At 67.4% G+C, this 57,528-nt stretch carries 50 protein-coding genes and 2 pseudogenes (2 of these 52 cut by a window edge); 21 read left to right on the forward strand and 31 right to left on the reverse strand.

The features are described from left to right. The 8 genes from FHR32_RS01240 to FHR32_RS01275 all read right to left on the reverse strand — a co-directional run. Positions 1–160: the 5' end (the start) of a sugar ABC transporter permease gene (locus tag FHR32_RS01240; protein ID WP_184752191.1), read on the reverse strand. Its footprint begins 1,088 nt before the window's first position; 160 of the gene's 1,248 nt are visible here — the first part of the coding sequence; its start codon is at positions 158–160; the stop codon falls past the left edge of the window. Further along, on the reverse strand, positions 157–921 hold the full coding sequence (locus tag FHR32_RS01245) for an ATP-binding cassette domain-containing protein (RefSeq protein WP_184752193.1): 765 nt from the start codon (positions 919–921) through the stop codon (positions 157–159). The genes FHR32_RS01240 and FHR32_RS01245 overlap by 4 nt, the downstream gene beginning before the upstream one ends. A 61-nt stretch (positions 922–982) precedes the next feature. Beyond that, positions 983–2,101 carry a sugar ABC transporter substrate-binding protein gene (locus FHR32_RS01250; protein WP_184752195.1) on the reverse strand — a complete coding sequence of 373 codons (1,119 nt, stop codon included), beginning with the start codon at positions 2,099–2,101 and terminating at the stop codon, positions 983–985. 266 nt (positions 2,102–2,367) lie between these two features. Beyond that, positions 2,368–3,639: a TniQ family protein gene (locus tag FHR32_RS01255; RefSeq protein ID WP_312881832.1), complete on the reverse strand. Its 1,272-nt coding sequence runs from the start codon at positions 3,637–3,639 to the stop codon at positions 2,368–2,370. Between the two features lie 199 nt (positions 3,640–3,838). After that, positions 3,839–5,095 carry an IS256 family transposase gene (locus FHR32_RS01260; protein ID WP_184752199.1) on the reverse strand — a complete coding sequence of 419 codons (1,257 nt, stop codon included), beginning with the start codon at positions 5,093–5,095 and terminating at the stop codon, positions 3,839–3,841. 90 nt (positions 5,096–5,185) lie between these two features. Then, positions 5,186–6,328: an ATP-binding protein gene (locus tag FHR32_RS01265; RefSeq protein WP_184752201.1), complete on the reverse strand. Its 1,143-nt coding sequence runs from the start codon at positions 6,326–6,328 to the stop codon at positions 5,186–5,188. Positions 6,329–6,339: 11 nt separating this feature from the next. Next, on the reverse strand, positions 6,340–8,565 hold the full coding sequence (locus FHR32_RS01270; RefSeq protein WP_184752204.1) for a transposase: 2,226 nt from the start codon (positions 8,563–8,565) through the stop codon (positions 6,340–6,342). After that, entirely contained in the window at positions 8,562–9,257 is a 696-nt protein-coding gene (locus FHR32_RS01275; RefSeq protein WP_312882632.1) for a TnsA-like heteromeric transposase endonuclease subunit, read from the reverse strand. The genes FHR32_RS01270 and FHR32_RS01275 overlap by 4 nt, the downstream gene beginning before the upstream one ends. On the opposite strand from FHR32_RS01275, the gene FHR32_RS46525 reads away from it, so the two are divergent. Continuing rightward, on the forward strand, positions 9,163–9,411 hold the full coding sequence (locus FHR32_RS46525; RefSeq protein WP_312882670.1) for a hypothetical protein: 249 nt from the start codon (positions 9,163–9,165) through the stop codon (positions 9,409–9,411). The two genes, FHR32_RS01275 and FHR32_RS46525, sit on opposite strands and share 95 nt — an antisense overlap. A gap of 534 nt (positions 9,412–9,945) precedes the next feature. On the opposite strand, the gene FHR32_RS01280 is transcribed toward FHR32_RS46525, so the two are convergent. From FHR32_RS01280 to FHR32_RS47100, 7 genes and pseudogenes are all read right to left on the reverse strand, one after another. Further along, positions 9,946–10,809 carry a hypothetical protein gene (locus tag FHR32_RS01280; RefSeq protein WP_184752208.1) on the reverse strand — a complete coding sequence of 288 codons (864 nt, stop codon included), beginning with the start codon at positions 10,807–10,809 and terminating at the stop codon, positions 9,946–9,948. After that, positions 10,806–11,354: an RNA polymerase sigma factor gene (locus FHR32_RS01285; protein WP_184752210.1), complete on the reverse strand. Its 549-nt coding sequence runs from the start codon at positions 11,352–11,354 to the stop codon at positions 10,806–10,808. Before FHR32_RS01285 ends, FHR32_RS01280 begins: the two co-directional genes overlap by 4 nt. A gap of 675 nt (positions 11,355–12,029) precedes the next feature. Continuing rightward, positions 12,030–12,632, reverse strand: coding sequence for a TetR/AcrR family transcriptional regulator (locus FHR32_RS01290; protein ID WP_184752212.1), 603 nt, complete (start codon positions 12,630–12,632; stop codon positions 12,030–12,032). 238 nt (positions 12,633–12,870) lie between these two features. Further along, positions 12,871–15,645, reverse strand: coding sequence for an aconitate hydratase AcnA (gene acnA, locus FHR32_RS01295; RefSeq protein ID WP_184752215.1), 2,775 nt, complete (start codon positions 15,643–15,645; stop codon positions 12,871–12,873). A gap of 187 nt (positions 15,646–15,832) precedes the next feature. Beyond that, on the reverse strand, positions 15,833–16,561 hold the full coding sequence (locus FHR32_RS01300; RefSeq protein WP_184752217.1) for a metal-dependent hydrolase: 729 nt from the start codon (positions 16,559–16,561) through the stop codon (positions 15,833–15,835). 271 nt (positions 16,562–16,832) lie between these two features. Continuing rightward, positions 16,833–17,234, reverse strand: coding sequence for a hypothetical protein (locus FHR32_RS01305; RefSeq protein WP_184752219.1), 402 nt, complete (start codon positions 17,232–17,234; stop codon positions 16,833–16,835). 100 nt (positions 17,235–17,334) lie between these two features. Beyond that, a pseudogene (locus FHR32_RS47100) lies at positions 17,335–17,565 on the reverse strand (MFS transporter); the annotation flags it as partial. Between the two features lie 125 nt (positions 17,566–17,690). Here FHR32_RS47100 and FHR32_RS01315 point away from each other — a divergent pair. Next, the gene (locus FHR32_RS01315) at positions 17,691–18,443 is read left to right on the forward strand and encodes a PadR family transcriptional regulator (RefSeq protein WP_184752223.1); all 753 of its coding nucleotides are present in this window, start codon (positions 17,691–17,693) and stop codon (positions 18,441–18,443) included. A 7-nt stretch (positions 18,444–18,450) separates the two neighbouring features. Next, entirely contained in the window at positions 18,451–18,957 is a 507-nt protein-coding gene (locus FHR32_RS01320; RefSeq protein ID WP_184752225.1) for a DUF1707 SHOCT-like domain-containing protein, read from the forward strand. Between the two features lie 189 nt (positions 18,958–19,146). Here the strand turns inward: FHR32_RS01320 and FHR32_RS01325 are convergent, their stop codons facing one another. From FHR32_RS01325 to FHR32_RS01345, 5 genes are all read right to left on the reverse strand, one after another. Continuing rightward, the gene (locus tag FHR32_RS01325; RefSeq protein ID WP_184752227.1) at positions 19,147–20,556 is read right to left on the reverse strand and encodes a sugar porter family MFS transporter; all 1,410 of its coding nucleotides are present in this window, start codon (positions 20,554–20,556) and stop codon (positions 19,147–19,149) included. Between the two features lie 216 nt (positions 20,557–20,772). Beyond that, positions 20,773–21,936, reverse strand: a complete 1,164-nt coding sequence (locus tag FHR32_RS01330; protein WP_184752229.1) for a VLRF1 family aeRF1-type release factor — start codon at positions 21,934–21,936, stop codon at positions 20,773–20,775. 119 nt (positions 21,937–22,055) lie between these two features. Further along, on the reverse strand, positions 22,056–24,581 hold the full coding sequence (locus FHR32_RS01335; protein WP_184752231.1) for a polynucleotide kinase-phosphatase: 2,526 nt from the start codon (positions 24,579–24,581) through the stop codon (positions 22,056–22,058). Beyond that, a complete protein-coding gene (locus FHR32_RS01340; protein ID WP_184752233.1) occupies positions 24,574–26,121 on the reverse strand; it encodes a 3' terminal RNA ribose 2'-O-methyltransferase Hen1 in 1,548 nt (515 codons plus the stop codon). The genes FHR32_RS01335 and FHR32_RS01340 overlap by 8 nt, the downstream gene beginning before the upstream one ends. A gap of 109 nt (positions 26,122–26,230) precedes the next feature. After that, positions 26,231–27,157 (reverse strand): LLM class F420-dependent oxidoreductase, encoded by a 927-nt coding sequence (locus FHR32_RS01345; protein WP_184752235.1) that lies wholly within the window; start codon positions 27,155–27,157, stop codon positions 26,231–26,233. Positions 27,158–27,305: 148 nt separating this feature from the next. Between FHR32_RS01345 and FHR32_RS01350 the strand changes: the two genes are divergently transcribed. Beyond that, positions 27,306–28,379, forward strand: coding sequence for a glycoside hydrolase family 18 protein (locus tag FHR32_RS01350; RefSeq protein WP_184752237.1), 1,074 nt, complete (start codon positions 27,306–27,308; stop codon positions 28,377–28,379). Between the two features lie 64 nt (positions 28,380–28,443). Next, on the forward strand, positions 28,444–29,196 hold the full coding sequence (locus tag FHR32_RS01355; RefSeq protein WP_184752239.1) for a Clp protease N-terminal domain-containing protein: 753 nt from the start codon (positions 28,444–28,446) through the stop codon (positions 29,194–29,196). Positions 29,197–29,257: 61 nt separating this feature from the next. Here the strand turns inward: FHR32_RS01355 and FHR32_RS01360 are convergent, their stop codons facing one another. From FHR32_RS01360 to FHR32_RS01370, 3 genes are all read right to left on the reverse strand, one after another. After that, positions 29,258–29,683, reverse strand: a complete 426-nt coding sequence (locus FHR32_RS01360) for a hypothetical protein (protein WP_184752241.1) — start codon at positions 29,681–29,683, stop codon at positions 29,258–29,260. Between the two features lie 191 nt (positions 29,684–29,874). Continuing rightward, a complete protein-coding gene (locus tag FHR32_RS01365; RefSeq protein WP_184752243.1) occupies positions 29,875–31,485 on the reverse strand; it encodes an albusnodin/ikarugamycin family macrolactam cyclase in 1,611 nt (536 codons plus the stop codon). A 68-nt stretch (positions 31,486–31,553) separates the two neighbouring features. Then, entirely contained in the window at positions 31,554–31,694 is a 141-nt protein-coding gene (locus tag FHR32_RS01370) for an albusnodin family lasso peptide (protein WP_184752245.1), read from the reverse strand. Between the two features lie 208 nt (positions 31,695–31,902). On the opposite strand from FHR32_RS01370, the gene FHR32_RS01375 reads away from it, so the two are divergent. From FHR32_RS01375 to FHR32_RS01390, 4 genes are all read left to right on the forward strand, one after another. Then, on the forward strand, positions 31,903–33,327 hold the full coding sequence (locus tag FHR32_RS01375; protein WP_184752248.1) for a helix-turn-helix domain-containing protein: 1,425 nt from the start codon (positions 31,903–31,905) through the stop codon (positions 33,325–33,327). Further along, complete coding sequence (locus FHR32_RS01380; protein WP_184752250.1) at positions 33,324–33,683, forward strand: ASCH domain-containing protein; 360 nt, start codon at positions 33,324–33,326, stop codon at positions 33,681–33,683. Before FHR32_RS01375 ends, FHR32_RS01380 begins: the two co-directional genes overlap by 4 nt. A gap of 144 nt (positions 33,684–33,827) precedes the next feature. Then, positions 33,828–34,253 carry a helix-turn-helix domain-containing protein gene (locus FHR32_RS01385; protein WP_184752252.1) on the forward strand — a complete coding sequence of 142 codons (426 nt, stop codon included), beginning with the start codon at positions 33,828–33,830 and terminating at the stop codon, positions 34,251–34,253. Further along, positions 34,231–34,404 carry a hypothetical protein gene (locus FHR32_RS01390; RefSeq protein WP_184752254.1) on the forward strand — a complete coding sequence of 58 codons (174 nt, stop codon included), beginning with the start codon at positions 34,231–34,233 and terminating at the stop codon, positions 34,402–34,404. The genes FHR32_RS01385 and FHR32_RS01390 overlap by 23 nt, the downstream gene beginning before the upstream one ends. Positions 34,405–34,781: 377 nt before the next feature. Here FHR32_RS01390 and FHR32_RS01395 read toward each other — a convergent pair whose 3' ends face one another. From FHR32_RS01395 to FHR32_RS01405, 3 genes are all read right to left on the reverse strand, one after another. Next, on the reverse strand, positions 34,782–34,943 hold the full coding sequence (locus tag FHR32_RS01395; RefSeq protein WP_184752256.1) for a reverse transcriptase N-terminal domain-containing protein: 162 nt from the start codon (positions 34,941–34,943) through the stop codon (positions 34,782–34,784). Between the two features lie 768 nt (positions 34,944–35,711). Continuing rightward, positions 35,712–36,731 (reverse strand): COG1361 family protein, encoded by a 1,020-nt coding sequence (locus tag FHR32_RS01400; RefSeq protein WP_184752258.1) that lies wholly within the window; start codon positions 36,729–36,731, stop codon positions 35,712–35,714. 18 nt (positions 36,732–36,749) lie between these two features. Next, positions 36,750–37,283: a hypothetical protein gene (locus FHR32_RS01405; protein ID WP_184752260.1), complete on the reverse strand. Its 534-nt coding sequence runs from the start codon at positions 37,281–37,283 to the stop codon at positions 36,750–36,752. A 949-nt stretch (positions 37,284–38,232) separates the two neighbouring features. Between FHR32_RS01405 and FHR32_RS01410 the strand changes: the two are divergent. The 6 genes and pseudogenes from FHR32_RS01410 (at position 38,233) to FHR32_RS01435 (ending at position 41,366) form a co-directional block, all read left to right on the forward strand. Continuing rightward, a pseudogene (locus FHR32_RS01410) lies at positions 38,233–38,947 on the forward strand (transposase family protein). A 267-nt stretch (positions 38,948–39,214) separates the two neighbouring features. Then, the gene (locus FHR32_RS01415; RefSeq protein ID WP_184752263.1) at positions 39,215–39,352 is read left to right on the forward strand and encodes a hypothetical protein; all 138 of its coding nucleotides are present in this window, start codon (positions 39,215–39,217) and stop codon (positions 39,350–39,352) included. Then, positions 39,352–39,663, forward strand: coding sequence for a hypothetical protein (locus FHR32_RS01420; protein ID WP_184752265.1), 312 nt, complete (start codon positions 39,352–39,354; stop codon positions 39,661–39,663). Before FHR32_RS01415 ends, FHR32_RS01420 begins: the two co-directional genes overlap by 1 nt. A gap of 24 nt (positions 39,664–39,687) precedes the next feature. Beyond that, the gene (locus tag FHR32_RS01425; RefSeq protein WP_184752267.1) at positions 39,688–40,521 is read left to right on the forward strand and encodes a peptidoglycan recognition protein family protein; all 834 of its coding nucleotides are present in this window, start codon (positions 39,688–39,690) and stop codon (positions 40,519–40,521) included. A 112-nt stretch (positions 40,522–40,633) separates the two neighbouring features. After that, on the forward strand, positions 40,634–41,107 hold the full coding sequence (locus tag FHR32_RS01430; RefSeq protein ID WP_184752269.1) for a hypothetical protein: 474 nt from the start codon (positions 40,634–40,636) through the stop codon (positions 41,105–41,107). Between the two features lie 4 nt (positions 41,108–41,111). Beyond that, entirely contained in the window at positions 41,112–41,366 is a 255-nt protein-coding gene (locus FHR32_RS01435; protein ID WP_184752271.1) for a hypothetical protein, read from the forward strand. Between the two features lie 260 nt (positions 41,367–41,626). On the opposite strand, the gene FHR32_RS42760 is transcribed toward FHR32_RS01435, so the two are convergent. The 3 genes from FHR32_RS42760 to FHR32_RS01455 all read right to left on the reverse strand — a co-directional run bounded on the left by FHR32_RS42760 (position 41,627) and on the right by FHR32_RS01455 (position 45,463). Further along, entirely contained in the window at positions 41,627–43,027 is a 1,401-nt protein-coding gene (locus FHR32_RS42760) for an IS701 family transposase (RefSeq protein WP_221465207.1), read from the reverse strand. A gap of 102 nt (positions 43,028–43,129) precedes the next feature. After that, a protein-coding gene (locus FHR32_RS47630; protein ID WP_425584274.1) for an IS630 family transposase occupies positions 43,130–44,205 on the reverse strand; the annotation gives its coding sequence in 2 pieces (ribosomal slippage) (positions 43,130–43,662 and positions 43,662–44,205; 1,077 coding nt in all). 343 nt (positions 44,206–44,548) lie between these two features. After that, entirely contained in the window at positions 44,549–45,463 is a 915-nt protein-coding gene (locus FHR32_RS01455) for an IS982 family transposase (protein ID WP_184752277.1), read from the reverse strand. 562 nt (positions 45,464–46,025) lie between these two features. On the opposite strand from FHR32_RS01455, the gene FHR32_RS01460 reads away from it, so the two are divergent. The 5 genes from FHR32_RS01460 to FHR32_RS01480 all read left to right on the forward strand — a co-directional run bounded on the left by FHR32_RS01460 (position 46,026) and on the right by FHR32_RS01480 (position 55,064). Then, complete coding sequence (locus FHR32_RS01460) at positions 46,026–50,582, forward strand: Ig-like domain-containing protein (RefSeq protein ID WP_184752279.1); 4,557 nt, start codon at positions 46,026–46,028, stop codon at positions 50,580–50,582. Between the two features lie 80 nt (positions 50,583–50,662). Next, positions 50,663–51,106: a hypothetical protein gene (locus FHR32_RS01465; protein ID WP_184752281.1), complete on the forward strand. Its 444-nt coding sequence runs from the start codon at positions 50,663–50,665 to the stop codon at positions 51,104–51,106. A gap of 628 nt (positions 51,107–51,734) precedes the next feature. Beyond that, entirely contained in the window at positions 51,735–52,970 is a 1,236-nt protein-coding gene (locus FHR32_RS01470; protein WP_184752283.1) for a helix-turn-helix domain-containing protein, read from the forward strand. Between the two features lie 125 nt (positions 52,971–53,095). After that, on the forward strand, positions 53,096–53,452 hold the full coding sequence (locus FHR32_RS01475) for a hypothetical protein (protein ID WP_184752285.1): 357 nt from the start codon (positions 53,096–53,098) through the stop codon (positions 53,450–53,452). Positions 53,453–54,269: 817 nt separating this feature from the next. Beyond that, complete coding sequence (locus tag FHR32_RS01480) at positions 54,270–55,064, forward strand: hypothetical protein (protein ID WP_184752287.1); 795 nt, start codon at positions 54,270–54,272, stop codon at positions 55,062–55,064. 151 nt (positions 55,065–55,215) lie between these two features. Here FHR32_RS01480 and FHR32_RS01485 read toward each other — a convergent pair whose 3' ends face one another. Further along, positions 55,216–55,752: a hypothetical protein gene (locus tag FHR32_RS01485; protein ID WP_184752289.1), complete on the reverse strand. Its 537-nt coding sequence runs from the start codon at positions 55,750–55,752 to the stop codon at positions 55,216–55,218. A 64-nt stretch (positions 55,753–55,816) separates the two neighbouring features. Then, positions 55,817–56,734, reverse strand: a complete 918-nt coding sequence (locus tag FHR32_RS01490; protein ID WP_184752291.1) for a DUF4747 family protein — start codon at positions 56,732–56,734, stop codon at positions 55,817–55,819. A 242-nt stretch (positions 56,735–56,976) separates the two neighbouring features. On the opposite strand from FHR32_RS01490, the gene FHR32_RS01495 reads away from it, so the two are divergent. Then, on the forward strand, positions 56,977–57,528 hold the 5' portion of the coding sequence (locus FHR32_RS01495) for an IS982 family transposase (protein WP_184752293.1). Its footprint extends 363 nt past the window's final position; the window shows 552 of its 915 coding nt (coding positions 1–552); it begins with the start codon at positions 56,977–56,979; its stop codon lies beyond the right edge, outside the window.

Raw genomic sequence — 57,528 nt, forward strand, 5'->3', positions numbered from 1 at the left:
AGGGACGCAGGATGGCGAAGACCGTGCAGAGCACGACGAGACCGAACACGGCGGGCAGCGCGCCCATCTCGCCACCGCGGACCCGCTCGGCGTAGCCGCGGACGTTGGAGCTGATGGAGGGTGCCTCGGACGCGCGCTCCGGGGAAATCGTGGCGGTCATACCGTGACTCCGTTGGTGAGGCCGAGGTCGCCGCTCCGGCCAGAGGTGATCAGTTCGACGACCTGCGCGTGGGTGACGTCGGCGGTCTTCACCTGGGCCGCCATCCGGCCGAGGTAGAGCGCTGCGATCCGGTCGGACACGGCGAACACGTCGTTCATGTTGTGTGAGATGAGCACGACGGCCAGGCCCTGGTCGGCCAGGCGGCGGACCAGCTCCAGCACCTGCGCCGTCTGGGCCACGCCGAGCGCGGCGGTGGGCTCGTCGAGGATGACGACCTTGCTGTTCCAGAGCACGGCCTTGGCGATGGCCACGGTCTGCCGCTGGCCGCCGGAGAGGCTGGCGACGTGCTGGCGGATGGACTTGACGGTCCTGACCGACAGGCTCTCCAGGGTCTTGGCCGCCATCTCCTCCATCGTGTCCTCGTCGAGCACGACGCCGCGCTTCTTCTCGCGGCCGAGGAACATGTTCTGGACGATGTCGAGGTTGTCGCAGAGCGCGAGGTCCTGGTAGACGATCTCGATGCCCAGCTCGCCCGCGTCGCGCGGGCTGTGGATCTGGACGGGTCTGCCATCGAAGAGATACTCGCCCGCGTCGATCGGGTGGATACCGCCGACGCACTTGACGAGGGTGGACTTGCCCGCGCCGTTGTCGCCGACCAGCGCGGTGACCTCTCCGGGGTAGACGGAGAAGTCGACGTCGTGCAGAACCTGCACGGGACCGAAGCTCTTGTCGATCCCACGGAGTTCCAGTACGGGGTTCATGTGGGGCTCCTCGATGCGGGGGTACGGCCGGCGGAGGTCCGCCGGCCGTGCCCCCGGCGCGTTACTGGATTCCGGCCTCGGTGCACTTGGCGGCGAAGTCACCGGTGCACAGCTCGTCCTTGCTCACGTAACCGTCGGCCACGACGTCCTTGACGTTGTCGACGTAGATGGCCTGCGGGTCGAGCAGGACGGCGGGGACGTCCGCGTTGCTCTCGGTGTCCTTGACCGAACCGGTCGCCGCGGGCTTCTCGCCCTTGGCGAGGGCGATGGCGAGCTGGGAGGCCGCGTCGGCCTCCTTCTTGATCGCCTTGTAGACCGTCATGCACTGGTCACCGGCGAGGATGTTCTGCAGACCCTGCACGGTGGCGTCCTGGCCGGTGACCGGGACCTTGCCGTTGAGGTTGTTCTTCTTCAGCACGGTGATGGCGGCGTTGCCGAGGCCGTCGTTGGCGGCCAGCACACCGGCGATCTTCGGCTGCTCGGTGAGCATCTGCTCGAAGATCGTGCCCGCCTGCGCGTTGTCCCAGTCCGGCACCGACTGGTCCGGACCCTTGACGTAGTCCTTGGAGTCGTACTTGGCCTTGAGCACGCCGTCGTAGCCGTTCTTGAACAGCGTGGCGTTGTTGTCGGTGGGCGAGCCGTTGAGCTCGGCGATGATCGGCTTGTCGGCCTTCTTGTCGGTCAGGCACTTGACCAGGCCCTCGCCCTGCAGGGTGCCGACCTTGGTGTTGTCGAAGCTGACGTAGTAGGAGGCGCCGCCGTTCAGGGTCAGCCGATCGTAGTCGATCGTGGCCACGCCCTGGGACTTGGCCTTGTCGAGTACGGCCTTGCCGGTCCCGCTGTCCAGGTTGACGATCATCAGCACGGTCGCGCCATTGGTGATCATCTGGTCGGCGATGGTCTGGAACTGGGTCTTGTCGCCCTGGGCGTTCTGGATGTCGTAGGCGACGCCCGCGGCCTTGAACGCCTCCTCCAGATACTTGCGGTCCGCGGTCTCCCAGCGGGCCGAGGACTTGCTGTCCGGCAGGATGACGCCGACCTTGCCGGCCACGGCCTGGCTCGCCGCGGGAGCGGTGCTGTTCTGGGCGGCGGTGGTGGTGTCGCTTTCACCACCGCAGGCGGTGAGACCGAGGGTCATGGCCGCGGCGGCGGCGGTCAAGCTGAGGATCCCCTTGCGCATGGTGCACGGGTCCTTTCTGGGGGAGATGGGGGTATAGATCCGAGATGGGGGCATGCCGAGCTCGCGGGTACGGCCGTCCGGGTTCCGGCTCACCGTTCCGTTGAATGTTGTTTGCCGCAACGTATTCCGCCGTTGGCCAGGAACACCAGACCTTGGATAGGTAAAGTTTGTTGTGGCCGGTAACAATCCAGAAACGCAGACTTAACCGACCGCGCTCCGCGCGATTGTGACTCGCCGAGATAGTTGTCACTTCGCCACGGTTGCTGTCACCAACCTGGGGCCGAGTTGAGCCGTGGCCCATGACGGAGGCCGCTCCAGGGTTTGCGCATAGCGACTGCGAGGGCCCTTGATCGTCTGGGGTTGCTGCGGATCGCGTTTGTGGCTCGCCCGTTGGTTCGGTCAGCTTGAATCAGCAGGGGGGCCAGGGCCCTTTGAAGGCCGCCCGAGGTCGGTTTCTTGAGGACCTTCCAGGCGATGCTCAAGATCGCGGCGCAGGTGCGGGCGTCTGCTGGGGCGGCGGCCCAGGGCTGTGAGACTCGGAACTGGTTTTGATGATGGTGGGTTTGACGAGTCCGGCTCATGTGCAGTCGCAGGCGTGCTTCTTCATCGATGGCTGCGGCCAGGGTAGGTGAGGCGCAGAGCCCTTCGGAAGCAGGCCATGAGAGCAGGACCAGGGCCGCGATGATGCCGAGATCCGTGAAGTACTGGTGGTTCATGATGGGAGTTCCTGCAACCCGGAGCGGATCTCCCGGGGGCCGGTTCATGTTGGTGATCAGGCTGTTTTGAAGTCGGAGAAGCTCCGGGACTTCATCGGCTGGCTGATGGTCGGGTGAGGGGTCGGCGAGCTGAACTCCGCAGAACGCTCTACGGCCTCCTGAGGGTTTTTGCCCGGTGAGGTGCCGACACTGGGTGGGATGGGGACGCGGATCGCTGAGGCTGCCGACCGCTGAACGATCCATCGGGGCCGCGTGGATTTCATGGTTGCTGCCCGCGGGGCAGGCGTGGCGGAGCAGACGCTGGTGGATGGGACAGGCGAAGACCATCGGGAGATACCAATGTCTTCGCCAGGGTCCGCCATGTTCGTTCTGCAAGGGGCTGCCGTCACCGGCCAGGCATTGCGGGCAGTATCGGGGTTCGCTGTGGAACAACCATCGGTGGTGGAAGGACAACTGGGCGAGAGGGGTCGGCTCTGGCCGTATCTCCGGAGGGCCGTGCTGCAGGGTGTTGAAGATGCCGAGTTGGCCAACGCAGAGGTTCGCGGCTTCCTGTGGAGTGAGGCGGGTTGCCGTGGCGAAGGGCTGGAGATGGTCCTTCAGGTCGATCACCAGCTGGGTCGAGAGAACTCTGGGAGGACGGCGATGGGAGGCGTCGACTAGCCCGGTGAGGAAAGCGAGATAGCCGGGACTGATGTTCAGCCGGTGAGCCAACCTGAGCATGAATCCGGTGAGAGATTCGTCTGGCAGCGGATCCAGGCTTCTGGGCAGAGGCTCTGGCATCGGTTCAGCTCGCGGTCTCATTCGCGGCGGGTCCGCGATCATCGAAGACACGGTTGCGGCCGGGTGGGCGTTGTGTCGTCCTGCTCGGCTTGTCGGCTGGGATGTTGGGGGTCTCTCCGGCGGCGGGATCGCGGCTGAGGTCGTTGCCTAAATCGATGTCAATGGTATCGAGCAAGTCGATGTCGAGGAGGCCGCGTCCAGGGAGGTGGTGTTTGAGAAGGCCACCCGTAATCGGTGACTATTAGGAAGCAATCGCCTCAATAGTCACTTTAGCATCGTTTGTCTTATTTTTAGAATCGGGTGAATCGGTGTTCTTGCGACACTCGGCGAGGACCTCCAGCCCCATATAGCGGCGCTGTTCGGTCCACTCGTCGTTCTGCTCGGCCAGTACCGCGCCGACGAGCCGGACGATCGAGTCGCGGTTGGGGAAGATACCGACGACGTCGGTCCGCCTCCTGATCTCCTTGTTCAGGCGCTCCTGAGGGTTGTTGCTCCACGTCTGACGCCAGACGGCTTTGGGGAAGGCGGCGAAGGCCAAGATGTCCTCGCGGGCCTCGTCCAGATGCTCGGCCGCCTTCGGGTACTTGGCCTCCAGTACCTGCACGACATGACGATGCTGGGCATAGACCGACTCGGCGTCAGGCTGCTCGAAGATGGTGCGCAGCATGGTGGCCACCCATGGCTGGGCCGACTTCGGAACGCGCGTGATCAAGTTTCGCGCGTAGTGGGTTCGACACCTCTGCCAGGATGCGCCCGGCAAAGTGGAGGCGATCGCGTCGCGCAGCCCGGCGTGGCAGTCGGAGGTCACCATCAGCACGCCGGACAGGCCGCGGGCGACCAGGCCGCGCAGGAACGCCGGCCAACCCGCGCCGTCCTCGCTGGAGACGACGTCCAGGCCGAGGATCTCGCGCAGGCCGTCGGCGTTGACACCGGTGGCGACCAGGGCGTGCACGGTCACCGTCCGGCCGCCTTCGCGGACCTTCTGCGTGAGGGCATCGATCCAGACGAAGGTGTACGGGCCGGCGTCCAGCGGCCGGGACCGGAACTGCTCCACCATGCCGTCGAGTTCGGCGGCCATCGCCGAGACCTGCGACTTCGACAACGAGGTGATGCCCATCGCCTCGGCCAGCTTCTCCACCCGCCGCGTCGACACCCCGAGCAGGTAGGAAGTCGCCACCACCGAGGTGAGCGCCCGCTCGGCCCGGCGTCGCTTGTCCAGCAGGAAGTCCGGGAAGTAGGAGCCCTGTCGTAGCCGGGGCACGGCCAGTTCGATGCTCCCGGCCCGGGTGTCCCACGGCCGCGTACGGTAGCCGTTGCGGGTGTTGACCCGCTCGCTGCTGATCTCGCCGTAGCCGGCGCCGCACAGCTGCTCGACCTCGGCATCCATCATCCGCTGCGCGAACTCCCGGATCATCGTGCGCAGCAGGTCCGGACTCGCCGCGGCCAGGGTGTCTTCCAAGTACTCCCCGGCAGCGGGCACAATGTCATTGACGGCCACTTCGTCCCCTTCGTGTTGATATGAGCGAATCGAAGGATTACGGAGTGGCCGTCTCTTGTCACATGGATCTCACCCGTGCCAACGCCAGGCCTAGATCACCCGCACACCATCTCCCTGGACGTGAACGTCGAGGAGTTCCCGGCCGGTGCCGATGGCCGCGGTGCACCCATCCTCGATGAGCCGTTCCAGCAGGCCGACAATCCCGGCGGTTCGGGCGAAGAGGTATTCGGGCATCTTGCCGGTGGTGAGCATGCTGGGTGGGGCGCGAAAGAGCCGCAACTGGTCTTCGATGCCGGCCAGGTGCGCCAGCCAGGCGTTGATGGTCTCGGGGGTGCTGTAGTCGAACGGGTCGAGATCGATCAAGTCGAACCGGCGCTGGGTCTGGGTGGCGGCTTCGTCGTTGCCGTTCTTCTTCGTGTGCCGCCGGCCGGTAAAGACCCACTGGCCGGTGCGCAGATCGTGACGGCCTTCACCCAGCAGGCCGGAGGTGCGGATCCCGACCCCGATCAAGATCAGGGTGACTTGCATGCTCATCAGACTCCGTAGCAGGTCCAGGGTGTCTTGGTCGGCTTCGCGGTGCATCTTGAGCCGGGTGATGTCATCGATGATCAAGACGCGGGTGCCGTGGTCACGGAGCGAATCTCGGACTGAGCGGATTAGCTGAGGCAGGGTCGCCCGATAGCCCAGCGGGTGGCCATAGAAACTCAAGATCGCCTCGCAGAGGCTCTTGGGTGTCGCGGTGACCGGGGTCTGGACGTAGGCGACCGGTGCCCAAAGATCTCGGGTCCCGAGGATGGCGTCCGGGTTGAGCTGCTGGTGTAGGAGCCGCCAGAAGTCCTCGAACGCCGCCGCTGCCTCGCAGACTGTCTCGGTCTTGCCCTGGTAGCCACCACCGTTGATCATCAGCCCGGCGCGGGTGGTGGGCTTGGTTTTCAGCGCGTTGCTCTGGATCCGTGAGCGCATGATGGTGGTGACCTTCAGGCTCATCGGAGTTTCCTGCAGTCGCAGGTTCGCATGAGTGGCTGCCCGGTGCAGATCGTGTAGAGCCTGACCTCGTGGTCCTTGCGCCCGATGGGCGGCCAGGTCCAGACGTGGTGCAGGAACGAAGCTTCCCCGGGTGAGACGAAAGTGCTGCCAGCCTTGAATGGTTTCCCGGTCGATCGGCGCGCCGGGCAGCGTGAACGACGCCGGGCGACCCTCCTGTGCTGCGGGATCGTCCACCACTTCGTGCATCCTCTTTCTGCTCAGTCGTCGCCTGATGTCGCTGCCTGTGGTGGGTCTTCCGGGTCGGGGAGGGCGAACAGATTGCCGCGCCGGTAAGCGGCGCCCAACGGTGGCGGCACTCGCGGTTGTCCTGGGCCTTGAGCTTGTTCGCGCCGGTGCCGGCGTTCGGCATCCAGCGCTCGGACCGCCTGAATTGGACGAGGCGCCTGCAGGTCTTGGGCCGGGTGGTGCCTGTCAGCGGGCCGGTCCTCGGCTGCGGACTCGGCTCTGTTCTCCTCCCGGGAATGCCCGATCCGTTCAGTCTTGCTCAGCTGCGTCGGCCACTGCTCGACCGGGATCCGGGCGCTGAGCAGTTCGAGGAGCAATGGCAGCAGTTCGGCGTCGCTGCGCGGTCGCAGCCCGGCCTTGCGAACGACGGTCAGGAGTTCCTCGACGCGCTGGTCCCCGAACGCCGGAACCTGCCCTTCGGGCGGCAGCCCCGTCCAGCGCAGCGGGTGCCACTCATGGGTGAGGGGATCTTGGAAGAACACGGTGCGGCGGTCACGCGGCTCGCGGTGGATCCGCCAGCGGCCTTTGTGCCGCCCGCCGCGTGAGGACAACTCACTCCGATAGGGATCCAGAGCATCACCGTCATACCAAAGCCCGGCGATCTTCACCCCGCGGTCCCCGTGGATGCCGACATGATGCGCGGGAAGCAGCTGGTAGTAGAGCTCCGGCGCGGGAATCTGCAGAGCGAACCCGGCCTGCTGGAACGATGCCGCGAACAGTGAATTGGGGCTGTGGTCACCGCCCGGATCCCAAGCCGGTGCGTACTCGCCGAGCCTGCGGTTCTGCCAGAGCGCCACGATCCACGTTGCGATCAGGTGTTCCATCTCCGCGACCGTCAACACCGCGTCACCCTCAGGATCGGCGCCCCGATCGGCGATGTCGATGCCGCTGTAGCCGGGGAGCCGCTCGAACAGCAGCGACCGGATCGCGCCGAAAACGCGTTCGACTGCGTGCTTGTCGGTCGGCCGCAGCACCCGGGCGGGCAGGATGTTGCAACCGAGCACCCGCTGGACCTCGACCAGGTGGTGGTTCTTATAGACCGACCCGTGATCGGTGGTAACCGTCTCCGGGGAGAAGAACGGCAGACCAGCGACCTTATGACCGGCGAACTCGGCGACCACCGCGGCCGGCAGGCCCGGGTAAGGCCACTCCAGCTCTGGCCCCCACTCGGGGCGCATCGGCAGCGGCAACATCACATCGCGCAGCACCATCGCGACGTCGACCGAGGTATCGGAGACCAGCGTCAGCCGGAACGCGCAGAGCGAATGCGTATAAACATCCAACGCGAGTGTGAGATGAACCGTGGTCGGGTCCGCGAACACGCTCTCGCGAACCATCACCGGCAGCACCGTGGTGTCGAGCGCGACGACCTGGCCCGGCCGGTCGATCAGCACATGGCCGCCCGGCGTCGGCAGCTGAGCGCTGCGGACATACCGCTGACGGCCGCCGCCAGAGCCGAACCACTCCCGCCAGACCCGCCGCAGCGTGTTGTAGGACGGGACGACAACCTCCGGCCCGAACATCTCCCGCACGTACTGGTGGATCATGGTTTCGCGGCTGCGCATGCTGATCCGCGACCGGTGCAACGTCTCGGCTCGAACCGCCAAGATCGCCTCACGGACCTGTTCGCCAACGCTCGGGTGCCCGCCCGACTGCCGCAACCACCGCTCATCAGCGCAGCCGATCAGACCCGATCGGCGACGGCCCTGCTCCCACCGAATCAAGGTCCGATAGCCGACCTTCGCCAGCCCAAGCAGGCCGGCCTCTTGCCGATCCAACACCGCCAGCTCCGCGACCTTGGCCAGCCGCCGCTCAGATAACGTCGTGCGGTCCGGGTCATAACACGGTTTGGGCTCCCCAGGGCCTGGCCGGCCCGGATCTCCGCTGCGGAACCCAGTGGCCACCTCCAGCAGGTGTGCCATCCGCAGCTGGGCCAGGCGGAGTTTGTCCGGCGGCAAGTCCCCGGCCGCTGGCGGTTGTCGACCCCGTGCCGCCCCCGAGGCCTCGGTGCGCGAGGAAGGACGGCAGCTGGGATGGTTGGCCAGGAACGCAAAACTGACCCGTTGCCGGGTCCCATCCGCGGCAACGAGCTGGACTCGCCCCAGATGCGGTTCGCGAAGCTCAACTTTCCACGGCTCGCCGTCCAGGATCAGCTCGACACCAGCCGAAAGATCCAACACTTCCGCCAGTCCGGTCACCGCAGGTCCCCCTGAAGGACCACGGTCGACCGATCAGTCAGCGGCTCTGCCAGATCGATGCCCAGCCGACGGTGCCAGAGAAGATGTAGCAGCTGGGCGCGGGCCACCGCCGGAACATCGCTGCGTTCGGCCAGTTCGCCGAAAGTCGCTCCGCCGTCGGCTGCCGCTTCCAACAGGCCAGGCCGTAGCCCCAGCGGGTCACTCAACGGACGGCGCTGCGAGGACAACGTTCCCAACGTCGTCTCCACATGGGCGCGCCACCCAGCGACAACCACGTAGTGCCATCCGGCCGCCAACGCAGCCTCCGCAGCCGCAGCGAAGGAGATCCGGGTCTGCTCATCAAGGAGTGCACGCGGTCGCACATCGATCAACCAGACCCCACGGCGCGTGACCGCCAGGAAGTCAGGTATGTGTTTCCGCCATCCCGATGACGTCGCGAACTTCAACCTCACCGGCTGCGCAAGGACATCGACCACCGCGGCGGCGAAGTCCAACACCATCAGCAGCCGGGCCTCTTCCAGGCTCTCGAACCCATGATGCCGTCCCGTCGACACCAGATACTGCAACCCTGGCCGGTGCCGTTGGCTCCGTCTCCATGTGAACGTCCGTACCGAACCAAACCACGAGACCGGTGCCCCCGCCAGGTCCCGCACCGGACACGTCACCTCACCGTCGGCCGTCTTCCACGTCACCGTCCAGCGGCTGGTCCAGCCCTCGCTCAGCTCCAACATCGGCTTCGACGCCTCGCACGAGAACGGCACCAGCAGCTCGTTCCAAGCACAGCGATGGGACCACAGCAGCCCTCCGGCCCCCGTAGCCGGCACCGCACCTCGCGCGACTCGGTAATCCTCCGGCACCTCACCAGGCAAACATAGAAGAACTACTTAGAGCAGCGAATCCATCACACAAACTGGTGACAACTCCGTTGTGGTTCTGTTCGTGTGAAGGAGGAACGTTTGTCGATGAAACTCGGCAACACCCCTGATCACAGCGATGTCGTGTCGATGAGTTCTGGCAACACCCTGGCCCTGGCGATGAGAGCATCAAAGTGCTGCTCGCCGCAAAGGGGACCCGATGCTGTCGCAGTCCAAGACAGAGCTTTACGCGGCGATCCGACGCGATATGCGAGGTGGGATGTCGATCCGCGCCGTGATGCGCTAGCACTCTGTGTCCTACCTCACCGTGACCAAGGCTTCCGCGTCGGCCTGGCCCGAACTGCGTAAAAACCGACCCCGCGGCCGACGCGGCTGGCACGGACCCGCTCAAAGGCCGAGCAGGCCAGCGCGGGACAACAACGACGGGGAGGCCTTGGACGCGGCCCCCGAGGGCCCTCTCGTCGGGGACGTCGGGGGCCGCGTATGCTTATCGATCTTGCATCGGTCAGAAGCCAGGCGGCCGGGTCGCGGCCGGGCCTGGCACGACGTGCAGGATGATCACGCCGTCGTTGTAGGTTTTAGCCGACGCGACCGCCCAGCTGGGATCGATGCGGGAAGCTGGCACGTTCTCCTCGCTCTGGAAGCCTCGCTCTCCACTCCTCAGTGGCCAGTCGAGCTCGTAGGCCACCTTCAGGTCGTGTTCGCGCACGACGCGGGCCGCCTCGCCTGCGGATCGGCCCTGGAGCGTCACTCCGGCCAGCGCCTCGCCCGGCCAGCTCGCGTCGGCGGGGTAGGCGTATTTCTCGCCGGGCTTCGCCGGGTGGCCCAGGCGTAATTGCGCGGGCCCCTTGAGGTCGGCGGTGATGCGGAAGGCCGTCAGACATCCTTCGACGCGCTCGGCGCAGTCGGACACGGTGACTGACGCCTGAGCACCGGAGCCGGCCTTGTCGAGGTCGACTCCGACGACGGGGGATCGCTGCTGCGGCGAGACGGGGATCAGCTTCACCGTGATGTTGTCCAGGCCGACCTTGCGGAAAGCCTTCTCCAGCTCGGCGGGGTCGGGATCGCCGTCGGTGATGTAGAAGGCGTACTCGTCGCCGTCGCGGTCGATCGTCACGGCCTGACTGGCGTACACCTGCTCGGACGCCCTGAACAGGGACGGCCCGACGACCAGGGCTCCCGCCAGGACGGCGCTCGCGGCCACGCCGAGCAGGACGCGGCGAGGAGAGGGCATGCGTCGTCGCTGGGCCGGAGCCTGCTCCAGCAGGACGATCTCCGCCAGCAGCGCGTCCGCCTCAGCGGAGAACGCCCGGCCGGCCAGGTCCTCGTCCAGCACCTTTGCCCGGTTCTTGAGGATCTGATTGTTCATCGTGACTCCTTCTCGACGAGAGGCCGCGTTTCGAGACAGGCCGATGGGCGGATCTGCTGCAGGGCCTTGGTGAAGCGCTTGCGGGCCCGGTGCAGGCGAGTGCGGGCGGCGGTTCGTGAGCAGCCCAGCACCTCGGCGATCTGTCCGGGGTCGAGATCCTCCCAGACGGCCAGGGTCAGCAGCTCGCGATCATCGTCCGAAAGCGTGTCCATGGCCTGGCCCACCTCGTCAGGCCCGCTCAGGGGGAAGGCCGGAGGGTAGAGCAGCTCGGTCTTGGCCGTGAGCTCGGCGTGCCGGGTGGCTCTGCGTCGCTCGCCACGACGGTGGTTGGCCAGGACCCGCCGGGCCACGCCGTACAACCAGAGCCTGCCGGCCTCGCCGTGCGGGAGCTCATCCATCCGCCGCCAGGCGATCACATAGGTCTCAGCCACGACATCGGCCGCGTCCTCGGCGCAGGAACAGCGCCGCATGGCGTAACCGAGGATCTGCTCGTACGTTCGCCGGTACACGGCCTCGAACCGAGACCGGTTGTCTGTTTCATCCACGCGTCATCCTCGTTAGACCTTTCGAACGCTCAGGGGGTTTCAATCCCTACGTGTCCGCGAGCGACCGCAGAATTACAGGCCAATACGACTCACGCTCTGCCACCACTTCATCACGAGCGGGTCAGAGCCCGAAAGGTCAGCAGCCGCGCGTACGCACCGTTACGGCGAGAAGAACATCGACGCGGACTGCGTTCATCTGAGGTGCTGAAGTGTGAACGAGGGCGGGGCTGTCCAGGCAGCCCGCCCTCACACACTCAGGGCAAAGGGGTCATGAGGCTGCGCCGAGGATCTCTGCACTGTTGCTGAATCTCATCGACATTCCCGGCCCCGTTGAGCCGCTGGCATTGCTCTAACTCGTGAACAAGCGTTGCTGCTTCTGATCGATGCAATCACCGTTGCGTAGAGCAACCCAGTGACAACCATCCTGAGCATTCAGTGACAACTATTCTGGCTCGCCTGCACCATCACCGCTGGTTGGCGGATCTACCAGGTGTCAACTATCAAGGAAAGTCACAGCGATCGACGGAACGGCCGACACCGCGACCGGCATGGGGTTTGCGGTTCCCGGGATGCCCCCGTCCGCAGGATCGGCGGCACGCGGGAGGGTGAGGCCGGACGCCAAGGCATGGGCGGGCCCCAGAGGCCGGGCGCGCCGAAGACCGGGCGGGCGGGCCCTCAGACCGACAGGGCGATGCTGTCGGGTATGGCGGCGAACGTCTCGTCGAGCAGGCGGCCGAGCCCTTCGCGCCCGCCCGCGCCTCCCGTCGCGGTCCAGTCCAGAGCGGCGCACCGCCAGGACGCGATCATGACCTCCACCGCGAGGCGGAGCCGTACGTCTCCGACGAGCCCGACACGCGCACCGACCCGCTCGACGGCGGCCTCGGTGGTCTCGTTGCAGTAGCGCAGGCTGTGCGCCTGCACCGACGGCACCTTCACGCTGAGCGCGCGGGCGGCCATGAAACGCCGCTCCCAGTCGTCGTCCATGTCGGCGAGGCTCACGTCGAGCGTCCGGCGCAGGCAGACCAGCACCGGTCCGTGGAACTCGTGCGCGTCCACCTCCCGCAGCCATGTCGACCACAGCTCGGTGTCGGCGGCCAGCGCGACGTCCTCCTTGGAGGAGAAGTTGCGGAAGAACGTGCGCTTGGACACCTCCACCGCGTCGACCAGCTCGTCCAGCGTCGTCGCGTCGTAGCCCTTCTCGGTGAACAACCGCAGGGCCGTGTCCGTCAACGCCTTGCGGGTGCGGAGCTTCTTGCGCTCACGGAGCGGCATGGTCATGATGTCATCGTACCCCTCAGGGGCGGATGCACTTTGGTGCCTTTTGCCACTGAGTGGCGCAGATATTGCGGGGATGGTCGCGTTCGCCGCCGCACCCGTGCTGATCGGGTCGGGCGCGGACCCGGGCCGTGGCCGGAACACGAGAACCGCCCGGCGGGATGATGTGCCGCCGGGCGGTTCTCGTTCGGGGCTTCCCCCCTTTGCGGGCGGGGCTCATGTACGGCCCCGCCCCCCTGGCTCAGCTCTTGGCGAGCAGGGAGCGCAGGACGTACTGCATGATGCCGCCGTGGCGGTAGTAGTCCGCCTCTCCTGGGGTGTCGATGCGCACGACCGCCTGGAATTCCTTGTCATCGGCCCTGACCGTCACGGTCTGCGGGACGCCGCCCTCGTTGAGCGCCTCGACCCCGGTGATGTCGAAGGTCTCCTCACCGGTCAGGCCCAGCGACTCCGCCGTCTCCCCCTCGGGGAACTGCAGCGGCAGCACGCCCATGCCGATCAGGTTGGAGCGGTGGATGCGCTCGTAGGACTCGGCGATCACCGCGCGGACGCCGAGCAGCGCGGTGCCCTTGGCCGCCCAGTCACGCGAGGAGCCCGAGCCGTACTCCTTGCCCGCCAGGACGACGAGCGGGGTGCCCGCGGCCTGGTAGTTGGCGGAGGCGTCGTAGATGAAGGACTGGGGTCCGCCCTCGCGGGTGAAGTCGCGGGTGTAGCCGCCCTCCACGCCGTCGAGCAGCAGGTTCCTCAGCCGGATGTTGGCGAAGGTACCGCGGATCATGACCTCGTGGTTGCCCCGGCGGGAGCCGTAGGAGTTGAAGTCCTTGACCTCGACACCGTTCTCGCGCAGGTACTCCGCGGCAGGGGTGCCGACCTTGATGGCACCGGCCGGGGAGATGTGGTCGGTGGTGACCGAGTCGCTCAGCTTGGCCAGCACCCGCGCGCCGGAGATGTCCGTCACCGGCTCCGGGGAGGCGGGCATGCCGTCGAAGTAGGGGGCCTTGCGGACGTAGGTCGAGGCCGGGTCCCACTCGAAGGTGTCGCCGGTCGGGATCGGCAGCGAGCGCCACGTCTCGTCGCCCTTGAAGACGTCGGCGTAGTCCTTGAGGAACATGTCCTGGTCGATCGAGGAGGCGACGACCGCCGAGACCTCCTCCGGCGAGGGCCAGATGTCGGCGAGGAACACCGGCTCGCCGTCCGAGCCGACACCCAGCGGCTCGGTGTTCAGGTCGAGGTCCATGGTGCCCGCGAGGGCGTAGGCGACGACCAGCGGCGGGGACGCCAGGTAGTTCATCTTGACGTCGGGGTTGATCCGGCCCTCGAAGTTGCGGTTGCCCGACAGCACCGCGGTGACCGCGAGGTCGTTCTCCTGGATCGCGGCGGAGATCTCCTCCTGCAGCGGGCCGGAGTTGCCGATGCAGGTGGTGCAGCCGTAGCCGACCAGGTTGAAGCCGACCTTGTCGAGGTACGGCTGGAGGCCGGAGCGCTCGAAGTAGCCGGTGACGACCTGCGAGCCCGGAGCGAGGGAGGTCTTGACCCACGGCTTGCGGGTCAGGCCCTTCTCGACCGCGTTCCTGGCGAGCAGCGCGGCGCCCATCATGACGTACGGGTTGGAGGTGTTGGTGCAGCTGGTGATGGCCGCGATGGTCACCACGCCGTGGTCGATCTCGAAGCTCGTGCCGTCGGCCAGGGCGACCTGGACCGGCCTCCGCGGGCGGTCGCCGTTGTGACCGGCGGCGTGCGGCTTGTCGCCGTTGCTGTCGTGGGAGATCGCCGGGGAGTCGGAGGCCGGGAAGGACTCGTCGGAGGCCTCGTCACCCGGGCTCAGGATGGTCGGGGCGGCGTAGTCCTTGACGGCCGCGCGCCAGGCGCTCTTGGCCTCGGACAGCGCGATGCGGTCCTGCGGGCGCTTGGGACCGGCGATGGACGGGACGACCGTGGCCAGGTCCAGCTCGATGTACTCGGAGAAGACCGGCTCGTCGGCCGCGGGGTCCAGCCACAGGCCCTGGGCCTTGGCGTAGGCCTCGACCAGCGCGACCTGCTCGGCGGAGCGGCCGGTCAGCGTGAGGTAGTCGATCGTCTGGCCGTCGATCGGGAAGATCGCACAGGTGGAGCCGAACTCGGGGCTCATGTTGCCGATCGTGGCCCGGTTGGCCAGCGGCACGCTGGAGACGCCCTCACCGTAGAACTCGACGAACTTGCCGACGACGCCGTGCTTGCGCAGCATCTCGGTGATCGTGAGCACCAGGTCGGTCGCGGTGGCGCCGGCCGGGAGCTTGCCGGTCAGCTTGAAGCCGACCACCCGCGGGATCAGCATGGAGATCGGCTGGCCGAGCATCGCGGCCTCGGCCTCGATGCCGCCGACGCCCCAGCCGAGAACGCCGATGCCGTTCTCCATGGTCGTGTGGGAGTCGGTGCCGACGCAGGTGTCGGGGTACGCCTTGCCGTCGCGGATCATGACGACGCGGGCCAGGTGCTCGATGTTGACCTGATGCACGATGCCGGTGCCCGGCGGGACGACCTTGAACTCGTCGAAGGCGGTCTGGCCCCAGCGCAGGAACTGGTAGCGCTCGTGGTTGCGCTCGTACTCCCGCTCGACGTTGCGCCGGAAGGAGTCCTGGCCGCCGAAGAAGTCGACGATGACGGAGTGGTCGATGACCATCTCGGCCGGCGCGAGCGGGTTGATCCTGGCGGGGTCGCCGCCGAGGTCGCGGACGGCCTCACGCATGGTGGCCAGGTCCACGACGCAGGGGACCCCGGTGAAGTCCTGCATGATCACGCGGGCCGGGGTGAACTGGATCTCCACGCTCGGTGCGGCGGTGGGATCCCACTGGGCGAGCGCGCGGATGTGGTCGGCGGTGATGTTCGCGCCGTCCTCGGTGCGGAGCAGGTTCTCCAGAAGGATCTTCAGGCTGTACGGGAGGCGTCCCGCCCCCTCGACGGCGTCCAGCCGGTAGATCTCGTATCCCGCGTCACCGACGCGGAGCGTGTCACGGCTGCCGAAGCTGTTCGCGGACACGATTGGCCTCCCTCATCACCCAGTTGTCCGGCGCGCCACCATAAAGGGCGCATATGAAATCCTGCCGCACCCTCGGAGTGCCCATGTCAGTTAGGTATGCCTAACCCGGCCCTCGGGGTTGCAGTGGATGTCTCGACATCAAGATATCCCCAGAGATATCTCGACATCAAGTTACCTGCCAGTAGGTTCAGAGGGGGGCGAGACGGAAGTACAGCAGCCCGAGGACGACGACGGAGAGGGCGGGGGCGAGGAACTTCTGCTCGAAGGCGCGGCCCGTCTTGATCCCGATCTTCCACGGCAGCACCCAGCGCTGCCTCATCGGCCACAGCACCGGACAGCCCTTCTCCGTACAGCAGTCCCCCGTGACGTGCGTCAGGCACCCGACCGCGACCGCCAGCCCCAGCCAGGCATAGCCCACGTTGTCGCTGCGGAACATCGCGAACAGTCCGACCGTCAGACCGATGTTGACCACCGCGGAGGCGAACTTCTTGCCCGGGATGCCGATCCCGATCGACCGGAGCGCCAGGCCGATGAGCAGCACGACCAGGATGTCGCGGCCGATCGGGTAGGTGTTGGCCAGGTAGTGGGCGCCGAATCCGGCGCCGGCCGCGAAGAGGAGGGAATGGGTGGCGTTGCGGTGACCGCCACTCAGCCAGGCGACGGCCTTGCTCAGCCCCCAGGTGACCGGACCGAAGGTCTGGGCGATCGTCGCGCTGGGGTGGTCCAGGTCCGGCAGCATGGCGGCCCCGGAGCAGATCAGCGCCCCGGCGACGAACTCGGCCGGGGTGAGCGCGTTCGCCATGACACCGGTCTCGGCGAACCTGGTGGACTCGGTGAGCAGCGGCAGAGCGGCCAGTGTCGGCGCGACCCCCAGCCAGGCGATCGCCCCCGTCAGCGCGTGCGTATGCCCCATCATCCGCCAAACACCCCCGTCAAGATCACCTCAGGTGACTGTACGGCAAAGCCCGCTTCAAGCGGAGGACCGTGCCACCTTGCATCATCGGCGCGTCGAGACGGTGAGATCAATCCGGCACATGGTGACTTCTGGGTCACGGGACGGGGCCCGCATGTCGCAGAAACGACAGACGGGACCGTTCCGCACCGAAAGCACCCCCCAGCCCTTCCGGCACGGAACGAATCCCGTCTATGTCCTTTGTAACGTGCAGGTCTCAATGCTTGTTCCGAAATCAGCCGAGAATTGCGTGATCTATCTCACTTTTTCTTTGCGCGACGACGATCTCACGCTCAGTCACCGTCATCAGGAACGGTACGACAGGCAGAACGGCCAGTACCGCGAAGACCGCGAAGGCCCCTGTCAGCCCCATCACCTCGGCCAGCAGGCCGGCCAGCCCCGCGCCGACCGGAAGGGTCCCCCAGCTCAGCAGCCTGGCGGCCGCGCCGACCGCCCAGGCCTCGGGGAACACGGCCGGGACGACCATCATGACGGCCGTGCCGACGAGATCGGCGAAGAGCACCCAGCGCACGCCCAGCAGGCGGTTGACCGCGGTGACGAGCACGGCGCCGAGCAGTCCTCCCACGCCGATCGAGCTGAGCGGCAGGCCGTACCCGGCCGGATCGAGATGGAGCACCTGGACGGCGTAGGAGGGCAGGAGCGCCGGCCACGCACTCCAGCAGGCCGCCGATGGCCGGACCGGCGAACTCGTTGGCCACGGTCTCGGCGCCGGCGATCCAGGCGTTGACCCGGCCGAGCCGATCCGTCGGCACGGCCGCCGGGACCAGGGCTCCGACCGCGGAGTTCGCCACCACCTCCGCCAAACCGACGGACACGCCCGCCAGGTAGAGCAGCGGCAGCGAGAGCGCGCCGGCGGCGACTGCCGCCAGCAGACCCAGCGCGACCACGAGCCTGACCAGGTTCGCCGCGGCCGCCAGCCGCCGGCGGTCGTGGCGGTCGACGAACACCCCCGCGTGGAGCGAGGCCAGCCAAAACCCCAAATATCACCCCATAGGCTTGTCGTTAGAATGTTCTCGATATATCTTTGAAGCATCGAGAGCGATCTAAAGATGACCGCGACCAAGGAGGAATCATGACGTCCGCACACGCGATGGGCGGCCGGTGGGCAGGGGCCGTCCCCGCCGAGATCCGGCACGAGATGAAGCGCGCCGCCAGGGAGACCTGGCGGACCATGGCCGCCGGCTGGCAGCAGGACGGCCCCCACCACGGCGAGCCCGGCCCGCACCACGGGTGGGGTCCGCACGAGCACCGGCAGCGGGGGCGCCGTGGCCCCTTCCCCGGCGGCGCCTTCCCGTGGGACTTCGGCAGAGGCGGCCCGGGGCGAGGCGGCCCGTTCGGCGGGCGACCGCCGTTCGGCCGGGGGCGCAAGGCGAAGCGGGGCGACGTCCGCGCCGCGATCCTCGCGCTGCTCTCCGAGGAGCCGCGTAACGGCTACCAGATCATCCAGGAGATCGACCGGCGCAGCGAGGGAGGCTGGAAGCCCAGTCCCGGTGCGGTCTATCCGGCGCTGCAGCAGCTCACCGACGAGGGCCTGGTCCTGTCGGAGGAGAGCGACGGCCGCAAGTCCTTCCGGCTCACCGAGGCGGGCCAGACCTACGTGGCCGCGCACGCCGACGAGATGCGCGCCCCGTGGGAGGAGATGACGCCCGACGTCGACGACAGCACCTGGGAGCTGATGAACCTGGCCCGCCAGTCGGGATTCGCCATGCTGCAGATCCTGCAGACCGGCAGCGACGAGCAGATCCGCCAGGGCAAGCAGATCCTGGTCGAGACGCGCCGTAAGTTGTACCAGGTCCTGGCAGACGGCGACCCCGGCGAGGAGTGAACCTTCGATGACGTCCCGAGAGGATCTCCGCATCGGAGACGCCGAGCGCGAGGCGGCCATGACGGCCCTGCGTGAGCACTACGCGCAGGGCCGCCTGACCCACGAGGAGCTCGACGAGCGCATCGAACGGACCCTGTCCGCGCGCACCGGCCGCGATCTGGCTCTGGCCGCCGCGGACCTTCCCGACCTGTACGGCTCCGGCCCCCAGGACGACGGCGACGCACACGGCCCGCGGGGCCGGGCACATGGCTGGGCCGGCGAGTGGCACGGGGGCCACGGCCGTCGCGGATACGGCCGGATCCGGATGGGCGCCCACCCCGCGTCCTGGCACCACCACGGAATGGGCCGCCGGGGCGGGCCGCCGGGCTTCCCGCTGGTTCTCCTGGCCCTGGTCGCCACGGTGGCGATCGCCGGGTTCGGGGCGCTCAAGTTCGTCTTCCTGGCCTGGCTGGTGATGGGCGTGGTGGGCGTGCTCCGCCACAGGCGAGGACACTCCCCCCGGTACAGAGGCTAGAGAAGGGATTCCCGCAGTCTCCGCATCTCCCCCGCGATCCGGTCCAGCGAGGCGTCAAGCTCTGCCTTCGTCGGCGCGGCCCCGGGCGGTCGCGGGCCCTCCGTCCCGCGCTGCGCCCTTCCCCGGCGGGCGGACGCCGGGGGCGGGGGAGGGCCGTCTTCGGGGAAGATCGGAGACATGGGCGAGAACCTAACCCATGTCCTCAAGCTTGCGTCCCTTGGTCTCCTTGACCTTCCACCACACGAAGGCGAAGGACAGCGCGGCGAAGAAGGCGTATCCCACGTACGCGCCGGCCAGGCTCCACGCGGCCAGGGACGGGAAGGAGACGGTGATCAGCCAGTTGGCCACCCACTGGGCGGAGGCGGCCACGGAGAGCGCGGCGGCCCTGATCCGGTTGGGGAACATCTCGCCGAGCAGCACCCAGACGACGACACCCCACGACAGCGCGAAGAACAGCACGAAGATGTGCGCGGCGACGAGGGCCACGACGCCCTGCGTCGCCGGCAGCCTGACGGTGTCGCCGGTGGGGATGCCCGCGCTGAACGCCCACGCGGCCACGGCGAGCGCGATCGTCATGCCCGCGGAGCCGATCAGCAGCAGCGGTCTGCGGCCGATCCGGTCGACCAGCGCGATGGCGATGAACGTGCCGACGATGTTGATGATCGAGGTGGAGAAGCTGATCAGCAGCGAGTTGCTCTGGTTGATGCCGACCGACTGCCACAGCGCCGACGAGTAGTAGAAGATGACGTTGATGCCGACGAACTGCTGGAAGACCGAGAGCAGGATGCCGATCCAGACGATCGGCAGCAGACCGAGTGAGGGCCCGCGCAGGTCACGCAGCCGTGGCCGGTGCTCGCTGCGCAGCGAGTCCTGGATCTCCGTCATCCGCGCGTCCAGGTCGGCCTTGTCGCCCTCCACCTCGGCGAGCACCCTGCGCGCCGTCGGCAACCTGCCCGCCGCGACGAGGAACCGCGGCGACTCGGGGATGATCGTCGAGAACAGCAGGTAGAGCAGGGCCGGGATCAGGCAGGCGCCGAGCATCCACTGCCACGCCTCCAGGTTGAGGAGCTTGTTGTTGACGTTGCCGCCCGCGAGCTGCGCGATCGCGTAGTTGACGAGCTGGGAGACGGCGATGCCGAGCACGATCGCGAGCTGCTGGAAGGAGCCCAGGCATCCCCGGTAGGCGGGGGGCGCGACCTCGGCGATGTAGGCGGGGCCGATCACCGAGGCCATCCCGATCCCGACGCCCGCCAGTACCCGCCAGAAGGCGAGGTCCCAGATCGCGAACGGCAGCGCCTGGCCGACGGAGCTGATCGCGAAGAGGACCGCGGCCACCTGCATCGTCCTGGTGCGTCCCCAGTGGTCGGCTATGCCCCCGGCGATCCACGCGCCGATCGCCGAGCCCAGCAGCGCGATCGCGACCACGAAACCGATCTGGACCGGGCCGACACCGAAGTGTTTCTGGATCCCGGTGACGGCGCCGTTGATGACGGCGCTGTCGTAGCCGAAGAGGAATCCGCCGATCGCCGCCGCGGCGGTGATGAAGACAACGTGCCCCAGGTTCTCACTGGAGGTACCCGAAGGGGTAATACCGACCATGACCGTCCTTTCCCCCGAAAAACACAGGCATCCATGGATCGACCGTCAAAGGTCGCATCCAATCGCGAGCAGGGGGTCATTCATGTCATGAGCTGCTAAAACACGCCTCTCATCTACAGGATGGGTGTCTCACGGCGGCCGGTAGTGGATCAGGACGGCTCTCCGATCACGGCCGCGCGCGGGCCGGCCGCACACCCTGCCTCCTCGGCTCTCTCCCTACCAGCGCAGGATCGCGGCGACCCCGTCGAAGTCGGCCAGGACGTCGGAGGACTCCTGGTCCAGGACGATCACCTCGGCGTCGATGTCCAGGGCGCGCTCGATCATGCGCTCGCCCAACCTGTCCTCCTGGACATGCTCCTGGGGCGACTCCCCCTGCGGGATCTGGTCGGGCGGGCAGAGCCGCCCGTCGGCCGTGCGGCTGCCGCTCCACTCGCGCGACTCGGCCAGCAGCAGCTGCGCCACCCTGCTGTCGTTCAGCGCGTTGAGCGTGTCCGCCAGGCCGACTGCCCCGCGCCCGCCGGACAGGGCGGCATCCTTGGCCCGGTTGGCCAGCGCGGTGGCCAACCGGGTACGGGCGGCCAGGAGCTGCGGCTCCGCGTACTCGGCGATCTTGGCCGGAGGCAGCGCGTCCACCACCGCGTCGATCTGGATGATGTCGCCGGTCAGCTCCGCCGCCATGATCTCGGTCAGCTGGACGTCGCCGATCAGCACGACCGTGATCCAGCCCCGGCTCGCGGCCTGTTCGGTGATGCTCGGCCCGGTGGCGCGCAGGAGTCTGGTGAGGTTCTCCTCGACCCGGCGTTCGAACTTGTCCCGGTGCGTCGCGGCCTGCCGGGCGAGCTCCGAGGTCGCGGGACCGCGCATCTGCCGCCAGTCCTCGGCGCTGAGATCGAAGTCCGTCCGGCCCGCCTCCTCGGCCGTGCCGTAGCGGTAGTCGATCATGCGCAGCCCGTCCCGGGAGACGAGCACGAGCCCGGCGGGTGGCGCGGTCTCCACCGTGTTGACCAGCGGCCGCACGTAGGCCGTCGACTCCAGCACGATCTGGTCGGGGACCGGCAGCTGGAAGGAGAAGGTCCACGCCTCGTCGCTGCCGACCGGGGCGAACAGCACCCGTCCCAGCCCGGACTCGGTCGGGTTGAGCAGCAGTGCGAACTCCGTCTCCAGCTTCTCCAGCCGTGCCAAGACGGCCACCCGCCGGGGCCGGTCCCCATCGGCGCTGACCTGCTTGCGCAGGTCGGCGAGCTGGTTGCCGAACCGGATCCGCCACGCGGGCCGGATCGCCGCCTCCTCCCGGGGATCGGCGGTCACGTAGAACGACAGCACTCCTTGGTCGTCGTGGATGGCGACGACCTCTCGCAGAGCCGCACGATCGAATCTCACGACGTTCCTCCCTGGTGGCCCGGTCTCCAACGATATGGACACCTCCGGGAAGAGCCGTCGTACCAATCGGGAAAATGCCTTCCTTCTTCTCTTTACCCGTGCTTCTCTTTACCCGCAGATCACAGACGCGGGTCCACCGGCTCGGACTCCAGCGCCAGGACGGCGAAGACCGCCTCATGCACCCGCCACAGCGGCTCGCCCTCGGCCAGCCTGGACAGCGCCTCCAGCCCGAGGGCGTGCTCCCGCAGGGCCAGCGAGCGCTTGCGGCCCAGGAAACGGCGGCGCAGGACCTCCAGGCTCTCGGTGTAGTCGGGGCCGTAGATGATCCGCAGGTACTCCCGCCCGCGCACCTTCACCCCCGGCTGCACCCGGCCGGCGGGCACGGCCGCGCCCGTGGCGTCCGCCGGGTGAGGCCACTCCAGCGGCTTGACGACCATGCCCTCGCCACCGTCGGCCGTCAGCGCCGACCACCAGGCGGTCGCCGCGTCCATGGACTCCTGCGAGGCCAGATCGACGGTCAGGTGCCGGGTGGGTGCGATCAGCGGGTCGGCGAGCCGGGAGAGCATGTCCAGGTGCCAGGAGTGCGGCTCCTGCACGGCGGTGGCCCGGCCCTCGCAGGCCAGGATCTGGAACGGCGCCAGGCGCAGGCCCTCCAGGCCGGAGACCGGCCAGCAGTAACGCGCATAGGCGTCCCTGAATCGGGCAGCGTTGTCGGAGCGGCGTCGGGTGCGGTCCAGTAGATCGCCCACATCCAATCCGCGCCCGGCCGCCGCCTCCAGTGCGCTGATCGCCTCGGGCAGCGCCGTACGGGCCGCCGCGCCCACCGACGCGTACTGGCTGCGGATCAGCCCCTCCGCCTTGGCCGACCAGGGCAGCAGCTCACAGTCGAGCGCCAGCCAGTCCGTGCCCAGCTCGTCCATGAGAGGCGCGCACGCCTGCCGGAGCCGGTTCACCAACTCGTCGGTGTCGGCGAAGAACGGCCTTCCCGTCCGGGTGTAGACGGCCCCCGCGGTCCCGTCCTCGACCCCGAACCGCGCCGCCGCCACCTGCGGGTTCCTGGCCAGTACGGCCACCGCACGCGAGCCCATGTGCTTCTCCTCGCACACGACCCGGGTGATCCCCGCCTCGGTGAACTCCGCGAACGCCTCGGCCGGGTGCTCCAGGTAGCCGTCGAGCCGGGAGGTCTCCGGCGGCGCCATCGTCGGCGGCAGGTAGACCAGCCAGCGCGGGTCGACCGCGAACCGGCTCATGATCTCCAGCGCGGCGGCCGCGTTCTCCTCCCTGACCTTGATACGGCCGCCGCCGTGGCGCACCTCGATGTGCTTGACCCCTCCGACGTCGTCGATGGAGAGCATGCCGGGGTCGCGGTGGCCGGGGGCGGTGAACGGCCTGGCCGACTCGTACCAGACCTTCTCGGCGGGCACCGAGACGATCTCCTTTTCCGGGTAGCGGAGCGCGGTGAGCTTCCCGCCGAACACGGCACCGGTGTCCAGGCAGATCGTGTTGTTGATCCACTCGGTCTCGGGGACCGGGGTGTGACCGTAGACGACCATGGCCCGGCCCCGGTACTCCGTCGCCCAGGGGTAGCGCACCGGCAGGCCGTACTCGTCGGTCTCGCCCGTGGTGTCGCCGTACAGCGCGAAGGAGCGCACCCGGCCCGAGGCTCGGCCGTGGTAGGCCTCCTTCAGCCCCGCGTGCGCGACGACGAGCCTGCCCCCGTCGAGCCGGTAGTGGCTGATCAGCCCGTCCATGAAGGCCAGCGCGGCGGCGCGGAACTCCTCGGGCTCGGCGGCGAGCTGGTCCAGCGACTCCTGCAGCCCGTGGGCGACCCTGACCTTGCGGCCGTTGAGCGCGCGGGCCAGCTTCTGCTCGTGGTTACCGGACACGCACAGCGCGGTCCCGGCCGCGACCATGCCCATGACGAGCCGGAGCACGCCCGGCGAGTCAGGTCCCCGGTCCACCAGGTCGCCGACGAACACCGCCGTCCTGCCCTCGGGGTGGACCGCCCCCGTGCCGCCGGGCTCGACGTCCCAGCCCAGGGTGCGCAACAGCGTCTCCAGCTCGGCGCGGCATCCGTGCACGTCGCCGATGACATCGAACGGCCCGGTCAGCTCACGCCTGTCGCTCCACGCCTTCTCCCGGACGACCGTGGCGGCCTCGATCTCGTCGGTCCCGCGCAGCACGTGGACCCTGCGGAAGCCGTCCCGGGAGATCTTCGCCATGGAGCGCCGCAGGTCCTTGCTCTGCCGCCGGATCACGTGGGAGCCGAAGTCACGGTCGGGCCTGGCCTCGTTGCGCTCGACCGCCACCTCCTCCGGCACGTCCATGACGATCGCGTCGACCAGCACGTTGTGGGATTTGGCGAGCTCGACCAGCTTCTTGCGCGCCTCCCACTGGACGTTGGTGGCGTCCACGACGGTGAGGAGGCCCCGCCGCAGGCGGGTGCCGACGATGTAGTTGAGCACGTCGAAGGCGTCTGGGGTGGCGGCCTGGTCGTTCTCGTCGTCGGCCACCAGCCCCCGGCAGAAGTCCGAGGAGACCACCTGGGTCGGCGCGAAGTGCCTGCGGGCGAAGGTCGACTTGCCGCTCCCCGAGATCCCCACGAGCACGACCAGCGACATCTCCGGCACAGCGATCTCAGTCATCTCCGCCTCCCGCGCCCGTGGCGCTTCCCCTGCCGAACAGGGCCATCTGGGTGGGCGGTCCCACCTCGGGGTCGTCGTCGCCGACCGGCCGGAAGGCGACGTGGTAGCCGTACTCCTCGCCGGCCCTCGCCGCCCAGGACCGGAACTCCGCCCGGGTCCACTCGAAGCGGTGGTCGGGGTGGCGCATGCCCGTCAGGGAGTTGTAGCGCACGTTGTACTCGGCGTTGGGGGTCGTCACGATCACGTGGGCGGGCCGCGCGACGCCGAAGACGACCCGCTCCAGCGCTCCCAGCCGGGGTGGGTCGACATGCTCGACGACCTCCATGAGCACGGCGGCGTCATATCCGGCGAACCGGTCGTCGGTGTAGGTCAGCGCTCCCTGGAACAGCTCCAGCCGCTCCCGCTGCCGGTCGGACATCCGGTTGAGCTTCAGACGCCTGGCCGCGATCGCGAGCGCCTGCGCCGACACGTCCGTCCCGGCCACCTTCGTGAGCTCCGGCCTGCCCAGCAGTTCCCCGACCAGCTGCCCCGACCCGCATCCCAGGTCGATGACGGTGCGCGCGCCGGTCTCCGCCAGCGTCGCGAGGACCGCCTCGTGGCGCAGCGCGTTCAGCGGCCGCCTGGGCGCGGCGTCCCGCTCCGGCGAGGGGGTCGCCGAATCCGTCGCCGTGGCCCCCTCGGCCGCCTCGGCGTCCGCGGGGACGGCCTCGCCTCCGTCGGCGGGGGCCGCCGCGGCGGCCTCCTCGCCGTTCACGGCGAGGGCCTCCTCCTCGACGGGAGGGTCGAGTTCCTCCGCCACGTCGTCTCCGAGCTCGGCCAGCCGGGCGAAAGCGGTCCGGGTGAGAGCCGAGTGGCGGCCGAAGTAGCGGCGGGTGATCAGGCCCCTCGCGGGATGGGCCGCCAGCCAGGACTCGCCGGCCCGGATCAGCTTGTCCACCTCGTCGGAGGCCATCCAGTAGTGCTTGGAGTCGTCGAGCACCGGAAGCAGCACGTAGAGCTGGTTGAGCGCGTCGGCCAGCCGCACCTCTCCGCGGAGCGACAGCCGGACGTAGCGGGAGTCCCCCCACTCGGGGAACCCCTCGTCCAACGGTACGGCCCGCGCCTCGACCGTCCAGCCCAGTGGCTCGAACAGCCGGTGTGCCATCTCGGGCCCGCCCCGGCAGGGCAGCGCGGGCAGTGCGATCTCCAGCGGAATGGGGCCGGCGGCCAGTTCGGGACGGCTGTCGCAGCGGCCGGTGCGGGCGGTGCGGAACACGTCCGCCAGCGCCACGGCCAGGAGCGACGACGCGGCATAGGGCCGGTCGTTGACGTACTGGCCCAGGGCGTAGTCGGGCGTGGACCGGCCACGCGAGCGCACCAGGCGGACCGGATCGACGTCGAGCATCAGCGCCGCCGTGCAACGCTCCTCGTCCGCCTCCGGATAGAAGACGCGGGCCACGCCGTACGACTGGCCGAACTCCTGGACCCGGTCCGGATGCTTGTGCAGCAGGAACCCGAGGTCGGTGGCGGGCCGTACGGTGGTGGAGATCGTGAGCAACACCCGGGTCAGTCTGCCCGATACCCGATCAAGAAGGCTATCGGTTAACAGAAAGGACACCTCCGTGACCGGGCGCGGCCCCTGAGTGCCGGCCCGGGACGGAGAAGCAGGTCTAGACGTGGGGCAGGACCTCGGCTGCGATGAGTTCCAGGTGGTCCAGGTCCGACAGGTCCATCACCTGGAGATAGATCCGCTCGGCCCCCAGCTCGGCGAACTTGCCGATCTTGTCGACCACCTCGGCGGGGGTGCCCGCCAGGCCGCTCTCGCGCAGCGCGTCGGGGTCGTACCCGGCGGCCTCGGCGCGGCGCGCGATCTCCGCCTCGTCGGCGCCGACGGCGACGGTCTGGGCTGCCGAGAGCACGATCTGCGGACGCCCGTACTCCTCGCAGGCCTCCCGGATCCGGCCGTAGGCGAGCTTGGTGTCATCCAGGCTGTGGAACGGCAGGTTGTACTCGTCGGCGAACCGCGCGGCCAGCCGCGGGGTGCGCTTGGCGCCGAACCCGCCGATGATGATCGGTGGCCTGGGGCGCTGCACGGGCTTGGGCAGCGCGGGCGAGTCCGCCAGCCGGTAGTGGGCCCCCTCGAACGAGAACGTCTCCCCCTCCGGCGTGGTCCAGAGCCCGGTGAGGATCTCCAGCTGCTCCTCCATCCGGGCGAAACGCTCGCCGACCGGCGGGAACGGGATCCCGTACGCGGTGTGCTCGGCGTCGAACCAGCCGGTCCCCAGGCCCAGTTCGACCCGGCCGCCGCTCATCTGGTCCACCTGGGCCACGCTGATCGCCAACGGGCCCGGCAGCCGGAAGGTGACCGGGCTGACCAGGGTGCCGAGCCTGATCGTGGAGGTCTCCCTCGCCAGGCCCGCCAGGGTCACCCAGGCGTCGGTGGAGCCGAGGCCGGGGTCGCCCGGCGAGATCCGCATGTAGTGGTCGGAGCGGAAGAAGGCGTCGAACCCCAGGCGCTCGGCGGTCCGCGCGACCGCCAGCAGTTCCTCGTAGGTGGCGTTTCCCTGCTGCGGTTCAGTGAAGATCCTCAACTTCATGAACACCATTATCCGGTCACACCGGACGCCATCCGCAGAAAGCCCACGCCGTGCAGGAGGCTCTTGATAACGTTCTGACTTTCACTTCCCTCGGTAACAGACCCGACACCCAACGCGACGAACAGATGTCGCCCAGAAGGTGAATGCCATGTCGGTGGCGACAGACCACTCCGCCGCCCGCCGGCCTCGCGAGCCGGGCACGCCCCCCCGGGCCATGGTCGTGCTCGCGGCGGCCGCGCTCGTCACCGGGACCGGTCTCGCGGTCTGGCTCCTGCCCGCCACGTCCGACGGCTGGACGGGAACCGGACGGACGCCCCACGCCGGAGGCAAGCCGCCTCGCCTGACCCGGACCACGGCGGGTCTGCCTCCCGAACCGGCCCCTCCCCCGCCCGCCGCCGTCCATCCGTCGGGTTTCGTGGCGTTCGTGGACACCGTCCGCGATCCGCTCTTCAACCTTCCCAGGGCCGCCCGGCAGGAGCATGTCCGGTGGTTCACCCTCGGTCATCTCACCGCCGGGCAGGACGGCTGCACCCCCGTGTGGGGGGGCCTGCGGGGGCAGGGCGGCAATCCGGTCGCCACCGTGCTGGGCCGGCTGCGTGCGGCCGGCGGTGACGCCGGTCTCGCCTTCGGCGGCCGGACCGGCAGCGAGCCGGCTGTCACCTGTGCCGACCTCGGCCGCCTCACCGCCGCCTACCGGCAGGTGGTCGCCGCCTTCGGCGTCACCTACCTCGACTTCGAGGTGGAGGGAGCGGACGGCGACGAGACCGTCCTGCGCCGCGCGGGCGCGATCAGGGCCCTCCAGCGCGAGGCCGCCGGGGAGGGACGTCCACTCACCGTGAGCTTCACCCTGCCGGTGAACGACGCCGGCCTGACCCTCCGCGACCAGGCGATGCTCCGGTCCACCCGGGAGGCGGGCGTCGAGATCGCCGCCGTCAACCTCCTCGCCCCGATCCGGCGCTCCTCCACGGGCCGGACGGACCTGCACTACGTCGCCTCGGCCGTGCGCGCCGCCCACTCCCAGCTCGCCCAGGCCATGGGCGAGGCCACCGCCTGGCATCGGATCGCCCTCACGGCCGTCCTGTCCGGATCCCGGGACCTCACCGTGGCCGACGCCCGCAGGCTCACCGCCTTCACCACCCGCAACGGGCTGGCGTGGCTCTCCACCCGGGGCGCGGCACCCGCTCCCGATGCCGCCCGGCTTCTGGCCGCCCTCACCCGCTAGACAGACACCCCCTGCGGGGTTATAACTGGGTTATAACCCTTCGCTAACCCCATAGGGAGGCGCAGTGCCGAAGATCAACGTTTACCTGCCCGACGAGCTGGCCGAGGCGGTCAAGGAGACGGGAGTGCCGGTATCGGCCATCTGCCAGCGCGCCCTGGAACAGGCGGTACGGCGGGTCACGGCCATCAGGGAGACGGCGCTGGGCGCCCCCGACCTCGACGACCCGACGGCGCGCCTCACGCATTTCACCGCACGGGCCCGGGCCGTGATCAAGCTCGCGGTGGAGCAGGCGGGCGCTGCGGGGGCGACCGAGGTCGGCACCGAGCACCTGCTGGGCGGCATGCTGGCCGAGGGCGGCAACCTGGCCCTGCACATCCTGCGCGCCGTGGAGATCGACCCCGGCCACGTACGGCGCGAGCTGGACCGCCTGGCCCCCGGGGAACCGTCCACCCCGCCGGACGCCTCACCGCTCCGGTTCGGCAGGCCGGCTGCGGGGGCGCTGGAGCTGGCCGTCACCGAGGCGACCGGGATGGGGCACAACTACGTCGGCTGCGAGCACCTCCTCCTCGGGCTGATCGCCGAACCCGACGGAGCCGGCGGGCAGATCCTGCGGAGCCTCGGCGCCGAGCCGCGGCTGACCCGCCGCGCCGTCACCGCCGCCCTGGCCGGCTACGTCCATCTCCGGGCGCAGGGGCAGGCCGGTGACGCCCTGGCCGACCCGGCCGCGGCCCTGTCCGCCGCCATCCGGCGGGAGCTGGAGCCGATCGTCCGGCGGCTGGAACGGCTGGAGGAGCAGGCCGGTCGGGGCGGGGAGTAGCAGCGAGCGCCCCGCGCGGTCTCCAGGGCCGGACACGCCACCCCACCCTCGTCAGAGGCGATCAGCCACAGTGCCCCAGGGGGCTGTGGTAAGTGATGAAGGGGTCACTCAAGCCATAGGAGCCGCCCCACCGGATGCATTTCCCCGCAGCGCTGAACTTGACCGGGCCGGCGTAGTACCGGTAGTTACCGGCGTCTGAGTCGATTTTGTTGATCGCCGGCACCTCCAGGTAGCCGCTGATCCTCATGGTGCCGCCCGCGTACGGTGCTTTCTTCCACGTGACCACACAGTTGGTGGAGCCGTTGTAGAGCAGGTAGACGGTGGCGTACTTGCCCAAGCCGGCTTGGTCGATGACGTGGTAGCTGCCGCCGCCGCATGCTTCGACCGGCGACGACGCCGCCATGGCCGGGCTGCTCAGAGCCACAGATCCGGCCAGTGTGGCCGCCATGCCGAGCGCGAGCGCCGCAGTCCGCCTGACTTTACCCATCCGGTACCACCTCCCCATGATCGCTTGGTGGGGAGCGTAACAGCAGAAAACCCCCGCCCGTAATGGGCGGGGGGCGCCTTCATGCCGTACGGCAGGCACCAGGCGGAGCGCAGGTACTCCTTGCCTCAGGTCGGCCATCTGGAACAACTCCGAGGTGTGCTCGGCGAGCAGCTCAGCGATCGGCTCGGGCTTCAACGCGATCCGGGTGATGCCGGCAGACGTGAGCGGTGTCTCTTCCACCAGGTACTGACCGCGGGTGGGATCGGCGAACCCGGGGCCTGTGCGCCGGGCCGGATCCCAACTGGCTCCGGGGCCTTGTCGCGGCGTTGGGGGACGCGGATGTCGCCTCGGTGCGTGATCTTCATGAGTGGGTGCGGACTCTTCCGCCGCCTATCGACATCCACGGCCGCGGTATTACCGCGTGAGAGAGAAAGCTGATCAACCAGGCATCGCGTCGCGTCGTCGAGCATGTCCAGCGGGTCGGCCTGGTAGGCGGCGGCGTGCGCGGCAGCCGCGGCGGCGCGGCGAGCCTGCTCGGTAGCCCAGGCCGGTGCGGACGAGCCGGCGAACCACGCGACGTCAGCCCGGTCGGCCGCGCTCATCGACGGGGCGAGCAGAGCCTGGGCGAGCAGAGCCTGGGCGAGTTCGTGCAGCGCGGCTATCCGGGACGTGCGAGCGCCCCGCACGGCATCGAGGAGGATTGGCCGCACCGTGGCGCGGCGCAGCCGGGCCCAGCCGAACGCCTCGCCGACCACGCGCCGCAGTCGCCTGCGGCGGATCAGGGCGGCGAGTTGGAGCGGCGGGACGAACATGATGCTGTCGCCGCCGTCGCCCGTCATGTGCATGTCGGCGTCGAACGTGGTTTTCATCCATCGCATCTGTCCGAGGAACCGGGCTTGCGCGGTGGTCGACGGGGCCGGCTCGTCGCTGACCGGCACTGCCGCCATGCCGGTGTAGGGCAGCTCGTCGGCGGTGAGCGGCAGAAGCCGATGGGTGATCCGGTCGGGGTAGGCGGCGGCGGCGATGCGCGCATAGCGCAGGTCGGCGCCGCCGCGGTTCCCGGCCGGGTGCACGGTGACCGCCTCCAAGGGGCGGCCGGCGGGCAGCATGGAGGCGGCGATGACGGCGGGGGAAGTCGAGTCGAGGCCGCCGGACAGGTCACACGACAGACGTGGACCCAGGCGCGTGCGCAGGGCGACAGCGTCGAGCAGGGTCGTACGCAGTCGGGTCACGGGGTCGGCACGCCCGGGGGCCGGGACCCACAGGGTGGCGCTCTCAAGCGGGCCGCCGTGCGCCGGCAGGCGGATCCGCGCACCAGTTGGGAGTTGATAGACGCCGGCGTAGAAGGTCGAGCCCTCGGTGAGGGCGAGCACGCCCGGAGCGGTGATCGCGCAGGAGATCCGGTCGACGTCGAGGCCGGCGTTGCGGAGCCCGGCGAGGGCTCGCGCGGAGGACGACCAGACCCATCCGTCGGCGTGGCGGGTGACGTACACGGGGCGGGCCGCGGCCGGGTCGGTGTACAGCACGACGTCTCCGCCGGGAGGCTCGTGGGCGACCACGTAGGCGCCGGCCCACCGCCATGCGGCGTCGTGGGGGACACCGCGCTCGGCCAGGTCCTCAACGTCGGCGGTGAGGGCGCCGCATGGGCCGAGCACGGTGACGCGGATCTGACCGGCGGCCGCAGTGCGTACGGCGTGGTCGGGGACGTGCTCGCCGGCCCAGATCGACGAGGTCACCGTCTGGGATCTGGCCAGGCAGGGTGGGTGGGGGTGGGGTCCGGCGTAACCGCCAAAGATCATCATGGGGGATCCTTCCGATATGGGGCTGCCCCGCCCCCCAGGGCGGGGAACGGGGCAGCTCATGAGGCGGGTCAGTTGTAGGCGCGGCGCTTGTCCTCCGCCGATCCCTTGCCCTGTCCCTCGGTGAGGGCGGCCACGTCACCGATGCCGATCAACGCGAGCTCGTCAGCGGCGGGGGCGTCCGGCGTGGTGCTGGTGAGGTGCGATTCCATGGATCCTCATCCCTCTGCGAGTGGTCTGTCCCCGGGGTTCCGGGGGGTGGTTCTCACCGTGACCGACAGGCCCTCATCCCGTCATTGCGGGAGCGGACGCCACCCATTGAGGGCATGCTGTCAATGACACGGTCATGCCCTGTGCGATAAGTACGGGTTCGGTTACCGTGCATCTCGGGGGCACTCGCGACGGTGGAGGTGCGACCCCATGTGGCAGATCGCCAGGTCCAGACGCGCGCAGATCCAACGCGAGGCGACGACCATTCGTATGCGCGGGCAGCGGGAAGGCTTCCCCCTGGAGCGGATCGTCACCGCGCTGCGCAGTAACCTCCCGGAGCTGTCGCCGTTGGAGGCGTGGCGGTTGGCTCTGGGCTGGTCTCGCACTCAGGCCGTCGCCCAGGTCGCCGACGTCTATCTCGCCGACGGGCTGAAGCCGCCGGCCCTGTCGGAAGCGATGCTGTGCCGCTTCGAGCATGGCCCTGATCGGCCGGGCCCGGAGTACGCGACGATGCTCGCCCGCGCGTATGGGGCGCACTTGGACCAGCTCGGTTTGAGGCGGCGGTGTGTGTGTGGGTATAGCGAGGTTCGGTACGGTCACCCGTACGAGGCCCACCCCGAGTGGGCGCCGGTCCTGCTGCCAGGAGTTGAGCTCATGACCACAGCCAGTGGACTGCCCGCCGTCCGCGAGTCTCTGCGTCTGGCCCTGCTGGATGCCCCACACGGCAGCCCATTGGTGGTGGAGCTCGCCGAGGCGGCCGTTGAGCACTACGCGCTCAACTACTCCCGCCACGCCCCCAGCGTGCTGTTCGATGAGGTGCACGCCGCCCGCGGCCTGCTCGGCGAAGCCCTGGCCGCACCCGCGGACGGTGTGACTGGAGTTGAGCTGCGCCGCGCGGCCGGATGGCTGTCAGCGTTGCTCGGCAACCTCGCGTTCCACCTCGCAGACCGCAGCGGGGCCCGCGCCCACCTTGCCGTCGCCGCGTCCTTTGGCGACCGTGTCGGTGATGACCGGCTCGTCGCGTGGACGCTTGGAGCACAGAGCATGGTCGCCCGGCACCGCCACGACCTGCCCGCCGCCCTGACCTACGCGCAGGTCGGCGCTGAGCGCGCCCCGACGCCGCTGGTTCGGGCTCAACTGCTCGGCTGGGCGGTGCTGCCGTCCCTCGCCCAGGCCGGCCAGGCGGCCGACGCTGAACGCGCGCTCAGCGAGGCGACCAGTGCCCTCGCCGCGGACTCCGCCGGCGGCGCCCCGGGCCGGTTCGGCTTCGACGCGCCCGAACTGGACTTGCACGAGTCCGAGGCGTGGCTCGCCCTCGGCCACACCGACCGGGCCGTCGCCCGCGCTGAAGCGTCCGCCACGGGCTGCGTGCCACACACCCCGGGATGGGCCGCCGCGACGCTCGTCCTCGCTCAGGCCGAGGCGCCTGCGCGTCCGGAGGATGCCGCCTTCCGAGCCCTTGACGTGCTTGAGCGCATCCCAGCGGACCGGCTGCGGTCAACTGCCCGCGACCGGCTCCGGGTCCTTGTCACGGCGTTGGGGGGCGCGGACATCGCCTCGGTGCGCGACCTGCATGAGCGAGTGCGGACTCTTCCGCCGCCTATCGACATCCACGGCCGCGGTATCACCGCATGAGAGAGAAAGCCGATCACCCGCCTGGCACCCGCCATATGAACCTCTACCGGAGGTATTTCGACCTGGTGGCCTCCGGCCGCAAGGCGATCGAGGTCCGCGTGCAGTACCCCAACCTGCGTAACCTCGCCGCCGGCCAGTACATCCGCTTCGCCTGCGATACGGATGAGTGCCTGGTTCAGGTCACGCGTGTCGCCCGCTACTCCTCCTTCGAGGAGATGCTCGACAGCGAAGGCCCCAGCCGGGTCAACCCTGACAGCCCTCGTGAGGAGCAGTTGGCCAACACCCGCCGCATCTACGGGCCCGAGAAAGAGGCTCTCGGAGTTCTGGCCATCGGGATCGAGCGCGTCGAGCAGTAGCCGACGCCGCATTGAGGGAGCCCCTGCCGATCGGCGGGGGCTTCTTCCCGTTGTAGATCCCATTCCACGGGTGACTTCCCTGCACAGCAAAGACCCCGCACCGTAGTCTGAGGTTGTCGAGACGCTCAGGAAGGTGCAGGGCCTATGAACGACGCTAGCACGGGTCACATGATCAAGTGCCAGCGCGAACGCCAAGGCATGAGCACCACGGGCCTGGCCACCCGGTCCGGCTGCACGACCCGTCACATCGAACTGATCGAGCAGGGAAAACGGACTCCCTCTCTCCCGTTACTGCGGCAGATCTCCGCAGTCCTTGGAGTTCGTACCGCAGTGCTCTTAGGCGAGAGTCCCCGTGACTCACATGAGCCCGGACGTCCCCAGGTCGCCGACATCGAGCGGGCGCTGTTCACGTACAGAACGCTGGTGACCGACCTGGAACCGCCGGACGTCGAGCAGGTGGCCGAGCGTGTCACCGCCGCCCGTGAGGCGTGGTACAGCTCCCCCAACAAGTACTCCATCCTGATGCGGGCGCTGCCCAACCTCATCGGTGACGCTGAAACTGCGCCGTGACTTCCCCCGGTGGACGATCCTGCGGTTCGCCGGCACCGACCGGTTCTGTGCGGCTCCCGCGACTGTCGACCTGCCGGGCACCCCGGCGCTGGAGGCGGGGACGCCGGACGGCCTGGCAGCGCTCCTGCGGGCAGTCGAGACGCCATCATGATCGACGGACAGCGCGTGGATCCTCTATACCTCCACTGCGGCCAAGGCTTGCTCGTCATACCGCGGGCCGACCACACCCTCTACGAGGCCTTGGGCCACGGGTCGGCTGAACAGCGGCGCCGTTGCATACATAAGCAGCCGGCCGACACGAGCCCCGGCCCCGCCAGCCGGCGGCCATCGGTACGCATACGGTCGGATTCCACTAGACAGCCCGGCTGTCGTGCCTCCGGGTGCGCGACGGCCGGGTGCAGGACCCCAGGCGCCGAGGTCCTGGGTTTGCCTCCGTGTTGAACAGCGGCACGCGAGGCAAGTGGTTCCCGCCCTCGCCGGAGGGGTCGGGGGCGGGACCGCGCTCACAGACGTCCGACGGAGGGCGGTTCAGGTTCGCTGCAGGTTCCTGGCCTTGGGCCGGTCACCCTCCTGAACCGCCTTGAAGATCCTGCTCCGCATCCGCCGTACCTGCTCTTCTTGCGCACGCCAATCGATGCGTTCCCATCGATCGGCGTCCATGCAGAGCGAGCCCTCAGGTCCGTTCACCATGTGGCGTCCAACTTGCCCCTCGGTTCCAGCGCAAGCCGGCGCTTCGTCGTCAAAGGCTCACCTGCCCACGTCAGCTCCCTTTCGGGACCGGGCACTGCGCCCGGTATCCGGCCAGTCATGCGGGACCGCCGCTGGAGGAGCGGCCGAGCTGTCCCGATTTCCTGCTGCCTTTCGACCACCGGCGTTCGCTTGCTGGGCATCCTGTTCCCGCCGCAGAGTTCAGCTCTCCTTACGATCGGCCTACCACCCCCAGAAACAACCTGGTCGTGGACTCCGACGGGTTTTCCATGTTCCGCACGCGCGAGACGCGGCTGGGGCCGGGCGTCCGCTGTACTCCGGGGACGGCGGTGCTCACACGGCCGGAGACCCTCCCTGGCCGCCGCCTGCCGCCTCTCAACGGCCGGTCCCCGACATCCCGGTTCTACTTCCCGTCCCGGGACGTTGACGTAACGAAGCATCAGCGAGAATTCACGGTTGTTCGCCCCATCCAGCCTTCCTCTCACCTGTAGCTCCCGGACGGATCGGCAGCCCTTGGGCTTTCCCCTGAGCTCCGCGCCCCGCAGTTACCCGCGACGCACGTCAGGGCGAGGACAGGTCTCGAACACCGACCTGGATTACGTTCTCGACAACATCGAGCCTCCTTCAACGCAATCGCTCAGCGCGTGCGACCTCATGTCGCAAGGGTCCGCGTCACCAGGCCCAAGCAACGAAGGGTCGCGTTTCAGGTTCGCGGGTTTCGTCGACATTCCCGGTCGCTCCACGGACATCTCAAGCGTTGCCCGGTTCTCGGCGCGAACGGCGTTTCCGCTGGATCAGCAGGAACGTGATCGCCGCGAGTGCGGCGAGGACGACGCCGACCAGCGCGACCATGGGGTAGTAGCCGGTGTCCATTTCCGCTGTGACCGCTTGTGCTGTCCCGGTCGCGGGGAACTGGATGGTCGCTTCGGCGGTGCGTTTCGTCAGCCCACTTTCCAGGCGGATACGGGCGCGCCAGGGCCCGTTGGGCACCTGCTCGGTGAGGGTGGCGGTGACGGGTCCGGCGTCGCCGGGAGCAAGGGTTGTGCCCGTTTGGACCTTGAACGGGCCGGCGGTCAGGCTTCCGGAGCTGTTGGTCAGTTTCAGGTCGCCGCTGAGGTCGAGGGCGCGGCCTCCGGTGTTGTGCACCTGCGCCAGGACGGCCTGCCGGCCGTCTGGTGAGCGTTGGGCCGTCAGTGAGTCGATGGTGAAGTCCGACGGTGGCGGGTTGCCGCGGCCGACGTCCAGGTAGAGCCGGATACCGACGCGGTTGACCTCGGCGACGCCTCCACCGGGCGGCGCGGCCTTGGCCGTCTCGGCCCAGATCACGGCGTAGCGCTCTCCGGGGGCAGCCTTGTCCGGCACGGTGATGGTCGCGGTGGCTGCCGAGCGGGCGTGCGGGGCCAGGGTCACCTCATGCTGACTCAGGGTGGTCCAGGTGGACAGCTCATTGGGAGTATGGCCGTCGGCGAACTGGAATTTCCGGTCGCGGATCTGCGCCGCGGCCGCATAGAGCGAAACAACCTTAGGTGAGCCGGTCGTGTTGAACACCTCGACCCGCCGGTGGATGACCGAACCCGGCGGGAGGTGATCGATGATGTAGGCCCAGGCCCGCATGTCGGCTCGCGCTGAGACCGGTGCCTCCAGCAGGCGGATCCCGATGCCGCGAGCAGACGATGAGGCCGCTGCCAGCGCAGACCTGTCGAGCGTGCCGGTGACCGGGGCGAGAGCCCCGGCCACCAGCAGCCCGGCAACGATGGTACGAAGACGCACGATTGTCGCCGGCTTCGGTCAGCCGACCGAGTGGGTGACGGTGCCGGAGTATGTTCCCGCGACGGTCGCGGAAGGAATCGTCACGGTGAGCGTCGGATTCCAGGTAGCGGTGTTGTCACCGACGAGCTCGGTACCGGTGAACGCGACGCGCGGCACGTTGATGATGCCGCCGGGGCCGGGTGTGAAGGTTCCGGTGCCGGTCGTGGCGGTGGCCGGTCCCGGGGCGTAGGTGACGTTGATGTTCGGGATGGTCTCGGGCCCCGTGGCCCCGCCGGTGGTGAAGTCGGTGGAGATGACGGTCGCGTTCCAGGAACCGTTCAAGGTGCCGCGATCGTCGGTCACCGTGACAGGGCCGATCTGCCCCGAAACGCTGGCGGCACCGGATGCCACCGAGCCCAGGCTCGCCGACCCCGGCGCGCTGATCGTGATGCCGGCGGTCGTGATCGAGAACGTGACGACGGTGTCCACAGCCAGGGCGGGCAGCGCGGTCGCTGCGACCAGGCCGAGACCGGCAGCTGCAACGGCAGCGAGCCTAAGGAAGGGTTTACGCATCTTTTGGTCCAATGTTCACGCGGATGTGAGAGGCGATGCGCAGCTCGAACACTTGTCTCAAGAGATCAAGCACACTGGCATGCCGCTACGCCTCGTAGCAGAAGATAACTCTTCGTATCTGCTTCAAGATCGAGGGCGCGACGCGCACATACGCCGAAATACCGTTTCATGGCAATGACATGCCGAAAGCCGCAGACTCCGGCAATGAACCCACGACCATGCACCCTTACCCGAAGACACGTCCCACGGCGAGCGGTTACTCGTCGCCGCTCTGGGGCTGAGAGCGCGGGCCCGAGTGGAGGGCCTCACTACCGGCCTGATGGCTGGGTCGCAGGTCGGTGCACTAGCAGTAGCCATGCGCAAGGATCAGCCGGGCCTGAGGCAGGGTGTAGCCGTCGGGGCCGGTAGTGGTGAGCACACCGAGACAGGTGCCAAACCGGTCGGCCTTGACCGCCCACCGCCTCCCGCATGCGATTGGCCGTCGTCGCAGATGGGGGCGCCTTGGCCGGCTCCTCAAGTGCGGCCGGGGCGCCCCCGGACAGAGACCTTGTCATCCCCCCGAGGGTCGCCCCTTCCGGCAGGCCGCAGCATAGAGTGATCAGACAGGCACCCAGGGCTGTTTTCCGTTTTGTTTCTGATGGCGTATCTGCGTCTACAAGGGGTCCCGGTAGTACTGGCCGTGGATCCAACGCAGTAGTGCCTGACCTTCACTTCCAGAAAGACGGTTCAGGCTCACCCGCCCGGCCTGTTGTGGGCACGTCGCAGGTCAGAGACAGTTTCGCTGGATTTACGGCCAGTACTACAAGCGCCGCCAATTGCATCGGATGCGAACTGGCGACAGTTAGAGCGCCCGGCAATAGGGACGGCGGTTCGCCTGCGGGTCGAGGTGAGATGCGAACAGGCACGGACGGGGTGATCATGGAGTTCTCTACGCTCAGTGATCACCGAGGTGTCCGCGCCTGCCGTGCCATCATGCCTACTGGAACCCGTCTGGGTCGAATTCCACGCCGTGATCGGCGGGGACCGCCCCGAATTCCACCCAGATCACCCGCTGGGCTGCCATCGACGCCGGATCCCCGACCGCGTGGTTTTCGAGCACGTCATCGATGACCTGGTCCATGGATCGGGATACGAACGGATCGCGACGGCAGCCTGCTCGGATCGGACGATCAGACGCCGTCTCAGACAATGGGCGCACGCGGGGGTGGCGGGCTGAAGCGCTCCACCGCCACCGAGGGCGGCGGCATCCCGCTGGGCATCGTCTCCGCCCCGGCCAACCGGCATGACCCCCCGCTCCTGGGCCCCACCCTGGACGCGGCGTTGACACAGGTCAAAGCCATGCCGGACGGCGTGATCGCGCATCTGGACGCGGCCTATGACAACGCGCCGAGCCGTGCCGTACTGGAAGAGCCGGGGTTACCGGTGAGATCTCCCGCAAGGGCGTGCCCGCGCCGATCCAGGTCGGTAAGCGCTGGGTGGTCGAGCGAACGAACTCCTGGATGAACGGGTACGGGAGAATCCGCCGCTGCACCGACCGCGACGGCCAGATCGTGGACTTCTACCTGTACCTGGCCGCCGCGCTCGTCACCGTACGTCAGCTCATCCAACGCGCCCGCAAGCGTTATCGCTGGGACATCCGCCCGACGACCAAGCGACTGAAGTGATCCCTATTGCCGGGCACTCTTAAACCTTCATCAGCAGGCTCTCAGCCGCAAGATCTCCGCCTGCAGGTGCTCCACGCGTTCCCGCGCGGCTCGCTCGCGTCCCTCCAGCCGACCCAGCAGCGGCCCCATCGTGACCTCCTGAACGCAGAACGTAGCGGTAGACGTGCCGCGATCTCAGCCAAATCAACAGAATCCCAGGTCAACAGTAGGGATCGCAATCCCTCTAGGAGAGCCACACCCTTCTCCGCCCTCGCCGGGCTCCTGGTGGTGTGGGCCGTCATCTACCTGATGGGCGGTCTGCAAGGTGCGATCGCGCAGGCGTACTGGTCGGTGATCATTCAGGTCGTCGTCGCCGGCCTCGTGCTGCGCCTGTCGCGCTGGCCAGAACCGCCCAAGGAGCGGTGATGGATGCCGGTCTCGTCGTCGGCCTGGTGGGCGCAATCCTGGGGCTGCTCTCAACGATTTACACCGCCCGGCAGACGCATCAGGCCAGCCAGGACAGGGAGGAACGGGAGGCCCGGGAGGCACGCCTGGCCGCCGAGGACGGCACCTACCGCCGCGCCGAGGCCTTCGACGTCGGATCGCAGCAGCGGATGCAGGCCGAGATCAACCGGCAGGCCGAGCAGATCCACACCCTGCAGCGCAGGGTCAACCGCCTGACACGGCAGCTCGTCAACGCAGGCCTCGCGCCCGAGGAAGAGAACGAACTTGCCTGACTTCCCCATCCCCTTGGAGGTGCCATGCCGTATCTGACGCAGCTCGCCATCGCCGCCCGCCGTACCGGCTACCCCGTCACCGAGGTCCCCGGTTGGCAGCAGCGCGGCCATGGCCCGCAGCCGGCTGTCCGCGGGATCGTGTGCCACCACACAGCCGGTCCGGCCGCTGGAGGCGACTACCCGTCCCTGGCAGTGGTGCGTTCCGGGCGAGCGGACCTGGCGGGGCCGCTGTCGCACTTCGGGCTCGGCCGCGACGGACGGATCTACGTGATCGCTGCGGGCCGGTGCTGGCACAACGCGCCCAGCACATCGGACCTGCACACCAACTCCAACTCGCTCGGCATCGAGGCGGAGAACGACGGCCGCCAGCCGTGGCCAGGCGACCAGGTGGACGCCTACCAGCGGCTGTGCGCCGAGCTGTGCCGGGAGTTCGGGCTTTGGGCCTCCGCTGTGAAGGGCCACAAGGAGGTCAACGCCTTCAAGTCCGACCCGCACTCGATCGACATGAACGACTTCCGGGCCGTCGTGGCTCGGCTCATCGCAGGAGAGGACGACGACGTGAGCGCCAAAGAGCTGTGGCAGCACGAGCTGAAGGTTCCGTTCGGCAGCCCGGAGAACCCGGAGTGGCAGGCCGGGAACATCCTGGTCAACGCCGCCAAGTGGGCGAAGGACATCCGCGAGACGGTCGCCCTGCACGGCGCGAAGCTCGACGGGCAGACGGCCGCGATCCGCGAGCTCGCCGCGGCGCTCGCCCAGCGCGACGACGAGATCGACGTCGAGGCGCTCGTCGCTCGGATCGAGGCGGCGATCGAGGGCATCACGGTCCGCCTCGACGTTCCGGACGCACCCGCCACCTGACCCGGGCCGCTACCGCCGGCCAGCCCTTCCGTGACCCCTGGTCCTCTCCGTGGCTGCCGGTTCCACATTTGCGACCTCAGATGAGGTGATCAACTACGAAACGAGGACCCCCGTGAACCTGATCCGCATGGCGGCGCTGGAAGCCGCCCTCAAGGTGCACGGCCAGCCCGTCGGCCTCGACGAGCTCCGCCGCACCGCCGACGTGCTCGCCGCCTGGCTCGGCGGCACCACCCGCCTATCCCTCGCCCCCGGCCCCATCACCGATGAGGGCTCAACCGCTCAACAGGAAGGCACCATCGTGCAGATCACCACCGGCCAGAAGGTCAGCTACACCGCAGACACCGAGGACGCGAGCGGCTTCGACACGGTCGAGTCGATCGAATGGGTGACCAACGAGCCGACCATCATCACCCTCAAAGTCTCCGAAGACACCCGTTCGTGCGAGGTCGTGTCCGGCGCCCCGGGCTCGGCCGTGCTGACCGCGCGGATCTCGTCGCTCGGCCTGGAGGTCACCGAGGCGATCGACGTGGTGCCGGCGGGCACCGCCACGATCAAGCTCGTCGCCGGCGACGTCGTCAGTGAGTAGTCCGATGAAGGACGCGAACAAGAGGGCCGCGCGGACGGTCCTGCAAACCGCTGTCGGTGTCGCTGTGGCGCTGCCGATGATCGTGCAGGCGTCCGGCATCCCGGAGGCACTGCCCTGGGTCGCGGGCTCCCTGGCCGTGGCCGGCGGGTTCGCCCGGGTGATGGCGCTGCCCAGCGTCCAGCGGCTGCTGCCCGAGTGGCTGCGCACGGACGCCGGTCCGGCGGGACCATCGGCTGTCCGCCCGCCTTACCCCATGTGATCAGGGCATACGCCCGGGTTTGTCCCATAGGTGCGCAGGCCCATGACCTGTAGCCTTGTGCGCGAGGGATAGTGATCGGGATCGGCGGGGAGAGCCTCGCGCCGGACACGGGGCGGGGCTCTTCGTCGTCCTCGGAGTGCTGCCCTGCTGTGTGATGACCAGTTCGGCAAGTCTGCAAACACATACCGGTGGTCTGTTAAATCCGGACGTAGAGGTTGAGGGCATGTCCGGCTCCGACGGTAGCGAGTAGACGCTGGAGCTCAGGGGGCGGGGGCGCGTTGGACCAGGCACGCCAGTAGCGCTGGAGCCGTGTCCAAGGGGTGAGCCAGCCGCGCACGTGGCGCAGCGCTGACGGCCAAGACGGCCTGAGCTGGGTGTCGGAGCTGATTTTCCCCCCGATCCTCGACGGTCTGGCCACCGTTGGAATGATTCTCACCCGGTGAGGGGAGCGGTTCATCGCCCGGACCCACGGCGCCATCGGGCAGGCCGCTTCCGGCCAGCCAGGTGTGCCAGCAAAAGCAGAACGCGGCCATCACCAGCGTCTGGTGACGGCGGATCGCCAGGGAGGAACGGACCTGGAAATCGGCCCAGCCGAGCTCGTCTTTGACCTGCTTGTAGCCCTGCTCGATCCATGATCTCAGCGCGTACAGACGCACGATGTGCGCGAGGTCGGCCGGCGGGTGCGGGGAGTCGGCGGCGTAGCCGCCGGGACGGCGCAGGTTGGTGGTCAGATACCAGGTGCTCGCATCCGGCAGCATCGCCGGATCGGTGGTGGCGATCACCAGCCGGTAGGGCTCATCGGGACCCCACGGACCCAAGGAGGCATCAGCCGCCCACCAGATCTCGGTGTGGCCGTCACGGAAACGGCGCTGCACACGCGTCCAGTCGCCGGGATGCTCCGGCCCGCCCCAGACCAGGGCACAGGCGGCCTCGACCGGGGTGTGATCGGCGGAGGCGGGCGCCCACAGGCCCTTGCGCCGCTTGAGCGCCAGCACATACGCCAGCCCCAGCTGCCGTAGCTCGCGGCGGTAGTCGTCATTGTCGCCGTAGGCACAGTCGGCCACCACCGCGGTGAAGGGGATCTGGGCCTCCAGCGCCTTGGCCACCAACCGTGCGGCGATCTTCGGTTTGGTGGCGAAGTTCGGATCCGCCGTGCCGCCCGGCAGGCGACACGCCGCCGTGTACGGCTGGGCGTGCAGCGGCACATACAGCCGCTCATCAGCCCATAAAGTGGTGACGGTGACGATCCCGTTGTCGGTCTTACCGAGCCGGCCCAGCCACTGACGGGACACGTGATCGGTGGCGTGCCCGTCTTTGCGGTCGCCGCTGTCGTCGATCACCAACACCCCGCCCCGGTGCGGCGCAACCGCCGGATCGGCCCGCAGTAACGCCACCCGCCGGTCGTTGACCGCCTCGGGGTTCCACACCGATTCCGACAGGAAGTACTGCAGCCGCTGCACCGCCGGATCATTGATTCCCACCACGGGTTCGGCCCCGGCCAGGCAGGTCAGCGTCTTGTTGCGCTCGCGAGGCAGCAACAGCCCGGCCAGATACTCGCGAAACCCGCGCCGCTGCCCGAGCGCGGAGAACAGATCATCGAAACACGCCGCGTACTCTTCCAGCGGACCAGGCGCCACCGGGCACGGCAGACGAGCGGTCATCACCCACCCCCTGAAACGCTCGAACGAGCATTAATAAGGCGATACCCGGCATCATTCTTGATCCAACGAACCACCGGTACTGAGCATGAAAGCTGGGCGTTACTACGGTGGGTCGAAGAGGACGAGGCCGGTCTCGGCGATGAACCCGTCCAGCAGGCCGGGCTGGTACTGCATCCGTTTCAGCCCGTGCCTGATCAGGACAGTCAGTTGGTCGATGCCGCGAACGGCGAAGTTGAGCAGCGTGCCGCGCAGGTTGGCCCAGAGGCCCTCCGCAGGGTTCAGCTCAGGCGCATACGCCGGGAACCGGTAGACCACCAGCCAGTCCTCCTGCTCGGTGATCCAGTCGCGCATCCGGGCGCAGAGGTGTTCGGGCAGACTGTCCCACACCAGCGAGATCGGGCCGCCGAGCTGGGCGTGCGCGGCGTGCAGCAGGGCCTTGAACTGCTCGACGCCAAACCCCTTGGGCTCGCCCTTGCGCCGGTGATAGGTGAGGGTGCGATAGATCAGCCGGGTACGCATCCCGGGCTTGACGCAGACCAGCCCGGCGATCGAGACCCGTCCTTGTCCGCCGTAGGACACCGTCAGGACCGGGGTGTGGCCCCGGCGGGCCCAGGTACGCCCTTTGGGCGGCCTCAGGCTCTGGCCGGACTCATCGGCGAAGCAGAGCCAGGAACTCCAGGCCGCCCGCGTTCTTTTAAAGCGGGCCACGTCCACCTCTTCCAGTGCTGGATCTGCTCCTCATCGCGCTTGGTGGCGTGATGCACGGGGACCTGGAAGGACCAGCCCAGCCGCTGGAGCAGGTAGGCCACCCCGCGTGCGGTGTAGTGGATGTGGAACCTTTCGGCGATCACGGTGGCGACCCGGGCGGCCGTCCAGCGCTGATCGTCCCAGCCGTGCGCGGCGGCGCCCCGATCCAGTTCGGCCTTCAGCCGCTCCACCTGGTCAGCGGTCAGCTTGCAGCCGGCTCCGGCGGCGCCCTTGGAGACCAGCGCGGCTTTGCCGCCCTTCAACCAGACGGCGTACCACTCATAGGCCGACTTACGGGTGATTCCCAGCAGTTGGGCCGCCCACGGCGGTTTGATCCCTCCGGCGAACATGTCCGCCGCCCGGAACCTCAGCGCCTCACGCCGGGCCCGCTCGGCCGCAGACAGTCCCCCGCTTCTGTCTGAATACCTCATCCTTCAAGGATGTCACCTGGGAAAACAGTGCCTGATAAGTGGTCAGACCTGTGTCACGCCCGCACTTCTTGATCAGTACTGTCCCGGCTTTTCGGACACTACGCCCTTTCGGCGTGACCGAAGACAACAATTCTCCAGACAAACTGTCTGGCTCAGACAATTCCAAGCCGAACAAGGTAGATGACCAGCGGATAGATAGCCTGCAAGAGCTCCTCAAGAGCGAGAGATTCCGTCGTCTCACCACCCCATTTGCTCAGGACATCGCAGAGACCTTGTGTCCTCTCTTCGAGAGCGTTTCCCGTTAGGGCTGCTAGATGATTGAGTCCAGGGGGTCTGGTCACGTTCAGTGGTCGTAAGCGATCAGGGATCGTTTGATCGGTTGGCCGGTTTTGTCGTTGTGCCAGATCGCGGCGGTCAGCGCGAGGATCCGGGTAAGCACGCGGATGACGACTCCGGCAGGCGTGCGGCCGCCGTGACGCTCCAGGTCAAGCTGCCCCTTGAAGGTCTGGTTGATCGACTCTATGACCTGTCGTAACGGCTTGAACAGCTGTGCGCCGGCCCGTTCGGGCTCGTTCTTGCGAGCCGGCCGCAGCAAGGTCAGGTCACGGTCGGCGACAGCCCGTTCGAACGCGCGGCCGTAGTAGTTCTTGTCGCCGATGATCGTTTGACCCGGGTGGGCCGCCACCAGCTCGGGGGCGGCGTCGAGCATCCCCAGCAGGGTCTTTCGTTCGTCGGCCTTGGCGCCGGTGAGCGCGAAGGCGACCGGCAGCCCGCCCAGGGTGCACAGCAGATGCAGCCGCAACCCCCAAAAATACCGGGAGTGACTGGCGCAGTAGCCGTAAGTCGCCCACCCGGCGAGATCACTGCGCCGGGCCGTCTCCCGGGAGCGGCCGCACTCCACCGGGGTGGAGTCGATGACCCACACGTCATCGCTCCACAATGAGGTGTCGGCCGCGAGCATCCTGATCATGTGCAGGACCAGGCCGGACGCCTTGCGGAGCCGCTTGCCGTAGCCGGACTGGCCGGGAAGATAGGGGAACATGCCGGTCAGTTCGGCGTACGCGTGGCGTAGCCAGCGCCGCTCGGAGGTGAAGCCCAGCAGCGCCGACATCACCGCCGGCGTGATCAGCTCAGCGTCACTGAGCGTAGGTGCGATGCCACCCTTCGGACGCCAGGGCACCAAATCCGGCGAAGCCTTCAGCGCGTCGTCGATCTTGACGTAGATTGCGATGGCGAGGGTGTTTAGGTCTGTCGTCACAAACGGATCCTGAACGCCCTCGCCCTGTTTCCGCAGGCGATCCCCTGGACTCAATCATCTAGGGCATACAGCAGAACTGGTGAGCGTTTGGGACGCCGTAGATTCATGGTCGATTAGACAACTCGCGCAGGCCCAAGAGTTCCGTGGCGGGATCACCGCTACGGGACTCTGTGTCCGTGTCGTCTTGCTTGAAGATTTCGCTCCGCGCGTAGACCCCCGGGGGTGGAGGTGCCGTGCCAGATCGGGTGCGCGTGCTATGCGATCCTCGGGTTACTACAGTCACGCTAAGTGAGACGACGTCTTAAGTGGGATCGTCGACGGGCTAGGCGACACGCCGCCGAGCTGGGAACTTTCGCTCCTGCGGTTCAACGAGCCGTCGCCGTTTCGGGCCGAGTTCATCGGTAAGCGACACCAGAGTTGAGATCGGCACCACAGCACTACTACGCCGACTACTACCTTTGCAGCGATCTTTACTTTCATGCGGGCTTTATGTGAAGATCATCCAGTTTGGTTGGAATGACAAAGAAAGGTCGGAGTGAACACACACTCTCCGAGGCTCGGCGTGCTCGCCCGCAGTCGCCGCACCTCCCTGATAGCCGTCCTCGGTCTATCAGCATCACTGTTAGCGGCCGTACCCGCTGCCGCCGACCCTTCTCCCGCATCCTCTGCTTCCACGACACCCGCCCCTGCAGTTGATCCGCTGGCCCCTCTCAAAGCTGAGGCCAAGAAGCACAACAAGCGCATTGAGATCGAGTCCTACAGGACAGAGACCTCGACCACGTACGCCAACCCCGATGGCAAGACCCTCTACGCCGAGGTGCACTCCACCCCAATTCGGGTGCAGAAAGACGGCGCTTGGCAGCCGATCGATACCCGCCTGGTGGAACAAGACGGCGTCATCAAGCCCAAGGCCATCAAGGGAGACCTGACCCTGTCGGCCGGCGGCGACATGACCCTGGTGAAGATCAAAAATGAGAAAGGCAAAGCCGCGGTTGCCGCTACCGGCAAGCTGCCCAAGCCGCGCCTGGTCAATAACACAGCCACCTACCCGTCGGTCTACGGCAAGGGTGTCGACCTGGTCGTCACCGCCACCCCGACCGGCTTCCGGCAAGATGTGGTGATCCGCGAGCGACCCGCCGGCAAGCTGAAGATCCGCATCCCCGTGGACCTGCCCAAGGGCATGCGCTACGGCAAGGACGCCTCCGGAGACTTGGCCCTGCTCGCCGACAAGGGCGGCAAGAAACTCGTCGACATCACCACGGCGCAGATGATGGACGCGGCCGCGGTCGCCGACCCCGAAAAGGGCCGGGTCGGCACCGCGGCCATGACCGCCGCACAGACCGGTACCGGCCAGGAACTGGTGATCTCCCCCGACGCCGGATTCCTCGCCGACCCCACAGTCACCTACCCGGTCACCATGGTGACGGCCTCCGACACCTGGACCGGCACCGGTTTGGACGGCGACACCTTCGTCAGCGATAGCTACCCCAGCAGCTCCACCAACCAGAGCCTGGACCGCATCATCGCGGGCAAGTCCAACAGTGGCAGCGTGACCTGGCGGGCTTACATCCGCTTCAACATCGCTAACACCCCGCTGATGGGCGGCACGGTCGAAAACGCCGACCTGCGGCTGTGGAACTACCAGTCCAACACCTGCGACTCCGAGATCAACTCCGGGATCATCGCCCGCCCGATCATCACCGATTGGAACATCAACACGCTCAACTTGAGCAACCAACCTTCGGTGACCGGCCAGGCGTTCGCCGCCAATAAGGGCGCCTACGACATCGACTGCTCACGCGGCGAGGGTGAGCTGTACTACTCCATTGAGGAGATGGTCCAAGGCTGGATGGACGGGGCGAAGGACTACGGTGTCCGCCTCGGCGCCGTCGCCGAGAGCGACATCACCAACTGGCGCTGGTACCGCTCCTCGGAGTACGGGTACTGGGGCGAATACTCTCCTCGTGGCCCTGTCCTGTTCGTTCAATACACCCCGGCACCCCCAAAGTATCTCGTGGTGCCCCGTGCTTATGAAGGCTCTACGCCCCCTGAGACCACGTATGAGGAGGACAAAGCATGGATGGAGTCGGGCAACGTCTACCATGATCAGCTTCCCCCGCCGAAAGCTCTGTCGCCGGAGGAGGCAATGGCCGACGCGGTGACGAACGGCAGGTCGGCCACGACCCGCCTCCTAGACGCCTACTATCCGGACGATCTCACTGATCAAGAACTGGTGGACGACGATACCTTCGAGGAGGATCCGCCATCGGACGAGGTGCCGCCTGACCCCAATCCCCTGCCTGTTGAGGACACCACACCACCGAAGGTCTCAAGTACCACTCCCTCGAACGGCCAGACCGGCGTCCCGACCAGCAGTGTGATCAAGGCGATATTCGACGAGCCGGTTACCGATGCCCAGATCGTGGTGAAGGACACGCAGGGCGCCGAGGTAGCCGGGAACGCGGCCATGGACGCAGCGAACACGACGCTGACCTTCACCCCAAGCGCGCCCCTGACTGCCACGACCGGCTACACCGCTGAGGTCAGCGCGGCCAAGGACTTCGCCGATAATCAAATGGCGGCCCACTCGTGGTCGTTCACCACTGGCGGACCCGACGCCGATACGCCCACCGTGACCGGGACCGACCCGGTCCGAGACGCCACAAACGTGCCATCGAACACCACGGTGAAGGTGACGTTCAGCGAGGCAGTGTCCGAAGCGCGGTTCACGGTCATGGACCCGACGGACGCGCTCGTGCAGGGAACGCTGGCGGGTGACAATGGCAACGCTGAATGGACCTTCACGCCGGCATCTCGGCTCGCTGCCCAGACTGCCTACCGGGTCGAGGTCAGCAGCGCCAAAGACACCTCGGGCAATGTCATGGCGCCCTACACCTGGACGTTCACCACAGGCGCGGATACGCCGACTCCGATTCCGGGGCTGGTGGCGGCCTACGGCATGAACGAAGGCACGGGCGCGAGCGTGGCTGACTCCTCCGGGAAGAGCAACACCGGTACCGGGGTTGACACGAACTGGGCCTCTGCCGGCAAGTTCGGCAAGGCGCTTTCATTCAACGGCACCACCAGCATGGTCACCATCGGTGACGCTCCCTCACTGCGCCTGACCAGCGGCATGACCCTGTCAGCCTGGGTGAAGCCCACCAGCGTCACCGGCTGGCGCACGGTCGCCATGAAGGATCTTTCCTCCGGAGACGGCGCACCGTACGGCCTGTACGCCTCCGACAGAGACGTCCCCGCTGGCTGGCTGCTCACCACCGAAGGTGAACAGGTCAGTCCCAAGGGCACCACGGCACTGCCAATCAACACGTGGAGCCATCTGGCACTCACCTACGACGGCGCCACTGCCAAGTTGTACGTGAACGGCACGCAGGTAGACCAGCTAGCCGTCACCGGAGACTTCATCGATGACGGCGGCGACGTCCATATCGGCGGGAATAAGGCCTGGGGCGAGTTCTTCAGCGGCCTGATCGACGAGGTGCGCATCTACAACATCGCGCAGACCGCAGCCCAGATCCAGACCGACATGAACACCCCCATCGGTGCCGCCGCCGCAACGAGTGGGGCAGACCAGCAGTTGCGCACGAGCGCCGCTGTCGATCCTGCCCCCGCGATCGAGAAGCTGGCGGTGAACGGCAGCCGCACTGTGGACGGCGTCACCGTGGCCTCCACCCTCACCCCCCGCCTGACCGCCTGGCTCTCCGCTGGACGCGGCGGCGAGGCGAAAGTGGAAGTGGAAGTCGCACACAAGCCCGCCAAGTCCTACAAGACCACCAAGGCTACGCCACTGATCTGGTCAGGCCAGGCCACCGCGAAGCCGGGCGATTCCCAGGTGGCGCTGCAAGTCCCCAAGGACCGGCTGCAGGCCGGCCAGGAGGTGAGATGGCGAGCCCGCCTCACCGGCGCAGGCAGCGAGGGCGCCTGGACCGACTGGCACAATCTCACCATCGACACCTCCAAGGCAAAGCTCCGAACCACTGCCGAATCGGCAGCCTCTGACCCGACGCCGGAGGACATTAAGCGCGTCCTCCCCAGTAAGTCGGCAACCACCACACCGAGCGCGACCTACCAGCAATGTCACAATGGGACGACCAGCCGCGACGCGCCCCCCGCGATCACGCCGAACCGCTATGCCCATTGTCGCTACTCCGGCTGGCGGATAAACATCTGGTGGCTTGCCGTCCCCTTCCCCGTGAAGAGTGGGACGATCGACGGGCACCAGCTCACGTACATCCAAGGGACGCTGGATAAGCGCGAATTCACGGTCTACAAGCATATTTATATCGACAAGATCGACGGCGAAGCTCCCGCTGGTCTCCGCTTCGCCAGCACGGTGAGCTCGAAGAGCCAGGACTGCTACACGGGCGTCGCAACCGGAATGACCGGGATGTACACCGTGGACCAATGGAAGCAGCAGGCTGGGAACCAGTGGCACATAACCGAAAAATTCACCTCGGGCCCGGGCTCGGGATATCACCTGAAGAGTGACTGCACGATCAATTACTCGATGGTCACAAAGCGTCAAGGATTCGATAATACGGAGAGCACCCCGATCTACGCCGAGGGCACGTTCCGCTGCGACAAATCCCCTCAGACCACATCGCACAACAAGCGGGGAGGCGGCTGCGTTCACATGGCAGGCGTCCCATCGTTCACAATGACCAAGAACGACGTCAATGAAATTGGCGTGAAGTTCCCGAATATGTATGAGCACATCAAGCGTGCGCTCACTCCCGGGGCGAAGACATACCCCGAACTAGGAGGCAAGTCTTACCCAGATCTGACCGAGCCGAAGAAGATCCCAGGTGGCAGTTGGCAGAGTACGCTGACGCGCCATGGATACGAGCCGACCGGTGATGGAAACCGCACTGCCGCCGGCGTTGTCTGCAAGAACGAACTCAAACCAGAGGAGGGAAAGGATTGCGATGAGTACCCGTTCGCGTCGACCCTGCAAGGTTCGGCACGTGCTAATCCTCCGCACAACTTCTCAGTCTGGCGGATAGATCATGACGAGAATCAGGCTCACGGACGCGTGCTGAAGGCATGGTACCGAAACAATCGGATCCTGAACGGCGACGAATTCTGGATTGATACCCAGTAGCCGCATCAAGGGGCCTGCCTGGGCTGCCAGCGGCGCCCAGGCAGGCCCCGCCCACCGACTTTAGGAGTATCAGGAAACCCATGGCAAATGTCATCGCCGAAATCCTCGACCGGCGCGAGATATCGAAATATCTGTCCGGTGTCGCGGACGTCGAGGCGGAATGGGAACTCGATGAGATCGACACTGATGCGGAAGGGTGGATCGGCACCGGCGACGACGGGATCGCAATCAACGAAAGCGACAGCGACAGATGCCTGATCAAATACGAACTCTGGGACGGACCGCCGCCTCCTCTCGCTAGCTGGGACAGGACCTGGTCCGGAAGTGTGCACCTGACCTCCGGAAAAGTGCATGCCGTCAACGAATATTCCGGCAACGCGTTCTACGGTGCAGAATTCGACCTCGGCAGAGGGGGCGGCATCTGGCAAGTAAGAATCCATCGCAAGTCTCTCAGCCACGAAGAGTTCACGTCGAATATCATCAGCTTCACTCTGCTCAAGCTGCAATTCTGGATGGACCACTGAGGTGATCTCGGCGAAAATTATCCGGGCGCTCGAGACTTCTCGGAAGCTGCAATCTAATTGGGTTGCATATGCTTGTGCGGCGTTATGCTGTTCATCCTGCCAGTGAACCCTTGAGGAGAGCCACTGCTCAAGGTAAAAGGCTCCGGGAATCAGTCCTCTGCGGCGTCCTTCGGAGAGATACATGCCGGTCATCAGCGTCTTACCAGTTCCGGGCTCGTCCGCCGACAGGAAACGCAGACGCGACTGGGAGTGCATCACCCTGAACACCACTGCGCTTCACCTGCGGCCAGGACGAATGCCTCATCAAGGTAGTGCGGGTGGCCTGCTACGTCAGCTTCGAGGAGACGCCCGACACCGAGGGTGTCAGTGAACGTCAATCCGGGCTCTTCCACGAGAAGTAGTTGGCCAACATCCGCCGCATCCACGGCCCCGAGAAGGGAGCCATCGAAGTTCTGGCCATCGGGATCGAACGCGTCGAGCAGTAACCGACGCCGCGTTGGGGAGCCTCTGCCGACCGGTGGGGGCTTCTTCCCGCTATAGATACCATTCCACGGATGACTTCCCTGCACAGCAAAGGCCCTGCGCCGTAGCCTGAGGTTGTCGAGACGCTCAGGAAGGTGCAGGGCCTATGAACGACGGTACCAACGATGCCCTCGGACCAGCACTCACTATTGGGCAGAGGATCCGAATCAAGCGCGAACAGCGCGGCATGACCAGGGAAGTCCTAGCCGGCCTGGTGGGCAAATCCGCCAGCTGGCTCAAGGCCGTTGAATCCGGCCGACTTCAGCAGAACCCGCGACTGCCGATCATCCTCCAGCTCGCAGAGGCGCTCCGCGTCCGAGACCTGGCGGAGTTGACTGGCGACCAATCCATGCCGGTCCGCATGTTCACCGGCCCTGGGCATCCCGCGCTCGAAGACGTACGGGCCGCGATCAACTTTGCCCCGCTGCTGCCGACCGGCATTGTGCAGCCACTCACCACGTTGCGCGCCCGATTGGATGCCGCCTGGCGGATCCGGCACTCCTCGCCCGATCATCGGACCGCCCTTGGTCAGCTCCTGCCGGCTCTTCTGCGTGACGTTCAGCTCGCTGCGGCGATGTACCGCGACGCCGACCGGCGACGAGCGCTTGCCCTGCTCGCCGAGACGTACGGCCTCACACAGATGTTCCTCGCCTACCAGCCCGCCCAGGATCTGCTCTGGCGAGTGGCCGACCGGGCGCTGATGGCCGCGCAGGAGTCGGAAGACCCGCTGGCACTCACCTGCGCCGTATGGTTCCTGGTCGCTGCCCACCGCGACACCGGCAACTTCGAGGCGGCTCAGGGCATCAACCAGCAGGGCATGGCCGCCGTCGAGCCGGCCATGACCGATCCGAGTGTCGACCTTCAGGCCATGTGGGGTGCGCTCTGCTTCGAGCTGGCGTTCACCTCGGCGCGGCTCGGTGAGACCGGGGACGCGTGGCTGCATTGGGAGGAGGCGGCCCGAGTTGCCGAGCGGCTCCCGGCCGCCTACTACCAGCCCTGGACGTCGTTCTCTCGGGTCATCATGGGGGCGCACGCGGTGACGGTGGCCGTCGAGCTCCACCAGGGCGGCGAGTCCGCACGGCAGGCTGACAGTGCGCTGTCCGCGCCGATCCCATCACGCCCTCGCCGGGGCCGTCACCTCATCGAGGTCGCTCGTGCCCATCAGCTCCAGCGTGACCATGCGGCCGTGCTCGGCACGCTGGAGCTTGCCCAGCAGACCGCGCCGGAGACGATCCGGTACAACGGCTACGCCAGGCGGATGACCTTGGAACTCACCGAGGGCCCGGCGTATCTGCGACCACAGGCGCGCGAGCTTGCCGACCGGATCGGCCTTCTGGTCTGACCTAAACACGGGGGCACAAACTGTGTCCCTCGCCATCGCCGGGGCGATCTAGCTTGGCAGTCATGACCCCTGACCAGGCAATAAACCGCATGAGAGTTGCACTACAAGGGTTGGATATTCCGACGTTGGACACCGACGTCATGGTGATGCGCAGCGGCTATCCGACGCTCAGCCTCGCTCAAGGCATCCTCGTGTGGTGCGGTCCCGAGCGGTTCCGCTGGGCTGGCGAAACCGGTCTGTGGGCCTGGCATGCCGTCTGTGATCCCGAGGGCGCGGCCGTACGCCTGGCCGTCCAGCTCGACAAGGATCCGGTGTTGCAACTGCGCCGCGCCTTCCCTCGGTGGACGATCCTGCGGTTCGCCGGCACCGACCGGTTCTGTGCGGCTCCCGCGACTGTGGACCTGCTGGGCGCCCCGGCGGTGGAGGCGGGGACGCCGGACGGTCTGGCAGCGCTCCTGCGGGTAGTCGAGACGCCATCATGATCGACGGACAGCGCGTGGATCCTCTGTGCCTCCACTGCGGCCAAGGCTTGCTTGTCATACCGCGGGTCGACCACACCCTGTACGAGGCATTGGGCCACGGATCGGCTGAACAGCGGCGCCGGTGCACACGATCAGCGTCCGGCCGACATGAGCCCCGGCCCCGCCAGCCGACGGCCGTTGGCAGGCACACGGTCGGATTCCACTAGACAGCCCGGCTGTCGTGTCTCCGGGGGCGCGACGGCCGGGTGCAGGACCCCAGGAGCAGAGCGCGCGCAGGCGCCGAGGTCTTGGGTTGGCCTCCGTGTTGAACAGCGGCACACGAGGCAAGTGGTTCCCGCCCTCGTCGGAGGGGTCGGGGGCGGGACCGCGCTCACAGACGTCCGACAGTGAGATTCCCACGTCTCCTGTCGGATGGCGGCCTCTGACCGCGCCCCCGGGCAGAGGCCGCCCAACGCCCTGGTCCTGGTTCCCCTCGCCGGAACCGAGACCAGGGCGATCAGCTGGCAGCCAGCCGCTCCGCCTCAGTGTGCAGGGCCTCGATCAGGACCAGCTTCAGGCGGAGATCCTCGTCAATGAGGGCGTCTAGAACTTCCATCTGGCCCATCTGTCACAGAACACCTCATATGCACCAATAGTTCACTTCCATACCGAGCGAGGTCCCGGACAGCAGAGAGCCCCAGCCCGGGACAGGACACCGTTGACGAATCCGTCCTGCTGCATCAAGCGGCGGCGGCGATGGGATTCTCAATTCTCCGGACGCTGGATTTCGCGTCAAGGAAACCTTGACATACATCCTTGGTCGGGCTTCCCTCGACGCATGAGTGATACCACCCAGGAACCCCGAAGCTCCGGTGAGCGGTCGAGTAAGTACCGATCGGCGGCGTACTCCCAGGTCAGCCTTGCTCGCCTGGGCGTATCGGAGCACGCCCGCGATTTAGCCGACGCAGCCCGCGGCCTGGTGCCCACCACCTGCGACGCCCACGCCGGCGACGGCGAGTTCGTCAAAGACGCCGCTCACCTGGTCGAGGTGGCCCGCCTCCTGCTGGAGTCCGCCGTGGTCTATGAGCGCATCAAGGGCACCAGCTGGGAGCAGATCGGCACCGCACTGGACAGGGTCAGCCGCCAGGCCGCCCACGAACGCTATGCCCGCGCCGAGAAGGAATTTCAGCTGCGGGTCCTGCACGCCTGGTTGCTGCCCGAGCACGCCGGCGAGCTGTTTACCACCGCCGACCGTCTCGCCAGGTTCGTTGCCGGGCTGAGCACCTGGGTGAGCGCCCACCGCGAGCTCGACGAGATCGACCACGGAGACCAGCCGATCACCGCCGGCCTGCAGTCCATGAGCACCGCCGAGCGCTCCGCCCTGATCACCCAGGCTGCATCCCTGCTCAACACGATGGAGACCCGTTCCGCCGCCGACGACCGGCAGCGACACGAACTGAAGGTCGGCCTGTGCCGCCGCGAGATCGAGCTGTATGAGGACCTGAACGTCCAGTCCTCCGACGACGCCGACGTACTCGCTGCCCTGTCCGAAGCCCGCACCCGCCTGGCCGAACTCCAGGCCGACGAAACTGCCACGATCTCGATACGCCACGAGATCGGAAGGAACAGATGATGACGTGCTCCACTCGCAAGATCGAAGGCACGGTCCTGCGCCGAGGTTGAGGGGTGGGTGAGCAGCCGTTGCTGCTCACCCACACCCACCCCCTCCACCTCGAATTCGCCAACAGTGTCCCGGGACACGTGGGGGCTCTTTGTCGTTCGCGCTATCCGATGGCAGAGTTGCGACGAGGGACCTCGACATCGTCGGGGAGATCGATGGCATCCATCTTCAACCCAACGAACTGAACCAGCATGGCCAGGCAGTGCAAGATGCTCGCCATGGACCAGACGGTGAAAAGTCCGCTCACGGTGCCCGTGACAGCTAGTACAGCCACGTTCGTGTCCTTGGACATGGCAGAGAGAACCACCAGACCAAGCATTCCGAACACCCCGATCACTCCCGTGAACAGGAACGGCGCTAGGTAGTGCACAGGATCCCGATTGATCGCGCGAAGTTTGCGAAGGAACGGCTGATCCATGAACGCCGCCTGGACAGCCACGCCAGCGAGAACGGCGCCGAGGATCACGCCGACCAGGCCGGCGGCGACGGGCACCGTCCTTAGAAGCGCCTCCGGCTCGACCAGAGCCATGGAGACAGCCGCTCCTCCTGCAAGGACTCCCAGCGCGAAGTCGAGTTGGAGAACCTCGCTCAGCTTGAAGTCCAGCGCTTGCCATAGATGTTGGAGCACGCCCTTGGCCATCTACTGATCGCCGCCTTTATGGGGTGATATCGCCGCGCATGGTGCGATAGTCGACGTTGTCAATTTACCCTTCGCTGGCCTGTTCGTACCCTGCAGCTGGTGGTTTGGCTGCGACGTACTCGCGGAGCGCGCCGAGAACAATCTGCATCCCGTGCATCAGATCGCGACCGAAATCATCGATCTGCTTCTGGTCAGCTTGCTCCTTGCTTTTGAACAAGGCCTCGGCTACGCCGTGTTGTCCGCGAGCGGAAAGCTCAAGCTCAAGGTCACCTGTCTCGGTGCCGTTCAGCTTGCTCCGAAACTCCTCGGATTCGGTGTTCAACACGCCGTTGCGAGCAGCGGCGAACTCTTCCGTCTTACGACGGGCAGCAAGAGCCCGCATCTCCTGACGGTCGGCGTCGATGTCCCGGCCGGGGTTGGAGAACTTCACGGTCCTGCGCATCTTGTGAACCAAGGGGTTGTTGTGCAGCCATGCATCGACGCTCGAGCGGGATGTGATCAGATCCACATCCCACTCTGTGGGCATGTGCCCCTGGATGACGACGGCTTGGTTGAGGATCTCCTGGAGCCCCTTTGTGAAGCCGGCCTGCTGGAGACGAGCTGCTGTCGCGAAGGCAACCCAGCGCTGGGAGTCGCGAAGATCAACCGCGAACGGAACGACTGTTTCCTCTGAGGCGGTGTCGGAGACTTCGGTATCGCCCTTGATCCACGACCATTCCGTGGGGTTAAACTCACGCCGCTCCGCCGGCTCAGAGAAGCCCAGCGTGCCTATCATGAAGTCCCTACCAGCCTGGATGTCCATGTCGGCGGCGAACCATGTCTTAGCGGTCGAAGCGTCGGTGGCCGGCTCAGTGAACGCGGTGCGACGGCTTCGTGCCAGCTCGGCCATATCTTCAGCGAAGCTTCGCATCGCGAGCGTGTCCTGATTTGGGCGCCGACGGTTGATCCGCGCGAAGACGACCTTGCGTTGTCTTAGAGCCATGTCCGCACATCCCTTGGCGTTTGGTGCTTCACGATGGCTCAACATCATCGCCTCCCACCGAAGATCAACAGCGCGGATGTGTAGCAGTGTGAGCGAACAGTGACACTTGATTGCAGATACGGCCCTACCGCTCCATTCCTTCCTTCCTGCGGCTCTCAGCAGAGGCCTGCCGTAGTTCCTCTAGACGATTGAGTCCAAGGGATCGCCTGCGAAAATAGGGCGAGGGCGTTCAAGATCCGTTTGTGACGACAGAACTGAACACCCTCGCAACCGCACTCTATGTCAAGATCGACGACGCGGTGAAGGCATCGCCGGACCTGCTGCCATGGCGGCCGAAAACGGGGATCGCACCCGCCCTCAGCGACGCCGAACTCGTGACACTGGCGGTGATGTCGGCTCTGCTGGGCTTCACCTCCGAGCGGCGCTGGGTGCGCTATGCCCACACCGAACTGAGGGACATGTTTCCTTACCTGCCCGGGCAGTCCGGGTACGGAAAGCGGCTACGCAAAGCGTCCGGCCTGGTCCTGCACATGATCAGGATGCTGGCCGCCGACACCTCGCTGTGGAGCGACGACGTGTGGCTGGTCGACTCCACGCCGGTGGAGTGCGGCCGATCCCGGGAGACGGCCAAGCGCAGCGATCTGGCCGGGTGGGCGCAGTACGGCTACTGCGCGTCCCACTCGCGGTACTTCTGGGGATTGCGGCTGCACCTGTTGTGCACCCTGGGCGGGCTGCCGATGGCGTTCGCGCTCACCGGCGCCAAGGCCGACGAGCGCGAGACCCTGCTCGGGATG

The organism is Streptosporangium album (assembly GCF_014203795.1).
Lineage (GTDB): Bacteria > Actinomycetota > Actinomycetes > Streptosporangiales > Streptosporangiaceae > Streptosporangium > Streptosporangium album.

Excerpts from the sequence above, each read along its gene's own strand:
- FHR32_RS01245 (WP_184752193.1), bottom strand. The coding sequence starts at position 921 with ATGAACCCCGTACTGGAACTCCGTGGGATCGACAAGAGCTTCGGTCCC.
- FHR32_RS01250 (WP_184752195.1), bottom strand. The coding sequence starts at position 2,101 with ATGCGCAAGGGGATCCTCAGCTTGACCGCCGCCGCCGCGGCCATGACC.
- FHR32_RS01255 (WP_312881832.1), bottom strand. The coding sequence starts at position 3,639 with ATGATCGCGGACCCGCCGCGAATGAGACCGCGAGCTGAACCGATGCCA.
- FHR32_RS01265 (WP_184752201.1), bottom strand. The coding sequence starts at position 6,328 with ATGCACGAAGTGGTGGACGATCCCGCAGCACAGGAGGGTCGCCCGGCG.
- FHR32_RS01280 (WP_184752208.1), bottom strand. The coding sequence starts at position 10,809 with ATGAACAATCAGATCCTCAAGAACCGGGCAAAGGTGCTGGACGAGGAC.
- FHR32_RS01290 (WP_184752212.1), bottom strand. The coding sequence starts at position 12,632 with ATGACCATGCCGCTCCGTGAGCGCAAGAAGCTCCGCACCCGCAAGGCG.
- FHR32_RS01300 (WP_184752217.1), bottom strand. The coding sequence starts at position 16,561 with ATGATGGGGCATACGCACGCGCTGACGGGGGCGATCGCCTGGCTGGGG.
- FHR32_RS01315 (WP_184752223.1), top strand. The coding sequence starts at position 17,691 with ATGACGTCCGCACACGCGATGGGCGGCCGGTGGGCAGGGGCCGTCCCC.
- FHR32_RS01320 (WP_184752225.1), top strand. The coding sequence starts at position 18,451 with ATGACGTCCCGAGAGGATCTCCGCATCGGAGACGCCGAGCGCGAGGCG.
- FHR32_RS01325 (WP_184752227.1), bottom strand. The coding sequence starts at position 20,556 with ATGGTCGGTATTACCCCTTCGGGTACCTCCAGTGAGAACCTGGGGCAC.
- FHR32_RS01335 (WP_184752231.1), bottom strand. The coding sequence starts at position 24,581 with ATGACTGAGATCGCTGTGCCGGAGATGTCGCTGGTCGTGCTCGTGGGG.
- FHR32_RS01345 (WP_184752235.1), bottom strand. The coding sequence starts at position 27,157 with ATGAAGTTGAGGATCTTCACTGAACCGCAGCAGGGAAACGCCACCTAC.
- FHR32_RS01350 (WP_184752237.1), top strand. The coding sequence starts at position 27,306 with ATGTCGGTGGCGACAGACCACTCCGCCGCCCGCCGGCCTCGCGAGCCG.
- FHR32_RS01360 (WP_184752241.1), bottom strand. The coding sequence starts at position 29,683 with ATGGGTAAAGTCAGGCGGACTGCGGCGCTCGCGCTCGGCATGGCGGCC.
- FHR32_RS01365 (WP_184752243.1), bottom strand. The coding sequence starts at position 31,485 with ATGATGATCTTTGGCGGTTACGCCGGACCCCACCCCCACCCACCCTGC.
- FHR32_RS01370 (WP_184752245.1), bottom strand. The coding sequence starts at position 31,694 with ATGGAATCGCACCTCACCAGCACCACGCCGGACGCCCCCGCCGCTGAC.
- FHR32_RS01375 (WP_184752248.1), top strand. The coding sequence starts at position 31,903 with ATGTGGCAGATCGCCAGGTCCAGACGCGCGCAGATCCAACGCGAGGCG.
- FHR32_RS01380 (WP_184752250.1), top strand. The coding sequence starts at position 33,324 with ATGAGAGAGAAAGCCGATCACCCGCCTGGCACCCGCCATATGAACCTC.
- FHR32_RS01385 (WP_184752252.1), top strand. The coding sequence starts at position 33,828 with ATGAACGACGCTAGCACGGGTCACATGATCAAGTGCCAGCGCGAACGC.
- FHR32_RS01395 (WP_184752256.1), bottom strand. The coding sequence starts at position 34,943 with ATGGTGAACGGACCTGAGGGCTCGCTCTGCATGGACGCCGATCGATGG.
- FHR32_RS01405 (WP_184752260.1), bottom strand. The coding sequence starts at position 37,283 with ATGCGTAAACCCTTCCTTAGGCTCGCTGCCGTTGCAGCTGCCGGTCTC.
- FHR32_RS01420 (WP_184752265.1), top strand. The coding sequence starts at position 39,352 with ATGGATGCCGGTCTCGTCGTCGGCCTGGTGGGCGCAATCCTGGGGCTG.
- FHR32_RS01425 (WP_184752267.1), top strand. The coding sequence starts at position 39,688 with ATGCCGTATCTGACGCAGCTCGCCATCGCCGCCCGCCGTACCGGCTAC.
- FHR32_RS01435 (WP_184752271.1), top strand. The coding sequence starts at position 41,112 with ATGAAGGACGCGAACAAGAGGGCCGCGCGGACGGTCCTGCAAACCGCT.
- FHR32_RS42760 (WP_221465207.1), bottom strand. The coding sequence starts at position 43,027 with ATGACCGCTCGTCTGCCGTGCCCGGTGGCGCCTGGTCCGCTGGAAGAG.
- FHR32_RS01465 (WP_184752281.1), top strand. The coding sequence starts at position 50,663 with ATGGCAAATGTCATCGCCGAAATCCTCGACCGGCGCGAGATATCGAAA.
- FHR32_RS01470 (WP_184752283.1), top strand. The coding sequence starts at position 51,735 with ATGAACGACGGTACCAACGATGCCCTCGGACCAGCACTCACTATTGGG.
- FHR32_RS01480 (WP_184752287.1), top strand. The coding sequence starts at position 54,270 with ATGAGTGATACCACCCAGGAACCCCGAAGCTCCGGTGAGCGGTCGAGT.
- FHR32_RS01485 (WP_184752289.1), bottom strand. The coding sequence starts at position 55,752 with ATGGCCAAGGGCGTGCTCCAACATCTATGGCAAGCGCTGGACTTCAAG.
- FHR32_RS01490 (WP_184752291.1), bottom strand. The coding sequence starts at position 56,734 with ATGGCTCTAAGACAACGCAAGGTCGTCTTCGCGCGGATCAACCGTCGG.